The sequence below is a fragment of the Endozoicomonas sp. ALC020 genome (genome assembly GCF_049275935.1).
Taxonomy (GTDB): Bacteria; Pseudomonadota; Gammaproteobacteria; order Pseudomonadales; family Endozoicomonadaceae; genus Endozoicomonas_A.
This window is the reverse complement of record NZ_CP184830.1, coordinates 6,848,305-6,905,975: the sequence shown is the minus strand read 5'-3', so window position 1 is coordinate 6,905,975 and position 57,671 is coordinate 6,848,305. Positions and strand designations below refer to the sequence as shown.

Here is a 57,671-nt window from a genome sequence, read left to right as displayed (position 1 = left end):
ATCGGTAGTCTTCTGCTTTTCAGGATCCGGATTCTCTTGTGCAGAATTCACTCCAATCAGTTCAGAGGCCAGACCGATAATTTTCCTGTCGTAATCACGCAGGAATTGCGTGATCAGAGAGTACTTTTTCCTGGTTAAAGGCAGTTCCCCCAATGCCTCATCGACGGTATTGATTTCGTCAGGCGTATGAGAACTTGTGGAGACTTTAATGAGATAACCAGATGCTTTCAGTGATCCGAAGTCATCTTTTATCTGGATGTTCAGATCTTTTGCGGCAGCTTCCAGTGTATCAATGGCCTGATCTTGTAATTTGGCATCGATCATCTCAATTAAACGTGTTAGGTAGTCTAAACGTTCTTCGAGGTTTTTCTTATTATCTGTATACAGAACCAATTTGCTCTGAGTTCGTTTCGTTACCTGATTGAGAGCCCTGCCGTCCTCATTCGAGACAGGCTGGACATCATCGTGAATCTCAGACAACCATGGTTTGCGATGAGGAGTCAGAGTCGCCAGTTTACGATGATCATCTGTCAGTTCACTTTCAGCTTCATTTATTGCTCGCCTGACGGTGGCCAGTTCACGATCAAGAACGTATCGGGGTTTAGGTCCCAGGCCTGCCATTAGCCTGTCAAGCTCATCATCAATGGCGGCGATACGCTCATCGACATCAGGCTCAGCCGTTTTTTTAACTTCGACATCCAGCTGGTACAGTTTTTGCTCAATCAGACTGTTCTGTTCGTCGATGCCGGCATCGTCCTTATAGTCTTCAACGTTGAGTTGACGAGCCATTGCATTATTTCTGTCTCTTCTGACACTTTCATCTTCATAGACTTCGTTTACTTCATCCAATAATGCGTAAATTCTGGCTTTCAGAACATCCTTCTGGTCAGACAGGTTGGTATCTTTTTCTAATTCCACCTCCAGATCCCTGGCCAGTCTAAAAACCAATACCTCGTCTCTTTCTTTGGCAAAAGCGTTTTCATCCGGTTTGATGTTCAACTTTTCCTCTATTGCTTTAAGCCATTTTGTCTGTTGATCTCTGGCTCGCTCCTCCCAACTCTCGACTTTATAGTCAAGACGCACTCGAAGCCAATCGAGTTTCATAGCCTTCTCATCCAGTAGTGTTCTGACTTCTACTCCGAGGGCATTATGTATCTGATCCAGCAGGTCTTCTGAAACATCTTCGCCGTCAAGTTTTAAGCGCACGTTGCAAAGCCTTGCTGCTTTGTCATCATCTTCATTGACTTTGATGTTGAGTATTTCCTCCATTGTTTCCAGTATTTCCAGAGCCTCTTCCTCTGCCCGCTGGGCAGCTTCTTTGATGTATGTCTGCATGTCATCAGCAATAGCCTGACGACGGTGGTAGACATCGTCCTCTTCATTGAGGTCTTTCATCTTCAGAGCTTTTTCTACAGCACCCAGTTTCCGGAGGACTTCCGGTTTGGCTCTGGGGTGCCCCGGAGTTCTGATGTCTTTCAGTTTTTCTTGCAAATCTGCAAACTCGATAACCTTGCTATAGGCTGCATCTATCAGGGCGCTTCGATCCTCTAATGTGCGCTCTTCATTCATCTCTACACCGAGAATGTTCGCCAGAGCATTTTCCCTGACCTTGAGGGAAGCTTCTTTCATCCCGTCCTGAACATTGATTGCCTCAAGTTTCTTAAGCCTGTGTTTTTGATGAACATTGATGGTCTGTAGTTTCATAAGCAGACGATCCTGCTGCGCAAAAATTTCGGCATTGCCGTCAAAATCCTCAATGTTTAGTTGCGCAGCAATGGTTAAATAGCGGGCTTTGACTGCAGTCAGTTCTTCAGTATATGTTCCGGTGCTCTGAAGAAGTTCCTTATCGACCTGAGCCAGCTTCAGCTTCTGCTTCAATTGTTTTTGAATGGTCTGGCAACGGACTTCCGGCTCATTGTCGTTATTCGGGATCAGTCCGAGCTGATCTTCAATGGTAGCCAGTCTGTTGTCGATTGCCTTATCAGTGAGTTCTAACTTTTCTTGCAGGTGCTCTTGAATAAAATGGTAGCGGGCATCCAGATCGTTTTCACTGGCTGGATTAATCTCAAGCTCGTTTTCAATGGCTGCCAGTTTTGCTTTTACAGCGTCTCCCCGAGGCTGTTCTGTCGGGGCATCTGTTGTCGCAACAGGTCGGCTGATTTCATTAATTTTCTGTCTGATGAGTCTGGCTTGCTCTTCTGGTGGTTCAGTATTATCCCAGTTCTCAATACCAAGCTCTTTTGCCATTTGAGTGTTGTAATCTTCTCTTTCTGTCAGTATTGAGTCACGAAATTCTTTTTGCAGCGCTGGAATTCGACTGACTTCTTCCTGAAGATCCTTTAACCATAATCGGTTTTCCAGTTGTTGATGCTGAAAAACTTGATGACCTGCCTGAGCTACCCGTTGCTCAAGTTGCTGATTAATGGCCTGATGACGAGCTTCCAGATCATCCTGGTTATCCGGATCCAGACCCAGCAGATCCTCAATAGCCGCGAGTTTTGTTTTAACTGTCTTTTCCTTAGACTTTTCTGTTACGGCAGCTGTTGAGGCAACTGCTCTGATGATTTCATCAATCCTCTCTATGATGAGTCTCTCTTGCTCATTGTCGGGCTGGGTATCATCCCAGTCATCAATGCCAAGTTCTGCTGCCAGTTGAGAGTTGCGAAATTTTGTGGCTTTCGCTCTGGCGACACGAACTTGTTGTTCCAGCTCCGGGATTTGATCGGCTTCCTGGCGAAGTTTATCGACCCATTTTTTCACGTGTTTCCAATCTTGAAAAAGCCATTCCAGCTGCTCGTCAATTAGCCTCTTGAGTTCTTGTGCTCTCTGCTTTTTCGCTACGCTGATATTGGCTATTTCACTTAAATACTGTAAGAAGTTTTTAAGCTCGCCGAGTTTGCCTGCTTTTAAACTCAGCCCCTCCAGCTTGTCTTCCATCTCAAGCAGCTGTCTGGTCATGTCGCCAAAGACTCGGGTAGCAAACCTGGCGTCGTCTCCAAAAGTATCGGCAGACAATTCCGTTGCAACGGGTATAACTTTCTGAACTTGTTGAACAAATTGCTCGCTGGTCAGAAGATCTCTCAGTAACGGTTTGAAGTTGAAGTGCTTTTCGAGTTGCACCTGTATCCAGATTGGCGTCATGACCGAGGAAGCGACTTTGATATGTGCTGGTGTGAATTCAAATTCATCTGCATTATCGGGATTAGCACTGGTCAATGCCTGCTGAAGCGCTTCATAGCGTGCAAGCATCAACAGTTTATTTTCTTTAAATTCAACACCGAAATAGGCAGCCAGATCCGTAGCAAACTCCTCAAGCATTGCCATCTGCCTGCTTCGGATGATGTACTGATAGCTTTTGAGCCTGTCTTTTTTAACCTTTACCCTGACTGCTGGAGCGGGGGTATCAGCGATATCTTCCTCTCTCAGGTTTAAGAGGCCTTGTACAAAAGCAATATCGGTCGGATTCTGCTTCTGACCCCGGAAAACAATAATCTCCCCCGGAGTCTGTGTCACTTCCAGTCTTGGATGACCATCAGGCACATAATAAGCCTCTGTTTCATCCTCAGCGTGTACAACATATCCGACAGGTTTCTGGTATGCCAAAAGTTCATTCAGAGCTTCCTGTTGTAAAATCTCTCCCAGAACATAAACCTGGGTATAGGCTGAGGTGGCTGCGGCTAAAAGAACCTCATCATTGATATAGAGCGATTTATCCAGCCGCTGCAGTTCAGGAGGCTGATCGCCTGAAGCGACGAGACGCATGAAGGTGCGCCGGTTCACTTCAACGTCGTCTACTTTAATGGAGGCAAGAACAGTGTACTTATCCGCTGCGCCAAGGCTTCCTGCTCTTTCACTGGCGGCTTTCAATACTCCGGCCAGTTGTTCGGGGTCGGCAATTTTTGTCAGAGGTTCTAAACGTTCGGTGTCGGCCAATTGAGCGCGAACGGCCCTGATTGAATTCCGGGATGTCATCCTGTCTCTGACTTCAATGATCAGTTCCTTTTCTGCAAGGTTATGGGTAAACCTGAAGATCCCCTCATTACCAACCTTCAGAACTTTGGTGTATTTCTGAGCAACGTCATTGTCACCTGTTTCAAACTGATCAACACTGGAAACACCACCCTCGATGCCAGAAAGAACGTCCGTGAAACCTTCAGAAGGAACGTTATAGCCTGCTCTGGCCTGAGTCTGATCAGGGTAGGTAGTTGTGAAGGATTTGGGTATGGGTTGCTGGTCATCACCTAAAGTTGGCTGAATCCTGACCTCGCTGTGGGTAAACTCTACATGTTTATTGTCGGAAATATCGACAGATTTTGTCTGCAGCCTGCGATCGGCCAGTGCCTGGGTAGCAATAATGAAAGAGCTGATTGCAACGGCCACTGCAAGGCTCAGCGCATTGGGGCGAGCATTTGTCATTCTACCACCTCAGAGCTAAGTATTTTCAGTACTGTGAAAATCGATTGCCACAAATTGCCACAACCAATGAGGAAGCGGCTTTTAATCGCTTGTTTGATTGGCTTCAGACTTTGCTGGCTCAGAAGTCGGGCTCAGAAGGAAAGGTGACACTTGACGTTAGCGTCTTAGCGGTCATTGCAGGTCGTTGCCTGTTGCCTGATTAATTCAACAGGACTTTTCCGCTTATGCGACTTTTCCTGCTTGCCCCACTTGTCATCAGTTTCGAGCTCGCCTGAGGTGGTCGATATAAAGCTTTATTGAGATGCGTTTCTCTTACCATGAACAGGCGCCTTCTTGTCATCGCCCTGTTGCCAATTGTAGAAGGTGCCCAGAGTGTAGGAGTAAGGAATACTTTCTGCATGGGAAAACGACCATTTAGGCACATTTTCCCTGAAGTATTTCTCCCAGCCATTCTCAAACAGTTTCATGGTGCGATCACGGCGTTCACGAAACTGCAGATAATTTTCATGTCGAGTCCAGCCGAACATCGTGTTGTTTGCTTTAACACGGTTTGCGTATTCTTCATCGGTTTCAGTGAAGCGTTGAGGAGAGGCAACAGCCGTACGTTGCAAATATTCATCGTGCGTTTCACCCACGCCCCGCCAGCGATTAATCTTGTCGAGACCTCGGCCCAAGGGTCCACCCAGCCATTGAGTGAGCATCTTGTTGTCGTTCATAAAGAAGTCGAAAGTGAGACTCGACGCCAGTGCAATTCCTAACGCTTGAACGTAGGTAATTCCGAATATAAGACCATGAGCGTATGCTCCAACAGTGGAAACCGGGCCCAGAACCAGACCGGCTGTGGCGGAGGCCAGCGTTTTCACTGTTTGTGGTGTTACCCTGTGCAGCAGGGGTACCTGAACCCCCTGTCCGGAACCTATGGATTTCACTATTTCGGGCACCAGACGGGAAATACTGCGATACATATGCGGGTTGGCATGGCACTGTCTGGTGAACAACCTGGAGCCGATTGTCAACAGTATGACTGAAGAAGCAGTCCTGCCATACGGCATGTACAGCCCGCCGAGCACTTCAGAGACTTTTTCAACTCCGCCGTGGTAGGCATATTGGCCGGTTCGGTCAAGATCAATACCGTAGTGTTCCAACCAGTGCTGAAAAGGTATGATCATTCTGTGCGTGTAATCACCCCTGTTAGTGAGATCCAGAATGTAGAGATCCACCGTGCTTAACAAGGACGCTTTGGCAGCTTTCCAGGCCCCAGTCACTGCCAGTAGTGGTTTGTAGCTGGTGTAGTACCAGGTGACAGCTTGTACCAGAGAGGCTGAAGGTTTGACCCAGTAATCCATTAGCTGGTACTCAACCGCAGCGGCGTGAGCCTGCATCAATACGCTATGGATAATCTTTATCAGGTCTGACTCAAACAGGTCAGCAGCATTGACGTAAGGTGTCAGGGTATCCTGAATATTGGCCAGATAGGCTGCCGTCCTGCGGCCATTTTCAAAGGCAATATCATCAAGTATGTAGTTGGCGACGACAGCGGTGGCATACTCTTTCATGCCGGCAACAGACTCTTTCATCGCTACCGGACCAGTTGCGATCGTGGGCACAGGTGTAAAGGCACTTTTCATAAATTCCTCAACACCCTTGTCGGACAGCATCCGGACAACCATTTTAAACTGATGCACATGGACGCCTTGTCTACAGCCAATGAAGTGTTCAAATTCGTTCCCTGTCAGATAACCATCAATACTTCTGCTGATCTTCATATAGTTCTCAAGTTCAACCTTGCTGATCAGACCCTCCCGTAGCAGAGCTATGATCTTGTTACCACTGACCGAATGGCTGGCGAAGTATTCCGAGAAGCCTTTCAAATTCTCTGTTTCGTACCCGAAGTGTTGAATGCCTGTTGAGCCTATGCGTTTAATGACATCGTCGTAATGTTGAGCCCCTGTTTCCATCTCATTCCTGGCTCTGAAAACCAGATACTCGAGTTCTTCCAGCGCATCCACAGGCTGATTTTCCAGAGGCTTGTAAAGGCTTACCGGGAAGTCCCTCTGCAAAATCCTGAAGACTTCCACAATCTGACTGGCCTGCTCAAACGTCAGTCTGTCTCCGACCAATGCCTGTAAGCGAATGGGTGCAAATTCATCGTCAAAATGGAAAGTTGTAAGGAAAGGTGTTCCGTACTCTATTGCTGCTTCTGTCAGGCCAAATGCAGCCTCCAGGGCTTGTTTTTTGAGAGGGTGCTGCTGCATGAATTCGAGGATAGCGTCCAAAACTTTTACTTGTCTCGGCGTGTGTTGGAAGGGAGCGCGATAATTATCGACGGCTTCCTGAGCAGTCTTCAGGTTTTCCGTCATTTTCTTAATGTCTGCTTTCCAGGCTTCTCTCTCAAATGTCAGACGGGCCTTTTCCTGAATCAGTTGCTGAATCTTGCAGCCATGACCATCATTACCACCCAGTTCTACCCTTTTGATTCTAAGGGCATTAACCCTTTTTCTGATGTCACTGGTGCCTGGTTTGAGACCCACGGCTTCTTCAGTGGTTTTAATATCCGCTTCATGAGCCTCCAGAACTTCCAAAGCTTTTGCTGCAGCGTCACTTTTCTTCTTCAGGACTGCATTCAGCGGTTCAATTTCGTTCTCAGTCTCCTCTCTACTATGATCCGGATTCTTCAACGCAATACTCTTTTGAAATTCTGCTAATGCCGCGTCCATACTTTCTCGGTCATGCTTATCCAGGAATTCCCTGACCTGAGGTTTGTTTCTCAGGGCATTAACCCGTTTTCTGTTCTCAGTAAAGTCTGGTTCAGGACCCTGGGCATCTTCAGTGGCTTTAATCTCTGCCTCATGAGCCTCCGGGGTTTTCAATGTTTCTGGTTCAGTGTCACTTTTTTGTTCCGGGGCTGTCTTCGGCAGTGCCATTTTGTTTTCAAGTCCGGTTTTAGCCTTTTGATCTGCGTCTCCGAAACGGTTAATCCCCTCCTTTTTAAGATCCAGATTCTCTTGTGCACTAATTTTTTGCAACAATGCAAATGCTGCGTCCTTAGCTTTTCTGTCATGCTCATGGAGGAATTCTTTGGCCTGAGAATATTTTTTCCTGGTTAAAGGCAGTTCACCCAATGCTTCATCGGCTGCATTGATTTCGTCCCAATCATGAGCCTCTGCAGAGGCGGAAATGGCAATAATGTAGTCAGCTTTTAGCGGTGATCCCGGGCCGCCTTTTATCCGGATGTTCAGAGCTTTTGCGACAGCTCCCAGTTGCTCAACGATTTCATCTCGTCTATCTGCACCTTGCTCCCCCATGAAATGTCTGATGTCGTCTACTCGTTCTTCAGGGGTTTGCTCATCACCCACAGGCAGACCCAGTTCGGTCTGAATATGTTTCATTGCCTGATTGAAAGCTCTGTCGTCTTCATCCGAGATGGGTTCAACGTCATCACGACTCACAAAAACGACTTGTTTGTGACCAATAGCATTCAGTTTGCGATTAACATCTGCCAGTTCACTTTCAGCTTCTTCCAGTCCTCGTCTGGCTTTAGCCAGACAACGATCAAGCACGAATCGGGGCTTGGAACCCTGAGGAGCCATTCGCCTGTCAAGCTCATCTTCAATGGCGGCGATACGTTCATCAATATCAGGCTGGCCCGCTACAATGACGTCTTTGTCCAGCTGTTGGAGTTTTGCATCAATCAGACTGTTTTGGTCGGCTATAGTGGCATCATCCTGATAGTCTTCAATGTTAAGTCGATGAGCAATTCTGTTGTTATAGACTCTCTTGATAGATTCATCATTTTTATCTTTAACGGCTGTGTTTACTTTATTCCGTACTACCTTAATTCTGCGTCTCAGATCATACTGATGGTCAGACAGGCTGGCACCTGCAGCAAACTTTACCTCTAGAATACTGGCCAGTTTAGTTGTCAAAGTTCTGCCTCTTTCTTTAGCGGCAGGGTTTTCATAAGGATCGATATTTAGCTCATCCTCCACAGTGGCAAGATATTCTGCCTGTTTTTCTCTGGCTCGTTGCTGCGATTCTTCGACTTTAAAGGTAAGACGCTCACGAAACCTGCCGAGTCTGATATCCCTCTCTGCCGGATCCTCCTGAGCAGTGCTGTCAGCTTCCCAAAACAGGATCTTGTCCATCTCGTCCAGCTCATAGGGCGTGATATCACCACCATCATCAAGCCTTGTACGAAGCCTTTGAAGTCTTACTGCTTTGTCATCTCCTTCATTGATTTTGATGTTGAATAAACTTTCCAGGTTTTCCAGTACGATCAGGGCTTCTTCCTCTGAATGCTTTCTGGCTTCTCTGATGTATTTCTTGATGTCTTCAGAAATGACCATGCTATGGAAATACAAATCTTTTTCTTCACCGAGGCGCTTCTGCAAAGCCATTTTTAAAGCTCCCAGCTCTCTGATGACTTCAGGCCTGGCTTTGGAGGGGGGCGGTCTCCTGGTGTCGTCCAGTTGTTCTTTAGAATTTGTAGGACTGTAGGAACGGCCATGTATTCCTTCTATCAGCGTGTCGCGTTGTTCTATTGTGCTTTCTTCATCCATTGGAACGGGTAAATCTTTTGCCACAGCATCTTGCTTGACTTTGACGTCATCTTCTTGCGAACTGTATTTGGTATCGGGTTTTCGAATACTCCAAAGCAGCTTTTCCAGATATTCGTCGATTGCAGCATTCATTGACTGAAATCTGTTAAACAGTTGATCTTGTTCAACATTCATTTCATCAAGACGCTTTAATGCAGCATTCAGTGACTTAAATCTGTGAAACAGCCGCTTTTGTTGAGAGTCAATGTCTGCATTGCTATCAAAATCCTTAATGTTTAAATGTCTGGCAGTGGCTGCATTGAAGGCTTTGATTTCAGCTTCTTTTTTAGCATCTGTTCTGGCGCCCTGTTGCGGAAAAGAATGTTCCTGGTCGAGCGGAACTGTCGACTGCTTGAGGCACTGCTCAATGGCCTGATAAATGGCATATTGACGGCCTATCAGGTCATCATTGTTTTTCGGAGCCAGACCCAGCACTCTTTCAACGATACCCATTTTCTCAAGGAGCACCTCATGGTTCTGTTCTGCGTATTTATGAAATTGTCTTTGAATGAACTCAAAGTGGGCAGCCGGATCCTTTTCAGTGACCAGAAAAATACCAAGCCGTAATTCCAGGGCCGCCAGTATTTCTTTGGGAGAATCTCCCACAGGCGGATCCATTGAGTCCGTCAGCCTGAAGACTTCATCAATTTTTTTTCTGATCAGTCTGACTTGTTCTTTGAGTGGCTTGCTATCATCCCAGTCATCAATACCAAGATCGTCTGCCAGTTCAGCGTTGAATGCTTTTCTGGCATTTGCTCTGACAGCTGCGATATCTGCTCTGGTATCATGTACGCGTTGTTCCAGCTTTGGAATTCCTCTGACTTCCTGCTGAAGTTTCTGTGACTGGTTTTGCAGCCCTCTCATCAGGTTACGAACCTGTACAAACTCATCCTCAACTTGTTTCCTGCGTTGAAGTAGTCTGACTTTACTCTTTACATCATCAGAGACTCTGTTCCTTATGAGCATTAACTCTTTTTCAAGCTGAGTGAGTCTGACTTCTTTTACCTGCTGCTGCTCTTCCAGCTCGCTTTCTATCTTATTCAGCTGTCTGGCCATGTCGTCTGTGACTTTGAAAGCAAACTTTCTGTTGTCCTCAAAGACATCGGCCTGCGCTTCGTTGATACGGCTTATAATGGTTGTTACTTCCTGAATATTCTGAATAAAGAGCTGACTGGTCAGAAAATTTTTAATGGCGGGTTTGAAACTGAAGTGTTTTACGAGTTGACTGTGCATCCAGGTTGGCGTGGCCATTGACGAAGCCAATCTGATGTGTCCTGATGTGAATTCAAAGTTATCTGTTTTTTCCGGAGTAGCACTGCTTAATGCCTGCTGGAGAGATTCATAGTATGCAAGCGTAATCAGTTTTGCTCTGCCAGGCTCACTATTGAGCTGAACAGCTATCTCCTCCAGCAATGCCATTTGCCTGCTTCGAATGACGTACTGGTAACTTTTGACCTTATCTTTTTCTACCTGAGCTGTTGCCGGAGGAATGCTGTTGTCAGTGATGTCTTTTTGAAGGAGGTTATAGAGGCTTTCCACAAAAGCGATGTCAGTCGGATTCTGCTTCTGACTATGGAAAACAATAGCTTCCCCCGGAGCCTGTTTCACTTCCAGCTTTGGATAACCAGCGGGCACAGGATAAGCCTGTGAGTCATCCTCAATGTATACAACGTAGCCGATGGGTTTATGGTAGGACAACAGATCATTCAGGGCTTCCTGTTGTAAATCCTTCCCCAGAAGATGAACCTGGGTATAGGCAGATGTGGCGGCTGCGAAAAGAGCTTCATCATTGACAAAGAGCGATTGACCCAGGCGTTGCAGATCCGGGGGCTGATCGTCGGTTGCGATAAGACGCATGAAGGTACGCCCGTCAACTTTAACTTCGTCTACTTCAATAGTGGCAAGGGCAACGTAATTATCAACTTCGCCAAGGTTTCCTATACTTCCACTGACGCCTTTCAGTACTGCGGTTAGTAGTTCGGGGCTGGCAACTTTTGTTAAGGGTTCTAATGGTTGGGTGTCGCCTGATTGAGTTAAAATAGCTTCAATTAAATTCTGATCGGTCATTTCGTTTCTGACTTCAATGACCAGTTCCTTTTTGGCAAGGTTATGGGTAAACCTGAAGACCCCCTCATTACCTACCTTGAGGACTTTGGTGTATTTGCGGGCAACGTCATTCTCGTCTGTTTCAAACAGATCAACACTGGAAACACCTCCCTCGATGCCAGAAAGAACGTCCGTGAAGCCTTGAGAAGGAACCTCGTAGCCTGCTCTGGTTTGAGTCAGATAAGTGTAGGTGGTTGTGAAGGATTTGGGTATGGGTTGTCGGTCATCACCTAAGGTTGGCTGAACCATGACCTCGCTCTGGGTATACTCTACGTGTACACTGTCCAGAATATCGACAGACTTTATTAGCAGCCTGCGATCACCCAGTGCCTGGCTGGCAATGATGGAAGAGCTGATTGCAACGGCCACAGCCAGGCTTAATACATTGAGGCGAGCACTTGTCATTCTACTACCTCAGAGCTAAGTATTTTTAGCACTGTGAAAAGTGACTGGCACAACAGGTGGGGAAGCGGCTGCTAATCCCTTATGGCTGTCAATCGCTTATTTTCTGTTCATCGCCCTGTTGCAAATTGTAGAAGGCACCCAGAGTGTAGGAGTAAGGAATACTTTCTGCATGGGAAAACGACCATTTAGGCACATTTTTCTTGAAGTAATTCTCCCAGCCATTCTCAAACAGTTTCATGGTACGATCACGACGTTCACGGAACTGCAGGTAATTTTCGTGTCGAGTCCAGCCATGCATCATGTCATTTTCTTTAACACGGTTTGCGTACTCTTCATCGTTTTCACTGAAACCTTGAGGTGAGGCAATAGCCGTACGTTTCAAATATTCAGCGTCCGTTTCACCCACGCCCCGCCAGCGGTTAATCTTGTCGAGACCTCGGCCCAGAGGTCCACCCAGCCATTGAGTAAGCATCCTGTTGTCGTTCATGAAGAAGTCAAAAGTGAGACTCGACGCCAGAGCAAAGCCGAATGCCTGAGCATAGGTGAACCAGGAGACAAGACCATGAGCGTATGCTCCGACAGTGGCTACCGGACCCAGCACCAGACCGGCAGTAGCCGAGGCCAGAGTTTTCACTTTTTGTGGTGTCAGACTGTGCAGCAGCGGTACCTGAACCCCTTGTCCGGAACCCATGGATTTCATTATTTCCGGTACCAGACGGGAAATGCTGCGATACCTGTGCGGGCTGGCGTTGTATTGTCTGGCAAACAGCATGGAGCCGGTTTTCAGCAGAATGACTGAGGAAGCCGCCTTGCCCAATGGCATGGCCAGCCGCCCGGCCGCTTCAGAGAATTTTTCAATTCCGCTGTGGTAGGCATATTGCCCGGTTCGATCAGGATCAACACCGTAAAGTTCCAACCAGTGCTGAAAAGGTGTGAGCATTCTGTGGGCGTAATCACCCCTGTTGGTCAGATCCAGAAGATAGAGTAACAACATGTTTGAGAAGGACAGCTCGGCAGCCTGCCATACGTCATGGGTCACCAATAGTGGCTTGTGGCTGGAGTAGTACCAGGTCACAGCCTGTACCAGAAAGGCTGAAGGTTTGAGCCAGTAATCATTGAGCTGTTGCTCGACCGCTGTGGCATGAGCCTGTAACAATGTGCCATGAATGGCTTTGATCAGTTCTGATTCAGATATTCCGGCAGCATGGGCGTAAGGTGTCAGGGTATCCTGAACATTGGCCAGAAATGCTGCCGTCCTGCGGCTGTTTTCAAAGGCAATATCATCAAGCACGTAGTTGGTGATGACAGCAGCGGCATACTCTTTCATGCCGACAACCGACTCTTTCATAGCGGCCGGGCCAGTTGCAGTCACGGACGCTGGTGTAAAGGCACTCAGCATGAATTTCTCAGCACCCTGGTCGGACAGCATCCGGACAGCGGCTTTGAAGTGAGGCACATTGACGCCGTGTCTGTAGCCAAGGAAATGTTCAAATTCGTCCACTGTCTGATAACCATCGACATCTCTGACGACCTTTATGTAGTTCTCAAGTTCAGCCTTGCTGATCAGACCTTCATGTAGCAAAGTGATTATCTTGTTGCCACTGGCAGAATGGCTAGCGAAGTATTCCGGGAAGCTTTTCAGATCCTCCGGTTCAGGATCTTCGCTGTGAATACCTGCTAAGCCTATACCGTGAATTTCGTTGTCGTATTCTTGTGCCCCATTTCCTGTCTCATCCCATGCCCGGTGCGCCAGAGAGTTGACTTCTTTGATGGCATTCCGGGGTTGCTCGAGAGTGGGGGCTGGGAAGCTTGTCGTCTTCAGTCTCTTGAAAATTTCTACAATCCGGCTGGCCTGTTTAAACGTCAGTTTGTCTCCGACCCCTGCCTGCAAGCGAATCGGTGCAAACTCATCGTCAAAATCGAAAGTGACAAGGCCAGGTAATGCCTTACCGCTTTCTTTTGCTGCTTTTCTCAGGCCAATAGCGGCTTCCAGAGCCTGTTTTATGAGAGGGTGCTGCTGTGTGAGTTTGTGAATGTCCTTCAGAACTTTTGCCTGTTCCAGCGTGAACTGGAAGGGACCGCCGTCACTTTCGATGGCTTTCTCTGTCGCCATCAGGACTCCTTTCATTCTCTCAATATCTGCTTTCCTGGTTTCAATCTCGTCCTCCAGACGGGCCTGTTCCCGCTCTGGGAGGGTTTGCACTTTACCAGACAGATTCAACTCGCTCTGAAGTGCCTTAATGCTTCGTATACTGTCATTGTCGTCATTATTGTTACTAAGCCTGTTTAGTCTGCAATGAACATCTGCCAGCTCGCTTTCGGCTTTTGCTATCATTCGTCTGGCTCTGCCTGCATCACTGTCAAGAATGTATCGGGGTTTAGGTCCCAGACGAGCCACTTGCCTGTCAAGCTCTTCATCAATGGCTGCCAGACGCTCATTAACGTCAGGCTGACCGGCTTTGAAAACTTCTTCATCCAGCTGTTGGAGCTTTGCTCTAATTAAACGGTTCTGGTCGTCGATGCTGGCATCATCCTCATAATCTATAACCTTGAGTTGATGTGCAATGTTATTGTTCCAGGCTCTCCTGGCATCTTCATCTTCATGGACTTCAAGCAGTTCATCCCGTAATTCCTGAATTCTGCCTCCCAGAGCATACTGCCGGTCAGTCAGTTGTGCATCGTCTTCAAATCCTATATTCAGATCACTGGCCAGTTTGTCTGTTAAACTTTTGCCTCTCCCTCTGGCAGCAGGGTTTTCATAAGGGGCGATATTTAACTGGTCCTCCAGAACGATAAGATGACCTGCCTGTCGTATTCTGGCCCGCTGATCCGGTTCTTCAACAATATACCTGAGGCGATGACGAATGCTGTTGAGCTTGATTTTTATCTCTTCTGGATTCCCCTCCAGATCTCTCCAGCCTGGCCCGCCAGCTTCCCAGAGTATCCTGCGCATTTCATCCAGCTCAAAATTTGCAACATGACGGGCATCAAGTCTTGCAAGAAGCCTTTCCAGTCTTGCAGCTTTGTTCTCACCTGCATTGACTTTGATGTTGAGTAATATTTCCAGGCCGTGCAGTGCGTTCAGGGCCTCTTCCTCTGACCGCTTTCTGGCTTCTCTGATGCGTAGATCCATTTTTTTAGAAAGGGACTGACGAAGGTCATAGATATTCTCCTTTTCTCTGCAATGGAAATAACTCTTTCCCTCCAGACCTGTTAACGTGGCAAGAAGTCTCCCCAATACTTCAGGCATGACTTTGGGATGGCCTGGTGTTTTGATGTCTTCCAGTTCTGTTTCCAGCTCTGAAAGCTCGAAGAGCTTGTCATTTACCATTGATTCCAGGCTGGCACGGTCCTCCAGAAAGGGGTCTTCACCCGGACTGATCCCAAGGAGCCTGACCGAGAATAGCGCAACCAGACCAACAGAAGTTTTCCCAAATCTTAAAATGAGCAAAAAATATCCAATTATTAGTGGGATTTTGCTCATTTTTGCATATTTATGCCTTCTCACAGCCTCTATGCTGCCTTTTTAGCCTCTTTCAAATCTTCAAGACGGATTGACCTCGTGGAAGCCGCTTTTACAAATTTTTTGATATTATGCGCAGTGCATACCAGTGAAAATTCCGCTGAAACTTTTTCTTTGCCGCGGAGACTGAACCCTCGGAAACCAGATTCTTTTATCTGTCCAAATGGTGGCTCCGCAATAACTTTACGACGCTCATATATGGCTTTCGCACCGGCTGTCTCCATTTTCTTATTCATAGCCTGACGTGCTTTTTCAAACTTATCGGTACGGATAACCCTGCCAGCCTCTTTCTTTGAATCACTGCAATTCCGACGATAAGGGCATTCCCTGCATACCGTCTTGTTTGCCCGGTAGCTTTTTCTTTTGCTTTTGCTGGCCGGGTTCGTTACCAGCTTTTCCCCTGCCGGACAGATAAATACATCAGCTTCGGAATCATACGCAAAATCCGCTTTGACAAACTTCCTGTCAGAGCTTTCAAGGTCGTCAGCGGCAGGCTTCTCCGCCTTGTCGGTTGCGATATAGGCATCAATCTCATGTCGCTCGACTGTATGTAAGTTTGACCCTGAAAAGTAACCATTATCCATACTCCACTTATCTACAGCCGCGCCATCAGTGGCTCCTGATAATGCCCTCAGCGCCGGCTCCACTTCCTGTACATCGTTGGCGTGTTGGCTGACATGCTGGCCAACAATGATCTGGTTATCGGAATCAACTGTAATTTGAGCATTGTAGCTGTACTCACAATACCCCTTCTTGCTCATCACGCGGGCATCGTGATCTGCAAAACTGATCTGCTTTTTGTCGTCTATTGGTTTGTCTGGATTTAAAGCTTTTTCACGTTCTTCAAGTGCTTTCTTGGCCTCTTTGATTTTTTTCAGGCGCTCTTCTTTAAACTGGAGGTCTTCAGGAATGCTGTAACCATTGGTTGCTTTGTAGGCGTCATCTTCTTCCTGATCACACTGACTGGCTTTTTTGATCAGCTCATCCACTTCGGCACTGAGTTCTGCCTCTTTCGCTTTGAGCCTCCCGTAGCTCATGGCCTTGTGTTTTGAGCTGTTGGCTTTGAACTTGGAGCCGTCCAGGCTGATATGACCCAGTGATGCCATTTTGAGTTCAATGGCCAGTTTGACTGACTGTTTGAAGCAGTCATGGAAAAACGACAGATTATCCTTACGAAAGTCACCAAGAACCCTGAAATTCGGGCAGTTCATTTGTGAGATATACATGAACGCCAAGTCTTGTCGACACCGTCGCTCAATCTCACGGGAACTGAAAACACCATGGCTGTATGCGTAGATCAGAATAGCGACAATGAGCTTTGGAGGGTATGCGTGCTGACCAAGGTGGTGATATTTTTTTTCGACTTCAGACGTATTAATGTTCTGAAAAATGCTTTCATAAATAAAACAATCATGATCTTTGGGAAGCAAATCGAAAACGTTGGTTGGGAACAGCAGATGCTGATCAAACTCAACAGGACTGTCCTTAAACTTTGGTGGTGGTGACATTTGGCATAATCAGAGTTGGTTTAAGGCTTATCATAACAGATAAGCCTATTCTCGGTCAGGCTCCAAGGACCTCTGCCAGAGCGTCTTTTCTGGCCCTGGTGTAAAAAGCTTCCCTATCGAGCAGGTTTCTCATTGCGTTAAGTTGTTCGCGCAGACTTTCTTCCTGAGCACTCATTGCCTTAAGTTGCTGACGCAGAGTTTCTCCCTGAACATTCATTGTCTTAAGTTTTTGAATCAGGCGTTCTTGTTGAACTTCAACATCTGCATCGCTATCGAAATCCTGAATGTTTAAATACCTGGCAACGGTTGCACAGAGGGCTTTGATGTCAGCGTCATTTTCAGACTCTGTAATGCTGCTCACTTGCGTGTCCATTTTGTTTTCAGGGACCAGACCAAGCTGACCTTCAAAAAAGATAGCCAGTTTATGCTGGGCTGGCCCATGGATTAGTCCTTCATTTTGATGCAGGTATCGTTGGATACGCTGATAGCGTAAATCCAGATCGTTTTCATTGTCAGGAGTGATTTCGAGTGTGTTCTCAAGATCCGTCAGTATTTCTTTTATAGCTTTTTTCCGAGACTTTCCTGTTGCAGGAACCGGTCGCATTTTCTTTCTGATGAGCCTGGCTTTTTCTTCGGGGGGTTGGATATCGTTCCAGTCATCAATACCAGGCTCTGCTGCCATTGCGCGAAGCAATTTTTTGTTTGGCTTACGTATTTCGGGTTGTTTTGCCCTAAGCTCCTCCAGTTTGTTGTAAATTTCAAGCAGCTGTCTGTCCTTGTTGTTCATGACTTCGGAAGTAAACTCTTCGTATTCCTCGGGAATCCTTGTTCGATTGATATCGGCGAGAAAGGTTGTGATCTCCTGAATTTTCTCAACAAAGTGCGGATTATTCAGAAGATTTCTGAGTCTGGGTTTGAAGCGGAAGTGTTTTGCGAGTTGAATTTGCAGCCAGCTTGGCGTGGTGACCGAGGCAGCGACTCTGATATGTCCTAATGTCAATTCAAATTCATCTGCCTTGTCTGGAGTAGCAATGATCAATGCCTGCAGAAGAGATTCATAGTACGCAAGCATCTCCGGTTGATATGCATCAAATTTAATATCCTGATATGCAGCTAATTCCTCCAGCATTTGCATCTGCCTGCTTCGAATGGAGTACTGGTAGCTTCTGAGCTTGTCTTTTTTAACCAGTGTTGTTATCGCAGGATCGGGGTCATCGCCGAGATATTTCTCCCAGGTGTAAAAGAGAGTTTCCGCAAGAGCTATGTCGGCTGGATTCTGTTTCTGACCACGGAAAACAATCATCTTTTCCGAAATCTCAGCCACTTCCAGTGTTGGATAAAGTTCAGGTACATGATATGCCTGAGTGTCATCCTCAACGTATACAACATAGCCGACGGGTTTATGATCAAACAACAGATCCTGCAGGACCTGCTGTTGTATATCTCCCCCCAGAACATGAACCTGGGTATAGGCAGAGGTGGCTGCTGCAAAAAGCGCCTCATCATTGACAAAGAGCGATTGTCCCAGGCGTTTAAGTTCAGGAGGCTGATCGCCTGCAGCAATAAGACGCATGAAGGTGCGCCCGTTTACTGCAACCTTTTTTACTTCAACGGTGGCAAGGGCAACATAGTGATCAGCTTCGCCAAGACTTCCTGCTCTTTCGTTGGCACCTTTGAGCACTCCGGCCAGTTGTTCGGGATTGGCAATATTTGTAAAAGGGTCTAATGGTTGAATGTCACCTGATTGAGCACGAACAGCCGCAATTGAATTCTGATCGGTCATTCCTTTTCTGACTTCAATGACCAGTTTATCCTCTGCAAGGTTATGGGAGAACCTGAAGACACCCTCATCGCCGACCTTGAGAACTTTGGTGTACTTCTGAGCAACGTCATTCTCGCCGGTTGCAAACAGGTCAACGCTGGTAACGCCACCCTCGATGCCAGAAAGAATGTCTGTGAAGCCTTCAGAAGGTACGTCGAAGCCCGCTCTGACTTCTGTCTGATCAGGGTAGGTGGTGGTAAAGGATTTGGGAATGGGCTGCTGGTCATCACCTGGAGTTGGCTGAACCAGGACCTCACTCTGGATAAACTCCACATGTTCACTGCCCGAAATATCCACAGATCTTGTCTGCAGCCTGCGATCGGCCAGTGTCTGTGTACTAACGATGGAAGAGCTGATTGCAACGGCCACTGTAAGGCTTAATGCATTGGGGCGAGCATTTGTCATTCTAAAACCATAGAGCTGAGTATTTTTATTACCGTGAAGAGTGATTGTCACACCCGGCGGGTTTTAATTAAGTGAGTCTGCTGAGGCAGCAGGTAGAAAGCTTGATTGAGGGGCATTTGTCTTTTCACCAGCAGGTGCTTTCTTATTATTGCCCTGTTGCCAGTCGTAGAAGGTTCCGAGAGTGTAAATGTAAGGAATACTTTCTGCATGGGAGAATGACCATTTGGGCAAATTTTCCCTGAAGTATTTCTCCCAGCCATTCTCAAACAGTTTCATGGTGCGATCCCGGCGTTCACGGAACTGCAGGTAATTTTCATGTCGAGTCCAGCCATACAGGGTGTTATTTGCTTTAACGAGGTTTGCATAGGCTTCATCGGTTTCATCGGAGTGTTGGGGTCTGGCAATAGTCGTACGTTTCACATAGTCGTCTGTCGTTTCCCCAACGCCTGTCCAGCGATTAATCTTGTCAAGACTGCGGCCCAGAGGACCACCCAGCCATTGAGTGAGCATCTTGTTGTCGTTCATAAAGAAGTCGAAAGTGAGGCTCGACGCCAGAGCGAATCCGAAGCTCTGAGCGTAGGTAAACCCGGATATCAGACCCTGGGCGTATGCTCCGACAGTGGCTACCGGACCCAGCACCAGACTGGCTGTGACAGAGGCCAGAGTTTTCACTTTTTGTGGTGTCACCCTGTGCAGCAGCGGCACCTGAACTCCCTGTCCTGAACCCATGGATTTCACTATTTCCGGCACCAGACGGGAAATGCTGCGATACATTTGAGGATTAGCGCTGTGCTGCCGGGCAAATAACATAGAGCCGGTTCTCAGCAGAATGACTGAGGAAGCGGCCTTGCCCAATGGCATGGCCAGCCCGCCCACTTCAGAGATTTGTTCAATGCCACTGTGATAGGCATATTGGCCGGTTCGCTCAGGATCAATGCCGTAATGTTGCAACCAGCGCTGGAAAGGTATGAGCATTCTGTGCAGGTAATCACCCCGGTTGGTCAGATCCAGAAGGTAGAGGTACGACATACCTGAGAGAGACAGTTTGGCAGCATTCCGGCTGTCAGTGGTGGTCAGCAGCGGTTTGTAGCTGGAGTAGTACCAGGTGACAGCCTGTACCAGGGAGGCAGAAGGTTTGACCCAGAAATCCGACAGTTGCCGTTCAACTGCGGCGGCATGAGCCTGCTTCAACGTACCATGGACCACCTTGATCAGGTCTGATTCAGACAGGCCAGCAGCATTGGCATAAGGTGTCAGGGTGTCCTGAACATTGGTCAGGAATGCTGCCGTCCTGCGGCCGTTGTCAAAGGCAATATCATCAAGCACGTAATTGGCGATGACAGCAGCGGCGTATTCTTTCATGCCGGCAACAGATTCTTTCATACCCGCCGGACCAGTTGCTGTTATGCCCACAGGAGTAATGGCACTCTGCATGAATTTCTCAACCCCCTTGTCAGACAGCATCTGGACAACGGCTTTGAAGTGGGGCACATTGACGCCGTGTTTGTAGCCAAGGAAGTGTTCAAATTCAGCCACTGTCGGATAACCTTCGACAAATCTGACGGCTTTTATATAGTTCTCAAGTTCAACTTTACTGATCAGACCTTCCTGCAGCAGGGCTATGATCTTGTTGCCACTGGCAGAACGGGTATTGAGGTATTCCGAGAAGCCTTTCAGGTCCCCTGATTCATGTTGGACATAGTGACTATCTGCTGAGCCCATGTCACGAATTTCTTCGTCGTATTCCTGTGCTCCTGTTTCTATCTCTTGCCTGGACAATTGCACAAGCCTGTGGACTTCTTCCAGGACATTCAGGGTCCGATATCCTGCAGGCTCGTCAGGGCTTTGCGGAAAGCTGGTTTTCAGATTCCTGAAGACCTCCACAATCTGGCGGGTCTCATCAAAGGTCAGAGCGTCTCCGGCCATTGCCTGCAAACGAATGGGTGCAAATTCATCGTCAAAATCGAAAGCCGTAAGGAGTGGCATTGGTTTACCGCTCAGGGTTGTTGCCTCTGCCAGAACCATTGCAGCTTCCAGGGCTTGTTTTTTGAGAGGGTTTTGCGTGAATCTTTGGATAGCGTCCAGAACTTTTACCTGTTCCGGCGTGTATTGAAAGGGCCTGTCATCATTGTTGACGGCTTCTTCGGCAGCCTCCAGGACTTTTTTCAGTCTCTCTATGTCTGCTTTCCTAACTTTAATCTCAGCTTTCAGACGACCATGACGGACCAGTTCCTGAATCGGTTGTCGGATCCTGCGGTCGTTAACGCCCAGTTGTCTCTGTGTGTTTCTGAGGGCATTAATCCGTTGTTCATGGGTGTCAGAGGCGTCTGGTTTTAGACCCAGGGCTTCTTCAGTGGCGTCAAGAGTTGCTTTATGATGATCTGCCAGAGCTTTTTCTGCTTCTGATACAACTTCTCTTTTCTGATCCAGGGCTGAACTCAGCAGATCCCACTCGAGCTTATTTGAGCCTGTCGATTGCTCATTAATGTTTTCAGATTCGAACATCTCCGGTTCTTTAGGAACGGTATTTGCTCGCGCAAAAATCTCCTGCTCTTTACGAACCAGATTCTTTCGCGCAACAGCTTCTTCAGTGATTGCCTCGGCTAAATCCTTACTTTTCCTGTCGTGCTCACGCAGGAATTCTGTGACCTGGGCGAACTTTTTCCCGGTTAAAGGCAATCCATCCCGCGCTTCATCGATTTCATCGGTTGTGTCCCGGCCATGACTATCTGAATTGTATTCAATAGACATAATGCATTCACCTTCTCCCACTGATTCGGGGTTGGGATGCATCTGGATGTTCAGATGGGTTCTGACTCTCAGTTCCTTCAGGACTTCATCTCGTATTTCTGCACTCTGTTCCAGCAGGAAATTCATGATCATGAGTAATCGATCTGCATCGGTTTGCTCGTCACCTGCAGGCAGACCCAGCTCAATCTGAATCTTTTTTACCGGCTGATTGTCAGCCGGGTCATCTTCATCCGAGGGATGTTGGAGGTCTGCAGGGCTCTGTGCAGATAGCCAGTGTTTGCGACCCATAGCATCCAGTTTGCGATGAGCTGTCTCCAGCTCACTTTCGGCTGCTTTCAGTGCTCGCCTGGCTCCGGCTACTTCACGATCAAGAACGTATCGGGGCTTGGGCCCCAGGCGGGCCATTTGCCTGTCAAGCTCATCCTCAATGGCGGAGATACGCTCATTAACATCAGGTTGACCCGCTTTGAACACTTCTTCATCCAGCCATTGAAGTTTTGCATTAATCAGACCGTTCTGGTCGTCGATACTTTCATGCTCTTTATAGCCCCAGATGTTGAGTTGATGAGCTATTTGATTGTTCCTGATTCTCTTCACAGCTTCATCGTCACAGACTTCGTTGACTTCATCCCGAATTGCCTGAATTCTGGCTGTTAGAGCATCCTTCAGGTCAGACAGGCTGATGTCGTGTTCAAACTTTACCTGCAGAACACTGGCCAGTTCAGTAGTGAAAACCTTGCCCCTTTCTCTGGCAGCAATGTATACAGAAGGGTATATCTGCAGATTGTCCTCCAGGGCCGCAAGCAAACGATTTTGTTGTTCCCTGGCACGCTGATCCACTTCTTCGACTTTATAGGTCAGACGCCTGTCAAGTAGATCAAGCCATTCTTGCCTTCCTTCTTTCTCATCAGCAAGGGTAATACTTTGGTGAGGGCTCTCGACCACGGGTTTGAAGTTCTTCATCATCACCAATGTGTCGTCTTGACAGAGAATGTTAACGATCTCATCCAGCATCTGTTTTGAGACGTCATCGCCACCAAGTCTTGCACGAACCCTGACAAGTCTTGCTACTCTGCCATCATCTTCATTGACATTGATGTCGAAAACTTGTTCTACGGCTGCCAGTAGACTCAGAGCCTCTTCCTCTGCCCGCTGTCTGGCGTCTGCGATCTGTGACTTGATGTCGTCAGAAATGGCCCGGCGGCGTTGATACTGATCCTGCTCTTCACTGGGGGGATTCATCTCCAGGGCTTTTTCCACGGCAAGCAGCTTTCCAAGCACCACAGGCGTGGCTTTGGGGTGGCCTGGTGTTCTGATGTCATCCAGTTCTTTTTCCAGATCTCTAAGCCTGAAGAGTTTGGAGCGTATTGTTAACTCCAGGCCGGCGCGATCTTTCAGTGTCTTGTCTTCAGTCAGATCAACACCAGGAACCGCTGCTAGAGCATTTTTTCTGGCCATGGTATAGGAATTCTCTGAATCCTGTTCCAAGGCCATTATATAAAGTTGTTGACGCTGCCGTTGCAGTTGAGCCTCCATTGTATCAAGCCGTTGAATCAGGCGTTCGTGTTGAGCGTCTTTATCTGTATTGCTATCAAAATTCTCAATGTTTAAATGTGCGGCAATGATTGCATAGCGGGCTTTTATTTCAGCGTCTTTTCCAGTCTCTTTGCTGGTGCTCCCTGGCTGCGGGTGCTGTTGAAGGAACTGATGGCGGGCATCCGGATTGTTTTCATTGTTTGGGGTAATACCGTGTTCGCTTTCAATGGCTACCAGTTTTGCTTTTACGGCGTCTTCGTCGGGTGTTGCGGCTAAGAACGGGTTGACTTCAGCAATTCTTTCTCTGATCAGCCTGGCTTGTTCTTCGGGTGGCTGGGCATCATCCCAGTCATCAATACCAAGCTCTGCTGCCAGTTGCGCGTTGCGAGCTTTTATGGCATCTGCTCTGGCATCTTGAACGAGTTGTTCCAGTTCTGGAGTTTGTTTGGCTTCCTGTTGTTGATCCTGGAAGGGTTGTTGAACAATCTCGGTTGTCTGCTGCTTCAGGTGCTGCGCAATGGCTTGGTGACGGGCATTAAGGTCATCTTTATTTTCCGGAACCAGACCGAGATAATTCTCAAAGATAGTCAGCCTTTCCAATACTTCCTGCTCGGGTCGTATAATGTTTTGTTGCAGCCGTTGTTGAATGAACAGAAGGGTGCGCGGATTGATTTTATTGACCGGAGCAATGCCTCGCCAGCCACCAATAGCCGTTGGTTCTGCGGCTAGAGTTTCTTCATCAGGCTGCCCTGTTGCGGCCATCGATCTGTAAATTTCATTAATTATCTTTTGTATGAGTGTGAATTGTTCGTCCAGTGGCAGGGTATCATCCCAGTCATCAATACCCAGCTTGGCTGCTGTATAAGCGTAGTGAGTTTTTCTGGCAATTTTCCTGACGGTAAGAAGTATCCTTTCCAGGTCGGGAACCTGATCGGCTTGCTGCTGAAGTTTCTGTAACCGGTTTTTCAGTTCTGCGTGCTGCTCAAAGTTTTCCAGAAGCCTCTCGTGACGAGCTTTCAGGTCATCTTCTTTATCCGGGACAATGCCCAGCTGAGCTTCCAGGGCCGCCAGCTCATCTTCATTGACCAAAATAAAGCAATCCTTGTTTCCAATGCCTGCCGTTTTTGCTTTTACAGTTTCTTCATCAGACTGTTCGGTAACCGATGGTTTTATTTCCTGAATTTTATTTCTGATGAGTCTGGCCTGTTCTTCGAGTGGCAGGGCATCATCCCAGTCATCAATACCAAGCTCTGCTGCCAGTTGAGCGTTGCGGGCTTTTATGGCACCTGCTCTGGTATCCCGAACGAGTTGTTCCAGCTCTGGAGTTTGTCTGGCTTCCTGTTGTTGATCCTGGAAGGGTTGTTGAACGATTTCGGTCGCCTGCTGCCTCAGGTGCCGATGAATGGCTTGGTGTCGGGCATTAAGGTCATCTTTGTTTTCCGGAACCAGACCGAGATAATTCTCAAAGATAGTCAGCCTTTCCGATACTTCCTGCTCGGGTCGTATAATGTTTTGTTGCAGCCGTTTTTGAATGAACAGAAGGGTGCGCGGATTGATTTTATTGACCGGAGCAATGCCTCGCCAGCTAGCAATGGCCGTTGGTTCTGCTGTTAGAGTTTCTTCATCAGGCTGTTCTGTTGCGGCCATCGATCTGTATATTTCATTAATTTTCTTTTCTATGAGTGTGAATTGTTCGTTGAGTGGCAGGGTATCATCCCAGTTGTCAATACCAAGCTCTGCAGCCATTTGAGCGTTAATCGCTTTTGTGGGCTCTGTTCTGATAATATGAACTTTTGTTTCCAGATTCGGGACTTGTCGAACTTCCAGCAGACGTTTCAGCTTCAGATTTTCCAGATCTTCCAGTTCGACATGAAGCTTTGCAAGCTTATCCTCAATTTTCCGATACTGGCATTGTGCTTTCAGTTTTTCCTTTCGACTGACATGGACTTGCTCCAAAGTGTCCTTTAAGTTGTTTCGAATTCCGAGGAGTTTATTTTCTTCTTCCTGCAGCTTGTCCAGTTTCTTTAACAGCTGTTTGGCCATGTCTCCTATGACTTGGGCAGCAAACTTTTTGTCCTTCTCAAGAGGACCCGTCTGCGCATAGTTTATATCGTTGAAAAAGGGTATAAGATTCTGAAGATTCTGAACAAAATGCAGGTTAATCAGAAGATTTCTAAATGCGGGTCTGAAGCCGAAGTGCTCTAACAGTTGAGTTTGCATCCAGGGCGGCGTGATAACCCCCGAAGCAACTCTGATGTGTTCCATTGTGAATTCAAATTTACTGAGATCCGTCGAGCGAGCTGCACCAGCACTCGCTAATGCCTGCTGGAGATATTCGTAGTCAACAAGCGCACGCATTGCCAGTTTATCTTCGTTTGTGAGCGTCATCGGTTGATCTTCGTGAACTTCAGCCTCGTGCCGCGCAACAAACTCTTCCAGTATTGTCATTTGCCTGCTTCGAATGACGTACCGGTAGCTTTTGATATCATGTCTTACTACTTTTGCTGCCACTGCAGGGACGAGGGCGAGGTCATTAGCCTTAGCTTCTTTCCAGAGGTTATAGAGGCTTTCTACAAAAGCGATATCATCCGGTTTCGGCATCTGACCATGAAAAACGATGACCTCTCCCGGTGCTTCTGTAACTTCCAGCTTTGGATAACCCGCAGGCACGGGATAAACCTTTGCATCATCGTCGGCGTGTACAACATAGCCGACGGGTTTGCTGTGTGCCAAGAGTTCATTAAGCGCCTGTTGTTGTAAATCCTTTCCCGCGACATGAACCTGGTAATAGGCTGAGGTGGCTGCTGCCAGGAGGGCATCGTCGTTGATAAAGAGTGATTGATCCAGCCGCTGTAATTCAGGGGGGTGATCGCCCGAAGCGATAAGACGCATGAAGGTACGTCCGTTCACTGCAACTTTTTCTACCTCAATGGTTGCAAGGGCAACATAGTGATTGCTTGCGCCCAGGTTTCCTGTTCTCTCATAGACAGCTTCCAGTAATCCAACCAGTCCTAAGGGGGCGGCGCTTTTCGTCAAGGGTTCTAATGCTTCAGCATCATCTACCCAATGATATGCACTAACAGCATCAACTGAATCCTGATCGGTCATTCCGGCCCTGACTTCAATGACCAGTTCCGTTTCTTCAAGGTTATGGGTGAACCTGAAGACTCCCTCATTACCTACCTTCAGGATTTTGGTGTATTTCTGAGCAACGTTATTCTCGTCAGTTTCAAACAGATCAACAATGGAAGCGTCGCCATTTAGACCAGAAAGAATTTGTGTAAATGTTAACGAAGGACGGTCAGGGTTTATGCTTATTCTGTCTACAGCAGGGTAGGTGGTCGTAACGGACTTGGGTATTGGCTGCTTGTCATGACCTAAAGTCGGCCGAACCATGATTTCACTATTGGTAAACTCCTTATGCCCATTGACCAGAATATCGATAGATCTGGTCTGCAGCTTCCGATCGGCCAGTGCCTGTGTGCCAATGATGGAAGAGCTTATTACAGCGATTACAGCAAGGCTTAATGCATTGGGGCAAGCATTTGTCATTCGACTACCTCAGGGCTGGTAGATTGATTACCGTGAAAAGTGATTTTCACAGCAGGCAAAGAAGCAACTTAGAATAGACCATGGCTGGCAACCCATACCTTATCTCGCGTGTAAAATCAGTTTTTCACCTGGGGGTATGCATTCCCACGCAGAGCGTGGGAACGAGTTGTATGACTGTGGACTTTTTTATCATCGCCTCGTCGCCATTCGTAGAAAGTTCCGAGGGTATAGAAGTAAGGAACACTTTCTGCATGGGAAAACGACCATTTAGGTACATTTTCCCTGAAGTATTTTTCCCAGCCATTCTCAAACAGTTTCATGGTGCGATCACGGCGCTCACGGAATTGCAGATAATTTTCCTGTCGAGTCCAGCCATACATCGTGCTATTTGCTTTGATCTGATTTGCATAGGCTTCATCGGTCTCACTAAAACCCTGAGGCGAGGCAATAGCCGTACGTTTCAAATACTCATCGTCCGTTTCACCTTCGCCCCACCAGCGATTAATTTTGTCAAGACTACGTCCAAGAGGTCCGCCCAGCCATTGAGTAAGCATCTTGTTGTCGTTCATAAAAAAGTCGAAAGTGAGACTCGATGCCAGAGCAAACCCGAAGGTTTGTGCATAGGTGAATCCGGATATAAGACTATGAGCGTATGCTCCGATAGTGGCTACCGGTCCCAGCACAAGACCAGTGGTGGCAGAAGCCAGAGTTTTCACTTTCTGTGGCGTCGCCCTGTGCAGCAGCGGTACCTGAATCCCTTGTCCGGACCCCATGGACTTCACTATTTCGGGCGCCAGGCGGAGAATGCTGCGATACATCTGCGGGTTGGCGTTGTGCTGTCTGGTAAACAGCGCAGAGCCGGTTTTCAACAGAATGACTGAGGACGCGGTTTTACCCAATGGCATGGCCAGTCCGCCCACTTCAGAGATTTGTTCAATGCCACTGTGATAGGCATATTGGCTGGTTCGGTCAAGATCAACACCATAGCGTTCCAACCAGTGCTGAAAAGGTGTCAGCATCCGGTGCAGGTAATCCCCCCTGTTGGTCAGGTCCAGAAGATACAGGAACGACATGTTTGAGAGGGAGAGCGCTCTGGCCTGCCAGGCAGTATGGCTTACCAGTAGCGGTTTGTAGCTGGAGAAGTACCAGGTGACAGCCTGTACCAGAAAAGCTGAAGGTTTGACCCAGTCATCATTGAGCTGCTGCTCAACCGCTGCGGCGTGAGCCTGTATCAACGTGCCATGGATAGCCTTGATCAGTTCTGATTCAGAAAGTCCGGCCGCATTGGCATAAGGTGTCAGGGTATCCTGAACATTGGCCAGAAACGCTGCCGTCCTGCGGCCATTATCAAAGGCAATATCGTCAAGAACATAGTTGGCGATGACCGCAACTGCGTACTCTTTCATACCGGCAACCGACTCTTTCATTGCTGCCGGGCCAATCGCAGTCACGGACACTGGTGTAAAGGCACTGTGCATGAATTCCTCAGCACCTTTGTCGGACAGCATCCGGACAACAGCCTTGAAGTGAGGGACATTGACGCCCTGTTTGTAGCCAAGGAAATGTTCAAATTCGTCCACTGTCTGATAACCATCAATTCCTCTGACGGCCTTTATGTAGTTTCCAAGTTCAATCTTGCTGATCAGTCCTTCACGCAGCAGAGCCATGATCTTGTTGCCACTGGCAGAACGGGCGGCGAAGTATTCCGAGAAGCCTTTCAAATCCCCTGGTTCATGCCCGACAAAGTGAATGGCTCTTTCGCCCATGCCGCGTATTTCGTCGTCGTATTGTCGAGCCCCGGTTTTCATCTCATTCCTGGCCCTGGCTGCCAGAGTCTGGACTTGTTCAATGAGATTCTGAGGCTGACTTTCTAAAGGCTCAACAGGGGAGGGCGGGAAGCTCGCCTTCAGGTTTTTGAAAACTTCCACAATCCGGCTGGCCTGGTTAAACGTCAGATCGTCTCCGACCTCTGCCTGCAAGCGCATCGGTGCAAATTCATCGTCAAAATCGAAAGTTACAAGGTCTGGTATCAGCTTACCGCTGTTTACTGCTGATTCTGTCAGGCCGATTGCGGCATCCAGCGCTTGTTGCCGGAGAGACTGCTGCTGCGTGAAGGTGTTTATAGCGGCCAGAACATTGACCTGTCCCGGCGAGAACTGGAAGGGGCCACCATCATTTTCGACAGCTTCCTGTGCAGCCTTCAGGGTTTCCTTCATTCTCTCAAGGTCTGCTTGTCTGTTTTTAATCTCCCTTTCCAGACGAACCTGTTCCTTGGTCAGTTGCTCGATTTTTCCGCCGGTGCCATCATGTCCACCCAGTTGTATCTGTTTGTTTCTCAGGGCATTAATCCGTTGTTCATTGGTGTCAGCAGGATCTGGTGTAAGACCCACGGCTTTTTCAGCAGCGCCAAGAAGTGCTTCCTGATTCGCCAGAGCCTTTTTCGCAACGGATACATCTTCACTTTTCTGATCCAGAACTGAATCCAGCATAGCTATTTCGTTCTTATGGACGGTTTTAGCCTGCTTAGCGGTGTTTTCAGGGTTGCTAAACAGCTTTTTTTTTCGATCCAGATTCTCCTGTGCAACAGCTTCTTCAAGCAGTGCAAGAGCCACTTCTGCACTTTTCCTGTCGTGTTCATGGAGGAATTTTGTGACCCGATTGTAGTTTTTCCTGGTCAAAGGCAGTTCACCCTCAACTGCATGGTTTTCATCACGACCACAGGTTTTTTCAGAGGCTGTATTGGCACTAAAGTAATCAGCTTCTTCCGGTAAACCGAGCTCACCTTTTATTCGCAGGTTCATGGCTTTTGTGGTTTTCTCAATGACTTCATCGCGTTTTTCTGCACTGCATCCACTCAGGAAGTATTTGATGTCGTCTACTCGCTCTTTGAAGGTTTGCTCATTATCTGTAGCCAGTCCCAACTCAGTCTGAATATCCTTCATTGCCTGATTGAGGGATGTGTCGCCTTCATCCGGAACAGTTTGGAGGTCAGTATGGCTCTGGGCGAATACCCAATTTGTGCTACGAATAGCATCCAGTTTTTGACGAGCAGCTTCCTGCTCACTTTCAGCGTCTTGTACTGCTTGTCTGGCTACTGCAAGCTCACGATCAAGAACGTATCTTGGTTTAGGTCCCAGGCGAGCTATTTGCCTGTCAAGCTCATTTTCAATGGCTTCTGTACGATCATAAATATTAGGCCAACTCATCATGCAAATTTCTTCATCCAGCTCCCGAAGTCTGTCTTCAATGAGGCAAGCCTGTTCATCCTCAGAGGCATCATCTTTATAGTCCTCGATGCACAGAAGACGAGCAATTTCATTGTGTGTCTCTCTTGTGAGATCCTCATTGTCGAAGAGGTTGTTTAGTTCTTCCTTTAATGCCAGAATTTTGCCTCTCAGGGCATCCTTCTGGTCATTCAGGCTGGCTCCTTCTTCAAATTCCACTTTTAGATCCGAAGCCAGTTCAGCAATAAAATCCATGTCTCTTCTTCTGGCAGCAGGATTTTCACTTGTGTCAATGTTCAGCTCTTCCTCTATGGCTTCAAGCATCTTTCTCTCTTCTCTTATGGTGCGTTCATCCAGATCCGGGATTTCGATATAAAAGGAAAGACGCCCTTTAAGTTTCTCGAGTTTTCTTTCCCATTTTTCCCTCACAGGTGGGATGTCTTCTTGCCAGAGGGTATCTTCTATCTCATCCACCATGGATTCTGAGAAATCACCTGTGTCCAGTTTTGTAAAAATCCTCTCAAGCCTTGCTGCTGTGTGATCATCTTTGTTGACATCGATTTTGAATATTTCTTCTACTTTTTCCAGTATTGCCAGAGCCTCTTTCTCTGCCTTCTGCCTGAATTTTGCCATGTATAACTCCATTTCCATAGGAATGGCGTTACGACGTTTATACACATCGTCCTCGCCATTGAGGTCATCCATCTTCAGGGCTTTTTCCAGGGCAGCCAGTTTAGCAAGTACTTCAGGCTTGACTCCGGGGTGGCCCGGGGGCTGACCTATTTCTTCTTCCAGGTCAGCAAGCCTGAGCAGCCTGGAATGTACTGCCAATTCCAGGGCTTTGAGACCTTCTGGTGTGATGTCATCACTCAGCTCAACACCGGGCATCGCTGCCAGAACACCTTTTTTGGCCCGATTGTAAACATCCTCTGGGTCTGGTTGCTCACTCGTTGACGGAACTTTCTGAAGCAGGAGCTCATATTGAGCATACATTGTCTTAATTTGTTGACGCTGACGTTCATCCCGGGCTTTCATTGTCGTAAGTTTTTTAAGCAGTTGTTCCTGTTGAGCGTCAACATTTGTATCGCTGTCAAAATCCTGAATGTTTAAATGTGCGGCAATAGTTCTATAACGGGCTTTGATTTCAGCATCTGTTCTGGTGCCCTGCTGCTGACGAAGGTGTTGAGCGACCAATGCTTGCTGTTGCCCGAGCTGTTGCTTAATGATCTGTCGACGGACTTCGGGGTCCTTTTCGTTGTCTGAGGCCAGACCGAGCTTACTTTCCAAGTCAGTCAGTGATTTCTGAATGGCCACATTGTTCAGTTTTTCCTTTTGTTGCAGCTGTTGTTGAATGGACTGATAGTAGGTATCCAGATCATCTTCATTGTTCAAAGTAATGTCTAACCTGCTTTTAATGGGCGCCAGTCTTGCTTTTACAGCTTCTTCCCATGGCTGTCCTGTTGCGGCATTTCTTTCGTCAGGAGATGTTTTGATTTCAAGAATTTTCTCCCTGATGATTCTTTCTTGTTCCTCCAGTGGCCGGGTATCGTCCCAGTGATCAGTACCCAGCTCTGCTGCCAGTTGAGTGTTGATATCTACTCTTGCTTTTGCTGCGGCATCACGAAGGTTTTTGTCAATCGTTGGAAGTAGATTGACCAGGTGCTGAAGTTGCTGTAGATGACTTTTCTTTGCTTCCAGTTTTTGTTGATATTGACGCTGAAAATGTGGCTGTTGACCCACCTTGGCCAGTCTTAGCAGAAGGTGCATTCGAATGATCTTTTGACGGGCCGCCGGGTCATCTTTCTTAGTTGGAGCCAGACCGAGCTGACCTTCGATTATCGTCAGTTTATCCCCGAATAACTCACCAGTCTGGTCTGGATGTTGTTGCAGATGCTTCAGAATGAGATCAGTGCGACCACCCAGATCGTCTTCATTGTCTGAAACAATGCCGAGCTGGCCTTCAATCGCTGCCAGTGTTTTTTTTGCAGCTTGCTCCGGAGTCAATTCTGTGCCGATAAATGTTGCCGCCACCGACTGGTTTATTTCATCAATTTTCTTGCTGAGGAGTCTGGCTTGTTCTTCTGATGACCAGGTATCATCCCAGTCATCAACACCCAGTGCTGCAGCTATATGAGCGTGGCGAGCTTTTGTGACATCTGCTGAAGAATCAGTGACTTGTTCTGCGGTCAGTTCGGCCTCTTTTGCCCGCAGCTTTTCCAGCGTTCTTACCGTCTCAAGCATCTGTGTGGCAATGTCGCCCACAACTTTTTGGGAAAATTTTGTGCCTTTGCCAAGCGCAACCGCGTTTATCATTTCGGTGACATAGGGCATCAGGCTCTGAATATTCTGAATAAAATTATGGTGAGTCAGAAGATTTTTAAGGACGGGTTTGAAGCTGAAGTTTTTTATGAGTTGAAACTGCACCCAGGTGGGCGTGATGACTGATGAAGCCTCCCTGATGTGCCCTGTTGCGAATTCAAATTCATCGGTTTCATCTGGAGTAGCACTGGTTAATGCCTGCTGAAGAGATTCGTAATAGGTAAGCTTCGACAGTTTATCCAGGTCAAGTCCGGCATCTTGCTGTGTGGCCAACCCGGCAGCAAGCTCTTCCAGCAGCGCCATCTGCCTGCTTCTGATCACGTACTGGTAGTTTTTGATTCTGGCTTTTTTAACTTCTGCAGTGAGTTCTTGAACACTATATACATCCCATAATTCATAGTGGCTTTCGACAAAAGCGATATCGGTCGGATTCTGTTTCTGACCACGGAAAATAATGATCTCCTCCGAAGCCTGTTCCACTTCCAGCTTTGGATAATCAGCAGGCACAGGATAAGCCTTTGTGTCATCCTCGACGTGGACAACATAGCCGACAGGTTTATGGTATGACAATAGTTCATTCAGAGCTTCATACTGTAATTCTTCCCCCAGAACATGAACCTGGGTATAGGCAGTGGTGGCTGCTGCGAAAAGTGCCTCATCATTGACAAAGAGCGATTGACCCAGGTGCTGCAGTTCAGGAGATTGGTCGCCTGCAGCGACAAGACGCATAAAGGTGCGCCCGTCCACTTTCACTTGCTCGACTTCAATACTGGCAAGATGAACGAAGTCATTACTTGCGCCAAGGTTTCCCGCTCTTTCATTGGCGCCTTTCAGCACTCCGGCCAGGTGTTCGGGACGGGCGATTTTTGTCAAAGGTTCTAAATGCAGGTCGTTACCTGATTGAGCACGAACAGTTGCAACTGAGTCAGGATCGATCATCCCGATTCTGACTTCAATGAGCAGTAGGTTGCTTTCAAGGCAATGAGTGAACCTGAAGACTTCCTCATTAGCGACCTTCAGAACTTTGGTGTATTTCTGAGCAACGCTATTCTCGTCTGTTTCAAATTGATCAACACTGGAAACGCTGCCTTCGATGCCGGAAAGAACGTCTGTGAAGCCCCTGGAAGGAACGTCGTAGCCAGCCCTGGCCTGATCCTGATCGGGGTAAGTGGTTGTAAAGGACTTGGGTATTGGCTGCTGGTCATCACCTAAAGTTGGCCGAACCATAACCTCGCTCTGGATAAACTTCACATGTCCATTGTCCGGAAAATCGACAGATTTTGTCTGTAGCCTGCGATCGGCCAGTGCCTGTGTAGCAATGATCGAAGAACTGATTGCAATGGCCGCTGCAAGGCTCAATGCATCGGGGCGAGCAGTTGTCATTCTTCTACCTCAGAGCTGAGTATTTTTATCACCGTGAAAAGAGATTGCTGGCAGGCGAGGAAGTAATTTTTAAAATCGCTCATTCCTGTTCCGGCATGAAACGTTCACCAGACCTGTCATGTTGGTCTGCCAGGGTTGCAGGTGGAAGGCTTAATTGAGAGGCACTTCTCTAATTATGACCGTGAACTCTCTGATCATCGCCCTTTTGCAAACCGTAAAAAGCTCCAAGAGTGTAGAAGTAAGGAATACTTTCTGCATGGGAGAATGACCATCTGGGGACATTTTCCATGAAGTATTGCTCCCAGCCATTGTCAAACAGTTTCATGGTGCGATCACGGCGTTCGCGGAACTGCAGATAATTTTCCTGTCGAGTCCAGCCAGGTATCGTGTTGTTGGTCTTTACACGGTTTGCATAGGCTTCATCGGTTTCACTGAAGCCTTGAGGTGAAGCAATAGCCGTACGTTGCAAATATCTATCTTGCGTCTCCCCCAGGCCTGTCCAGCGATTAATCTTGTCAAGACTCCGGCCCAGAGGCCCGCCCAGCCATTGAGTGAGCATTTTGTTGTCGTTCATAAAAAAGTCGAAAGTGAGACTAGACGCCAGGGCGAATCCGAAGGTTTGTGCATAGGTGAACCCAGATATAAGTCCGTGGACGTATGCTCCGACAGTGGCGACCGGACCCAGTACCAGGCCGGTGGTGGCTGAAGCCAGGGTTTTCACTTTTTGTGGAGTCATCCTGTGCAGCAGCGGTATCTGAACTCCCTGTCCTGAACCCATGGATTTCACTATTTCCGGCACCAGCCGGGAAATGCTGCGATAACTATGAGGATTGGCATTGTGCTGTCGGGCAAATAACATAGAGCCGGTTTTCAATAGAATGACTGAGGACGCGGCTTTACCCAATGGCATGGCCAGCCCGCCCACTTCAGCGATTTGTTCAATGCCATTGTGGCAGGCATATTGCCCGGTTCGGTCAGGATCAACACTGAAGTGTTCTAGCCACTGCCGGAAAGGTGTCAGCATCCGGTGCAGGTAATCACCCCTGTTGGTCAGATCCAGAAGATAGAGGAACGACATGTTTGAAAGAGACTGCTCGGCAGCCTGCAAGGTTGTATGGGTCGCCAGTAGCGGTTTGTAGCTGGAGTAATACCAGGTCACAGCCTGTACCAGGAAGGCGGACGGTTTGACCCAGTAATCCGACAGTTGTCGTTCAACTACTGTGGTGTGAGCCTGTATTAATGTGTTGTGGATAGCTTTGATCAGGTCTGACTCAGACAGGCCAGCGGCATTGGCGTAAGGTGTCAGGGTTTCCTGAATATTGCCCAGAAATGCTGCCGTTCTGCGGCCATTGTCAAAAGCAATATCATCAAGAACATAGTTGGCGATGACTGCAGCTGCATACTCTTTCATGTCGGCAACAGATTCTTTCATACCCGCCGGGCCAGTGGCAGTGAGGGGCACAGGGTTAAAGGCCATCTGCATGAATTCCTCAGCACCTCTGTCGGACAGCATCTGGATAATGCTATTGAAGTGAGGCAAATTGACGCGGTGTTTGTAGCCCAGGAAATGTTCAAATTCATCCACTGTCTGATAACCATCGACACCTCTGACGGCCTTCATGTAGTTCTCGAGTTCAACCTTGCTGATCAGACCTTCACGCAGCAGAGCGATGATCCTGTTAGCACTGGCATAGCGGGCAGCCAGGTAGTCCGGGAAGCTGTTCAGGTCTCCCAGTTCATAGTTGACGTAGTGAATGGCTGTTTTGGCCATGCCGTGAATTTCGTCGTCGTATTGTTTAGCTCCGCTTTGCAGCTCATGCCTGGCGCTGTTTACCAGCTGCTGGATTATTTTCAGGACATTCGAAGGCTGATTTTCCAAAGGCTCGAAAAGGGGGACTGGGAAGGTCTTCTTCAGACTCTTGAAAATTTTCACAATCCGATTGGCCTGATCAAACGTCAGAGCGTCTCCGACCAATGCCCGCAGGTGAACCGGCGCAAATTCTTCGCTAAAATCGAAAGTCGTCAAGTCGGGTATGGCCTCACCGCTTTCCAGGGCTAATTCTGCCAGACCCATGGCGGCTTCCAGGGCTTGTTTCTTGAGTGAGTGCTGCTGTGTGAAGGTGTGGATGGCGTCCAGAACTTCTGCCTGCTCCGGCGTGTACTGGAAAGGGCCGTCATCATTTTCGACGGCTTTCCCGGCTGCCTCAAGGGCATCTTTCATTCTCTCAATGTCTGCTTTCCTGACTTCAATCTCAGCTTCCAGACGGGCCTGTTCCCGGGTCTTGCTGCCAGTACTGTCATCACCGTCCGGTTGTAACATAGCCTCCAGTTTTTGATGAGCAGTTTCCAGCTCACTTTCAGCTTCTTCTATTACCCGACTGGCTCTGGCTAGCTCACGATCAAGAACGAATCGGGGTTTAGGTCCCAGGTGAGCCATGTGCTTGTCAAGCTCATCTTCTATGGCTGCGATACGCTCATTAACGGTAGGCTGACCGGCAAGGTAAACTTCATCATTCAGCTCTCGGAGTTTTAGTCCAATCAGACTTTGCTGGTAGATGAGATCGGCATCTTCTTCATAACCCTCAATGTTGAGTGGACGAGCAATTTCATTGTTTGTATCTTTTCTGGAACCTCTATTGTCATAGAAGCCTTCTACTATGTCCCTTAATGCCCGAATTTTTTCTCTCAGGGCATTCTTCTGGTCATCCAGGCTGGTATCTTTTTTTAATTCCAGTTTCAGGTCATCGGCCAGTTTAGCAACGAAATGCTTGCCTCTTTCTATAGCAGCAGTGTTTTCCCTGATGTCGATGTTCAGCTTGTTCTCTACAGCTCTAAGTATCTCTTTCTGTTCTTCTATGGCTCGCTCATCCACTTCTTCGACAAAAAAGGCAAGAGTCCCATCAATTCCCTCGACTTTTACTCCTCTTATTTGGTACATAGCATCTTCCCAGATGGAATTACCTTTCAGCATTTTTTCAGTGATTTCATCGTCCTTAAGCCTTGCACGAATCCTGTCAACTCTTTCTGTGTTGTCATCACCTTCACTGGTTTTTATGTTGACTGCTTCTTCTAATTCTTCCAGTATTTCCAGGGCCTCTTTCTCTGCCGCCTGACTGGCCTTTGTCATAGATGTCTGAATTGCCTCGGAAATGGCGTCACGACGGTAATAGACATCGCCCTTACTATTGAGGTCATCCATCTCCAGGGCTTTTTCCACGGCAGCCAGTTTCTCAAGGACTAACGGCATGGCTCTGGGGTGGCCTGGTGTTCTGATGTCTTCCAGTTCCTGTTTCAAATCTGCAAGACTCTGATGCATTGCTTCTATCTGTGGAATGTGTTTTGCCAATGAGTCGTCTTTACTCATTACGATACGCAAAATCGCTGCGATACCGTCTTGCATGAATTTGACGTCAGGTTTTTTCATATCGCCATCATCATTCAGTGTCTGGATTTTCTGAAGCAAACTTTCTGGAATGGGGTTGAGTGGAGCATTCGTTGACTGCAGTTTGTTAAGCAGGTGTTTTTGTTCGTCATTCAGTCTATAAGCATGCTGTATTTCAGCAGTCAGTGACTCAATTCTCTGAAGCAGATGGTCTTCCTGAACGTCAATGTCTGCGTTGTTATCAAAATCCTTAATGTTTAAATGAATAGCGAGGGTTGCATAACGGGCTTTTATTTCAGCTTCGCTGTCAGCCTCTTTTCTGGTGCTCTGTTGCTGAAGGTGTTGGGTCTGGTGGCGGGCTTGCAGATCAGCTTTGTTGATTGGGGCGAGCTGACTTTTAATGGAAGCCGGATCGCAGATATCATCAATTTTCTTCAAGAGGCTTTCGACTTGTTCAACTTCTGGTTGGGTGTCATCCCAGTCATCCATGCCAAGTTTTGTTGCTATTTTAGAATGGCGAGCATTTATGGCTTTTAAATTGGCATTAGAAACTTGTTGTTCCAGCAGAGGGAATTGCCTGACCTCCTGCATAAGTGTCTTTACCAGAGTTTTCTGATCTCGCAGCTTGGCAAGAGTCCATGCATGTTTAGCCTTAACTTTCTGATAAATTTGTTGCCATTCCAGTTTTTTCTCATCACTGGCATCGGCTCTATCCGATTCAATCTCTAATTTATATTTGAGCACGAGGAGCTCGGCTTCTGCACTATATAGTTCATCCAGCTTGCTGAACATCTCAGCCATCTGTCTGGCCCTTTCACCCAGAACTTTGGAAACAAACTGTTCGTCGTCGTATAAACCGTCAGTCTTTAATTTGACGACAACGGGTATATGATCGACAATCTTCTGAACAAAATGCTGATTAGTCAGAAGATCTCTGAGTACGGGTTTGAAGCCGAAATGTTTTTCAAGTTGATTGTGCATCCAGATGGGTGTAATGAACGACGAAGCGACTCTGAGGTCTTCCAGTGTGACTTCAAACTCCCTTATTCTATGTTTTTTATCTGGAGTGGCACTGACCAATGCCTGATCGAGAGATTCATAGAATGCAAGCGCACGCATCGCCCGTTTATCATTGTTTGAAAGTGTCGTCGGTTGATCCTGATTGAATACAGCATTCTGCCGCGCAGCAAACTCCTCCAGCACTGTCATCTGCCTGCTTCGAATGACGTACTGGTAGGCTCTGACCTGATGGGTTTTAACTTTTGTTAATACTGCAGGGGAGGGTAGGGGACCCTCAGCTTCCTGCCATAGGTCATAGAGCTTTTCTACAAAAACGACATCATCCGGATTCAGCCTCTGACCATGGAAAACAATCACCTCCCCCGGAGCTTCTGCTACTTCCAGCTTCGGATAACCCACAGGCACAGGATAAGCCCGTGAGCCATCCTTGACGTGTACAACGTAGCCAACGGGTTTGTTGTGTGCCAGCAGTTCATTAAGAGCTTGCTGTTGTAACGCTTCTCCCAGGACATGAACCTGGATATAGGCAGAAGTCGCTGCTGCCAGGAGAGCATCATCATTGACAAAGAGTGAATGGCCCAGACGCTTCAGTTCAGGTGGCCGATCACCCCCTGAGACAAGACGCATGAAGGTACGCCCACCCACTAAAACCTTGTCTACTTCAATGCTGGCCAGGGTAACATAGTGATCACTTTTGCCCAGGTTTCCCGCTCTCTTCTCAGCACCTTCCAGCAGCCAGAGCAGTTGCGCGGATCTGGCGATTTTCGTTAACGGTTCCAATGATTCCATGCCAGTCAATTGAAAACGGACAGCCGCAACTGAATCCGGATCGGTCATTCCGCTTCTGACTTCAATGACCAGTTCTTTTTCTTCAAGATTATGGGTAAACCTGAAGATTTCCTCATCACCCAGCTTCAGGACTTTGGTGTATTTCTGAGCAACGTCATTTTCGCCTGTTTCAAACAGATCAACACTGGAAACACCCCCACAGAAATGAGAAGCAAAACCTATAAAACTTTTAGCCGGCATGGCATAGCCTGCACTGATATCAGTGTAATAAGAGTAGGTGGTCGTAAAAGATCCGGGTATTGGCTGCTGGTCATCACCTAACGTTGGCCGAACAATGATCTCACTCTGGGTAAACTCCACATGTTCATTGTCTTTAATATCGACAGCTTTTGTCTGCAGCCTGCGATCGGCCAGTGTCTGGGTACTAATGATGAAAGAACTGATCGCAACAGCCACTGCAAGGCTTAATGCATTGGGACAAAACTTACTCATTCTACTACCTCAGAGCTGAGAATTTTTATAACGGTGAGCTGTGATTGCCATTGCAGGCGAAGAAGCGACTTTTAATCGCTCGTGGCCGTCAGAGGGCCACGATTGCAGGTAGAAATATTTCTCTTAATGATCATGAACTTTCTGAATATCGCCTTTTTGCCACTCATAGAAGGCACCCAGAGTGTAGGAGTAAGTGACGCTTTCTGCATGGGAGAACGACCATTTAGGTACATTTTCCCTGAAGTATTTTTCCCAACCATTGTCAAACAGTTTCATGGTGCGATCACGGCGTTCACGAAACTGCAGATAATTTTCGTGTCGAGTCCAGCCATACATACTGTTGTTTGCTTTAACACGACTAGCGTATTCTTCATCCGTTTCACTAAAGCCTTGTGGCAAAGCAATAGCGGTACGTTGCAAATACTCATCGTCCGTTTCACCCACGCCCCGCCAGCGATTAATTTTGTCAAGACTACGTCCAAGAGGTCCACCCAGCCATTGAGTGAGCATCTTGTTGTCGTTCATAAAAAAGTCGAAAGCGAGACTCGACGCCAGTGCGAATCCGAAGGTTTGAGCGTAGGTGAATCCAGATATAAGACTATGAGCGTATGCTCCAACAGTAGCTACCGGACCCAGCACGAGTCCGGCGGTGGCAGAAGCCAGAGTTTTCACTTTTTGTGGCGTCGCCCTGTGCAGCAGCGCTACCTGAATCCCTTGTCCGGACCCCATGGACTTCACTATTTCGGGCACCAGACGGACAATGCTGCGATACCTGTGTGGGTTGGCGTTGACCTGTCTGGCAAACAGCATAGAGCCGGTTTTCAGCAGAATGACTGAGGACGCGGCTTTGCCCAATGGCATGGCCAGTCCGCCCACTTCAGAGATTTGTTCAATACCCCTGTGGTAGGCATATTGCCCGGTTCGGTCAAGATCAACACTATAGCGTTCCAGCCAGTGCTGGAAAGGTGTCAGCATTCTGTGCAGATAATCCCCCCTGTTGGTAAGGTCCAGCAGATAGAGGTACGACATGTTCGAGAGGGACAGCGCGTTAGCCTGCGAGACAGTGTGAGTCGCCAGTAGCGGTTTGTAGCTGGAAAAGTACCAGGTGACAGCCTGTACCAGGAAGGCTGAAGGTTTGACCCAGTATTCCTTTAGCTGCCACTCAACTGTTGCGGCATGAGCCTGCATCAGGGTGTCATGGATAGCCTTGATCAGGTCTGATTCAGACAGGCCGGCAGCACTGGCATAAGGTGTGAGGGTGTCCTGAATATTAGTCAGGAAGGCTGCCGTCCTGCGGCCATTTTCAAAGGCAATATCGTCAAGCACGTAGTTGGCGACGACTGCGGCTGCGTACTCCTTCATGCCGACAATCGACTCTTTCATACCCGCCGGGCCTGTTGCCGTTACGGTCACAGGAGCAAAGACACTTTGCATGAATGCCTCGGCACTCTCATCGGACAGCATCTGGACAACCTTCCTGAATTCAGGCACCTTGACGCCGTGTTTATTACCAAGGAAGTGCTCAAATTCAGCCACTGTCTGATAACCGCCGACACCTCTGACGGTCTTCATATAGTTTTCAAGTTCAACCTTGCTGATCAGGCCTTCACGAAGCAAAACCATGATTTTGTTACCACTGGCAGAACGGGTAGCGAAGTATTCAGAGAAGCTTTTGAGGTCCTCCGGTTCATGCTCAATGAAGTGAATGGCTCTTTTTCCCATACCACGAATTTCGTCGTCGTATTGTTGAGCGCCTTTGCCGATCTCATTTCTGGCCTTGTACACCAGTCTCTGGATTTCTATCAGGGCACCCTGATGCCAATCGACTTTCGTCCTCAGGCTCTTGAAGATTGCCACAATCCGACTGGCCTGATTAAACATCAGATTGTCTCCGGCCATTGCCTGCAAGCGAATCGGTGCAAATTCATCGCCAAAATCGAAAGTTGTAATGTCGCGTATTACCTTACCGCTTTTTGCCGCTGACTCTGCCAGAGCTATTCCGGCTTCCAGAGCTTGTTGCATGAAAGGGTGCTGCTGTATGAAGGCTTCCATAGCGGCCCGAACTTCTGCCTGTTCCGGCGTGTACTGGAAGGAACCGCCGTCATTTTCGACGGCTTTCTCTGCAGCCCTGAGGACTTCCCTCATTCTCTCAATGTTTGCTTTTCTGGTTTCAATCTCACCTTTCAGACGGGTTGATTCCTGATTTGCTGGTGCAGCAGCCCCTCCAGGCATTGCATCGGTTTCATCCATACCTTCCCTGTCGTGCTCACGCAGGAATTCTGTGATCTGAACGTATTTTTTTCTGGCTAACGGCAGTTCACCCGATGCGTTATCGACTTCATTGTGACCATGAGCAGCCAGCCTGCGATAAACTGTCTCTAGCTCAGCTATAGCGTCTTCTATCTCCCGTTTGGCAGTGGCTACCTCTCGATCAAGAACGTATCTGGGTTTAGGACCCATTTGAGCCATTTGCCAGTCAAGCTCATTCTCAATGGCTGCAATGCGCTCGTTAACGTCAGGCAGACCTGCATTCATAACTGCTTCATCCAGCTGTCCGAGTTTTTTTTCAATCAGACTGTTCTGGTCGTCGATAATGGCATCTTCTTCATAATCCTCAATGTTGAGTTGATAAGCCATGTCATTGTTTCTGGTTCTTCTGACACCTTCGTCGTCGCCGGTCTGGTATAGCTCTTCTATTAATGCCTCAATTTTTTCTCTTAGTGCCTCACTCTGTTCAGCAAGGCTGTCATCCTCTGCAAATGCTACATTCAGATCTCGGGCCAGTTTAGCAGTGAAAGCCTTGCCTCTTTCCCAGGCAGCAAGATTTTCACGAGGATGGATGTACAGCTTTTTCTCTACAGCTTGAAGCAGACCTGTCTGTCGTTTTTTGACTTGCTTATCAAGGTACGAATCTTCGACTTTATAGTTAAGAATTGCACAAAGCTTCCTGATTCTGAGATCCTTCTTGTTCAGGGCTGTGCTTTCTTCTTGCCACAGGGCCTGATCTATCTGATCCAGCAAGTGTTCAGGAAGATCTTCGCTGTCAAGTATTGCATGAACCCGGGCAAGTCTTGCTATCTGGCCGTCCTCTTCATAGCTTTTTAGGTTGAGTGCTTTTTCTGCGGCTTCCAGCAGGTCGGCCCGTTGTTTTCTGGCAGGCTTATTCGGGTCGGGGTTTTCGGCTTTATAGTGAAGGTTCGCATGAAGCTTGATGAGTTTGAGATCCTTCATGTCCAGCATTCTGCGTTCACGGTACAAGATAATGGTTTCTATCCCAAACAAAATTCTGTCCAGTATCCTGTTTGAGAGATCACCCTTGTTAAGTACTTTAACAATCCTGGTGAGTCTTGTTTTACTGTAATCCTCTTCATTGGCTTTGATGTTGAGTTCTTTTTCAACCACATCCAGCATGTCCCGGGCCTCTTCCTCTGCCCTCTGTCTGGCGTCTTTGATATATTTCTGGATGTCTTCAGAAATGTACTGACGATGAAGATAGACATCGTCGTTTTGATCAAAATCAGGCATTTTCAGAGCTTTGTGCACGGCACTCAGTGTCTCAATGACTTCAGACCTGATCCTGGGATAGTCTGGTGTTCTGATGTCATCCAGTTCTTTTTTCAGAGCAACTTTTCTGGCACTGATTTGAGAATCTACTAAATTGATCTGAGCCTTCGCTGCCTGAAGACTGCGAATCAGTTGTCCTTCTTGCTCATTCAATGCCTTGTATTTCAGAAGCAGAAGCTCTTGCGGAACGTCAATATCCTCATTGCTATCAAAATTCTCAATGTTTGCAAATCGGGCTTTGCCTGCAACTTCTTTTTCAGCCACTTCGTCAAACTGTTCTGTTACGGCCTCCGCCTGGTGGGTGTCATGAATTTTTAATTTTTCGTTTAGCTCGGCGAGTTGTGCCTCTTTTGCCTGTTTTTCTGCCAGTGCGCAGTCAAATTCAACCCGCTGCCTGAGTGACATGTCGTTGATGACTTTTGAGGCAAACTGTTCGTCTTCACCGGGATTAGCGACCTGCGCCCGGTAGTTATCGCTGATATCGGGGATCTCTTTCTGAATATTCTTAACTAAGTGCGGGTTACTCAGAATATTTCTGAGTATGGGGTTGAAGCCGAAGTTTTTCAGGAGATGATCATAGATCCAGAATGGCGTGATGAGCGACGAAGCGACTCTGATGTGTCCTAACGTTAATTCAAATTCATCGCCATTATCCGGACTGGCACTGATCAATGCCTGCTGGAGAGATTCATAGTATGCAAGCATACACAGTTGAAGCTCCAGCACTATTTCGTTAAATTCAGCACCGGGATTTGCAGCCATGGCCTCGAGCAATTCCATCTGCCTGTTTCGAGTGACGTACAGGTAGCTTTTGACCTTGTCTTTTTTTACCTGTGTTGATACATCAGGGGGAGGGTCGGCATAAAAAACAGGTTCATACCAGTGCTCATAGAGTCCTCTTACAACGGCGATCTCGGTCGGATTCTCCTTCTGACCACGGAAAACAATCTTCTCCCCCGAAGCTTCAGTCACTTCCAGTTTTGGATAACCGATTGGCACCGGGTAAACCTGCCTGTCATCCTCAACGTGTACGATATAGCCGACGGGTTTATGGTACGACAACAGTTTGTTGAGAGCTTTATGTTGTAAATCTTCCCCCAGAATATGAACCTGAGCATAAGCAGAAGTGGCTGCTGCCAAAAGCGCCTCATCATTGACAAACAGCGATTGCCCCAGACGCTGGAGTTCAGGGGGGTGATCGCCCGAAGCAATAAGACGCATGAAGGTGCGCCCGTTCACTGCAACTTTTTTTACTTCAATGGTGGCAAGGGAAACATAGTTATCGCTTGCGCCAAGGTTTCCAGCTCTGCCATGGGCAGCTCTCAGCACTGCGGCCAATTGCTCGGGACTGGCGACTTTCGTTAAGGGTTCTAATGGCTGGATATTGCCTGATTGAGAACGAACTGCCGCAATTGAATCCTGGTCAGTCATACCGCCTCTGACTTCAATGACCAGTTCATATTCTTCAAGGTTATGGGTGAACCTGAAGATCCCTTCATCACCCACCTTCAGGATTTTGGTGTATTTCTGAGCAACGTCATTTTCGTCGGTTTCAAACAGATCAACACTGGAAACACCACCCTCAATGCCGGAAAGAACATCCGTAAAGCCTTCAGAAGGAACCTCATAGCCCGCTCTGGCCTGAGTCTGATCGGGGTAAGTGGTTGTAAAGGATTTAGGTATTGGCTGCTGGTCATGACCCAAAGTTGGCCGAACCATAACCTCACTATGAGTAAACTCCTCATGACTGATGCTCGAAACATCGACAGATTTTGTCTGCAGCCTGCGATCGGCCAGCGCCTGTGTAGCAAGGATGGAAGAGCTGATTGCTACGGCCACTGCCAGGCTAAATGCATTGAGGGGAGCAGTTGTCATTCTACTACCTCAGAGCTGAGTGTTTTTATTGCCGTGAAAAGAGGTTGCTTCACCGTGCGGGGAAGCAACTTTTAAAATCGCTCATGGCTATTCCGGCAAGCTGAAAGGTTCACCAGCCGCAGTGGTCTGCTGAGGTTGCAGTGGAAAGCTTGATTGAGAGGCATTTCTCGTATCATGACCGTGAACGTTTTGATCATCGCTCTTTTGCGATTCGTAAAGGGCTCCAAGAGTGTAGAAGTAAGGAATACTTTCTGCGTGGGAGAATGACCATTTGGGCAGTTTTTCCCTGAAGTATTTCTCCCAGCCATTCTCAAACAGCTTTATGGTGCGATCACGGCGTTCACGGAACTGCAGATAATTTTCGTGTCGAGTCCAGCCATACAGGGTGTTGTTTGCTTTAACACGACTAGCGTATTCTTCATCGGTTTCACTGAAGCCCTGAGGCGAAGCAATGGCGGTACGTTGCAAATACTCATCGTCCGTTTCCCCCACGCCTGTCCAGCGATTAATCTTGTCAAGACTCCGGCCCAGAGGTCCACCCAGCCACTGAGTGAGCATCTTGTTGTCGTTCATAAAAAAGTCGAAAGTGAGACTTGACGCCAGTGCGAATCCGAAGGTTTGAGCATAGGTGAACCCGGATATAAGGCCGTGGGCGTATGCTCCAACAGTAGCTACCGGCCCCAGCACAAGCCCGGCGGTGGCAGAAGCCAGAGTTTTCACTTTTTGTGGCGTCGCTCTGTGCAGCAGTGGTACTTGAATCCCTTGTCCGGACCCCATGGACTTCACCAATTCGGGCACCAGACGAACAATGCTGCGATACTTATGTGGGTTGGCATTGTGCTGTCTGGCAAACAGCGCAGAGCCGGTTTTCAACAGAATGACAGAGGACGCAGCTTTACCCAATGGCATGGCCAGTCCGCCCACTTCAGAGATTTGTTCAATGCCACTGTGGTAGGCATATTGCCCGGTTCGCTCAAGATCAACACGGTAGCGTTCCAGCCAGTGCTGAAAAGGTGTGAGCATTCTGTGCAGATAATCCCCCCTGTTGGTCAGGTCCAGCAGATAGAGGTACGACATATTCGAGAGGGACTGAGCGGTGGCCTGCGAGACGGTGTGAGTCGCCAGTAGCGGTTTGTAGCTGGAGAAGTACCAGGTGACCGCCTGTACCAGGAAGGCTGAAGGTTTGACCCAGTATTCCTTCAGCTGCCACTCAACTGCTGCAGCATGAGCCTGCATCAGGGTGTCATGGACAGCCTTGATCAGTTCTGATTCAGACAGACCGACAGCACTGGCATAGGGTGTCAGGGTGTCCTGAATATTAGTCAGGAAGGCTGCCGTCCTGCGGCCGTTTTCAAAGGCAATATCGTCAAGCACATAGTTGGCGATGACTGCGGCTGCGTACTCCTTCATGCCGACGACCGACTCTTTCATACCCGCCGGGCCTGTTGCCGTTACTGTCACAGGAGCAAAGACACTGTACATGAATGCCTCGGCACTCTCATCGGACAGCATCTGGACAACCTCCCTGAACTCAGGCACCCTGACCCCGTGTTTATAACCAAGGAAGTGCTCAAATTCAGCCACTGTCTCATAACCGTCGACACCTCTGACAGCCTTCATGTAGTTTTCAAGTTCAACTTTGCTGATCAGGCCATCACGGAGCAAAGCCATGATTTTGTTAGCACTGGCAGAATGGCTGGCGAAGTATTCCGGTAAGCTTTTCAGGTGCCACGGCTGATGCTCGGAAATGCCTGCCGTCCCGGTCACTGAAGCAAAGATATTCTTGATGAACGCCTCAGCATCCTCATTGGTCAGCATCCGGACAACATGCCTGAATTCAAACAGCCCTACGCCCAGTTTATAACCAAGGAAGTACTCAAATTTATCCGATATCTGATAACCTTTGACACCTCTGACGGCCTTTATGTAGTTTTCAAGTTCAACATTTTTGATCAGGCCTTCACGCAGCATAGCTCTGATCTTTTTAGCACCGGCAAAACCGGTAGCGCAGAATTTCGAGAAGCTTTTCTGGTTCTCGGATACATGCTCGACAAAGAGAACGCCCGCTGAGCTTATGCCATGAATTTCGTCGTCGTATTGCTGAGATGCGGTTTTTATCTCATTCCTGGCCCTTTGCACCAGAATCTGAACTTTTTCAATGGCTTTCCGAAATTGATACTCCGCAAGCTTGAAGGGACGTTTCCGGAAGATCGTCTCCAGGCTCTTGAAAACTTCCACAATATGACTGGCCTGCTTAAACGTCAGTTGGTCTCCGGCCAATGCCTGCAAGCGAATCGGTGCAAATTCATCGTTAAAATCGAAAGTCTTGAGGCAGGGTATTGTGTTACCGCTTTCTACTGCTGATTCTGCCAGACCCATCGCTGCTTCCAGGGCTTGTTTTTTAAGGAAGTGCTGATCAGTGAATGTGTGTATAGCTTTCAGAACTTTTGCCTGTTTCGGTGTGTACTGGAAGGGTTCGCCAGAATTTTTGACGGCTTCTTCGGCAGCCTTCAGGACTTTTTCCATTCTCTCAACCTCTGCTCTGGAGGCTGCAATTTTTGCTATCCAGTCTGCATTTTCAGCTGCCTCTCGGGCTTCTTGCTGAAGCAGTTGCCCGATTTTTCCGCCAGTGCCATCATTACCGCCCAGTTGTAACTGTTTGTCTCTCAGGGCATTAATCCGTTGCTCTCTGCTGTCAGAAGTGCCTGGTTTAAGACCGAGGGATATTTCAGTGGGTTCAAGAAGCGCGTCATGATCCTCCAGGTCTTGTTTTGCATTTGATACCGTTTCACTTTTATCATTCAGGTCTGAATTCAGCGGATCCATGTCGATCTTGTTTGAGGTTGCAGACTTCTCATTGACATCTCCTGATTCGAACAGCTCCTGTTCTTTACGAGCCAGAGTCTCTCGTGCAATAACCTCTGCAGTCATCGCATTGGCTAAATCCGTAGCTTTCTTGTCGTGCTCAAGCAGGAATTCCGTGACCTGACTGTACTTTTCACGGGTAAAAGGCAGCCCACCCCACGCTCTATCGTCTTCAACCGTTGCGTCCCGACCAGGCACTGGATAGGTTTGAATAGAAAAAGTTGCTTCCACCGAATCGGGGTAGCATTGTATCCAGACATTCAGATTTGTTTTGGCTTCCAGTTCCTTAATGATTTCAGCTCGTGCTTCTACACTGTATTCCAGCAGGTTATTTACGATGTCCCTTTTTCGCTCCTGATCGGTTTGCTTGTCACCTGCAGACAGACCCAGGCCGATCTGAAATTGTTTCAATGCCAGATTGAGGGGCGTTTCTTCATCCGGGATATACCGGAGATCAGAAAGGCTACCCACTTTTTTTTGAAAAATAGCTTCGTGCTCAGTTTCAGCTTCTTCTAATGCTCGCCTGGCTGTGGCTACCTCACGATCAAGAACGTATCGGGGTTTAGGTTCCAGGCGAGCCATTTGCCTGTCAAGCTCATTCTCAATGGCTGCAATACGCTCATTAAGGTCAGGCAGACCTGCTCTGAAAAGTTCATCATCCAGCTGTTCAAGTTTTGCCTTAATCAGACTGTTCTGTTCGTCTGTGCCGACATGATCCTCATAGTCCTTCATATTGAGTTGACCTGCAATCTGATGGTTTAAGGTTCTTTTGACGGCTTCATCGCTATATTTTGCGACTACTTTTATCCGTAATTCCTGAATTTTGTTTCTCAGAACCTTCTTCTGGTGAGACAGGTCGGCATCGTCTTCAAACCCTACCTGCAGATCACTGGCCAGTTTAGTTATGAAAGTTTTGCCTCTTTCTTTAGCAGCAGGGTTTTTATAAAGGTCGATATTTAGCTTCTGCTCCAGAGCAATAAGATACTCTTCCTGTCGTATTCTGGCGCGCTGATCCGATTGTTCGATTTTAAAGGTAATACCGTGACGAATACCTGAGAGCACCTGATCCGTCTCCAGCAGACCTCTCTCCAGATCTTCTTTCAGATCTCGCACCACGTCTGGTCTTTCACCTTCCCATAACAGGATCTTGTCCATCTGATCCAGCACGTGATTCGAGATATCACCGCCATCAAACCTGGCACGAACCCTATTCAGTCTTGCTGCTTTGTTATCACCTTGATTGATTTCGATGTTGAGTAATCGTTCCAGGGATTGCAGTATGGCCAGGGCTTCTTCCTCTGACTGCTCTCCGATTGCTCCGATGTGTGCCCGCATTTTTTCAGAAATGGCCTGACGATGGAAATACACATCTTCCTCTTCGGGGAGGGGGTCTTCCTCCAGAGCGCTTTCCACGGCAAGAAGTGTCTCGAATACTTCAGGCAAGACTTTGGGGTGGCCTGGTGTTCTGATGTCTTTCAGTTCATTTTCCAGCTTTGAAAGATCGAAGAGTTTGTTATGCAGCATTGATTCCAGGTTGGTTGGGTCTTCCAGATCTATACCAAGAGTCTCAGCCAGAACGGCTTTTGTCGCCTTGATGAAAGCCTGCTGTATATCGAGTTGATCACCCATTGTCTTAATTTGTTGACGTTGAACTGCCTGTTGAGCGTGCATTGCCATAAGTTTTTCAAGCAGGCATTTTTCCTGATCGTCGACAGCTGCATTGATATCAAACTCCGGAATGTTCAAATGTAAGGCCATGTTTGCATAACGGGCTTTGATGTGTGCTGTTTTTTTGGCCTCTGAGCTGGTGCTTTGTTGCGATTCTTCCAGAGCTTGTTTTTGAAACTCTGTTGTTGCGGCGACCAATCCGTAAATTTCATTAATTCTTTTGCTGATGAGTCTGGCTTGCTCTTCCAGAGGCTGGGTATCATCCCAGTTATCAATACCAAGCTCTGTTGCCGTTTGCGTGTTGCGAGCTTTTGTGGCATCTGTTCTGGCATCATGAACTTGTTTTTTTAGCAATGGAATTTGATCGACATCCCGTTGCAGCGTCTCTATCTGGGTTACCAGAGCATTTATCTTGCCATGAACCTCCGCAAGCTGATCCTCAACATACTGATTTAGTTCCTCCATTCTCAATTCACTTTGTTTTACCAGCACGGCCTCTATTGTCCTGAGCTTCTCCAGCTCGCTTTCCATTTCCAGCAGCTGCCCGATAAAGTCGCCAATGACTTTGGGTTCAAAGCCTTCGTCATGGCCAGAAGAGTCACTAAAAGGTTCAAAATAAGGAGCCTTATACCGACTTACAGGAAAGAGTGAAGTTTCATGAATATCCTGAACAAAGTGCTGGTTAGTCAGAAGATTTCTGAGTACAGGTCTGAAGCCGAAGTGTCTTAACAGTTGAATATGCACCCAGGTTGGCGAGATGTACGTCGAAGTGAATTCAACGTGTTTTAATGCGAATTCAACTTCCTCTGCTCCATCTGAAGTAGCACTGGCCAGTGCATGCAGAAGATTTTCTGTGTATGCAAGGTCGAACACCATATCATCGTAATTTTCACCGAAGTTGAGTCCGGCATCGTGCCTTGCAGCTAAATCCTCCAGCATTATCATCTGAAAGTTTCGAATGATGTGCTGGTAGCTTTTGACCTTGTCTTTTTTAACAGTTGTCTTGTCATCTTGACCGGCTCTCCTCCACCAGTCCATATAGAGGCCTTCCACAAGAGCCATATCGCTGGGGTTCTGTTTCTGACCATGGAAAACAACAACATCCCCCGGAGTCTCAGTCACTTCCAGTTTTGGATAACCAGCAGGGACAGGATAAACCTGTGTCTCATCCTCGACGTGTACAACATAGCCGATGGGTTTATGGTCTGACAGCAGATCTTCCAGGGCATACTGTTGTATCTCTTTCCCCAGAACATGCACCTGGGTATAGGCAGAGGTGGCTGCTGCCAAAAGCACCTCATCATTGACAAAAAGTGACTGACCCAGACGCTGCAGCTCAGGAGGCCGGTCGCCCGCAGCGACAAGGCGCATGAAGGTGCGCCCGTCCACCTCAACCTTGTCTACTTCAAGGGTGGCAAGGACAACATAGTTATCGGCTTCACCAGGGTTTCCTGCTCTTTCATGCGCACCTCTCAGCACTCCCACCAGATGACCGGGGCTGGCCATTCCGGTAAAGGGTTCCAATGCCCAGGCGACCCCTGATTGACTGCGAACAGCCCGAATTGAATCCTGATGGGTCATACTGTCGCTGACTTCGATGAGCAGTTTCTCTTCTGCAAGGTTATGGGTAAACCTGAAGACCCCCTTATTACCCACCTTGAGGATTTTGGTGTACTTCCGGGCAACGTCATTCTCGCCGGTCTCAAACTGATCAACAATGGCAACGCCACCCTCGATGCCGGAAAGAACGTCTGTGAAGCCTTCAGAAGGAATGTCATAGCCCGCTCTGACTTCAGTCTGATCAGGGTAGGTGGTGGTAAAGGATTTGGCTATTGGCTGCGAGTCATCATCCAACGTTGGCTTAACGATGACCTCGCTCTGGATAAACTCCACCTGTTCACTGCCCGAAATATCAACAGATCTTGTCTGCAGCCTGCGATTGGCCAGTGCCTCTGTAGCAATGATGGAAGAGCTGATGGCAACGGCCACGGCTAGGCTTAATGCATTGGGGCGGATATTTCTCATTCTATTACCTCGAAGCTGAGTATTTTTATTACTGTAAAAAGTGATTGCTACGGCAAACGAAATGACAACTCCCAATCGCTTATGGCTGTCAATCACTTATTCGAGTGGCTTCAAGGCTCTTTTACGTTAACGGAGAAATGTCTGTGGGCTCAGAAGGTAAGCTTACACATGTCTCCATAACCGGTGTTTTGTCACTGCTGTGACAATGCTGGTGGTTGTTTGTTGTCTGATTTATTCACCGGCGCTTTCTTATTATTGCCCTGTTGCTACTCGTAGAAGGCTCCAAGAGTGTAGAAGTAAGGAATGCTTTCTGCATGGGAGAATGACCATTTGGGCAAATTTTCCCTGAAGTATTTCTCCCAGCCATCCTCATACAGTTTCATGGTGCGATCCCGGCGTTCGCGGAACTGCAGGTAATTTTCGTGTCGAGTCCAGCCATACAGAGTGTTGTTTGCTTTAACACCGTTTGCATAGTCTGTATCGGTTTCATCGAAGCTTTGAGGCCTGGCAATAGTCGTACGTTTCACATATTCATCTGTCGTTTCCCCCACGCCTGTCCAGCGATTAATCCTGTCAAGACTGCGGCCCAGTGGCCCACCCAGCCATTGAGTGAGCATCTTGTTGTCGTTCATAAAGAAGTCGAAAGTGAGGCTCGACGCCAGCGCGAATCCGAAGGTTTGGGCATAGGTGAATCCTGATAAAAGGCCATGGGCGTATGTTCCGACCGTGGCTACCGGACCCAATACGAGACCGGCTGTGGCAGAGGCCAGGGTTCTCACTTTTTGTGGTGTCAGTCTGTGCAGCAGCGGTATCTGAACGCCCTGACCGGAGCCCATGGATTTGATTATTTCCGGCACCAGACGGGAAATACTGCGATACATCTGCGGGTTGGCGTTGTACTGTCTGGCAAACAGCATAGAGCCGGTTTTCAGCAGGATGACGGAGGAGGCGGCTTTACCCAATGGCATGGCCAGCCCGCCCACTTCAGAGATTTGTTCAATGCCGCTGTGACAGGCATATTGGTCCGTTCGGTCAGGATCAACACCGTAGCCTTCCAGCCAGTGCTGGAAAGGTGTCAGCATCCGGTGCAGGTAATCACCTCTGTTGGTCAGATCCAGAAGATAGAGGAATGCTATGTTTGAGAGAGATAGCCCGGCGGCCTGCCGGGAGGTGTGGGTCGCCAGCAGGGGTTTGTAGCTGGAGTAGTACCAGGTCACAGCCTGCAACAGGAAGGCTGAGGGTTTGATCCAGTAATCCAGTAGCTGTCGTGCAACCGTTGCGGCACGGGCCTGCATTAATGTGCCATGGATAATCTTGATGAAGTCTGATTCAGATAGTCCGGCAACATTGGCATAAGGTGTCAGGGTATCCTGAATATTGGTCAGGAATGTTGCCGTCCTGTGGCCATTGTCAAAAGCAATATCATCAAGAACGTAGTTGGCGATCACTGCAGCTGCGAACTCTTTCATGCCGGTAACAGACTCTTTCATACCTGCCGGGCGCGGGGCAGTATCACCCCCGCCCGGCTCTGCCTGCCTGTTTCTCGGGGCATTAATCCGTTGTTTATTGGTTTCAGAAGCGTCTGATTTTAGTCCCACAGACTCTTCAGTCGCTGCTTTTTCAGCGTCTGTAACGGTTGTCTGAAGGTGTCGCTTGACCAGAGCTTCCTGCTGTTCGAGGTGTTTCAGAATGGCCTGTTGACGAGCCTCCGGGGCATCTTCTTCGTCAGAGATCAGGCCGAGCTCAGTTTCCATGTTGTCCAGTCTCTGCGGAGTCTCCTCGTCGTCCAGTTCTGTCTTATACCTTATATGCTGTTGAACAGACTGAAGGCGGGCAACAAGATTATTTTCATTGTCTGGAGCAATACCGAACAGGTCCTCAAGGCCTTCCAGTTTTGTAGTGATAATTTCATAGTCAGGCTGTTCTGTTGCAGCAAGGGTTGTGGCCAACGTCCGCTTGATTTCCTGAATTTTCTTGCTGATGGTTCTGACTTGTTCTCTGGGCAGAAGGTTAGCCCAGTTCTCAATACCAAGCTCTTCTGCCGTTACGCGAAGTAATTTTCTGTTCAGATTCTTGAATTTGGTCTTTTTTGCCCGTTGCTGCTCCAGGTTGTTGTGTAACTCAAGCAGCTGTCTGGCCATGTCAATCATGACTTTGGAAGTAAACTCCTGGTCTTTTCCGGAATCGATCTGCGCTTCATTGATATCGCCGATGATGGGTATCGCCTTGCGAATAATCTGAAAAAAGTGCGGGTTCTTAAGAAGATTTCTAAGTACGGGTTTGAAGTCAAACTGTTTTGCGAGTTGATTACACATCTGGGTTGGCGTGATGACTAATGAAGCGATTCTGATGTGCTCCAGTGTGAACTCAAATTCTTCTGTTCCATATGTTTTATCTGGAGTAGCCAGTGCCAATGCCTGCTGGAGAGATTCATAGAATGCAAGTGAACGCGCCGCCAGTTTATCTTCGCGGGAAAGGATCGTCGGTTGAACTTTGTTAACGCCAGCATTGCGCCGCGCAACAAACTTCTCCAGCAGTGCCATCTGCCTGTTTCGAATGACGAACTCGTAACTTCTGATCTTATATCTTCTAAGCATTGTGATTACTGCAGGGGCGGGGTTATTACCTCCGGACTGTACCCAGAGTTTATAGAGGTTTTCTACAAAAGCGACATCATGGGGATTCAACATCTGACCATGAAAAACAATACCCTCCCCCAGAGCTTCTGTTATCTCCAACTTTGGATAGCCCGCAGGCACAGGATAAACCTGTGTGTTATCCCCGAAGTGCTCAACATAGCCGACGGGTTTGTTGTTTGCCAATAGTTCGTTCAGAGCCTGCTGTTGTATATCCTCTCCCAGGATATGAACCTGGATGTAGGCAGAGGCGGCAGCTGCCAGAAGAGCCTCATCATTGACAAAGAGTGATTGACCCAGACGATGCAGCTCAGGGGGCTGGTCGCCCGAAGCGATAAGGCGCATGAAGGTGCGTCCATCCACTGCAACTTTTTCGACTTCGATGGTAGCAAGGGCAAGATAGTGATCACTTGAGCCGAGGATTCCTGTCCTGGTACTGGCAGCTTCCAACAGATCAGCCAGTTGCATGGGGGTGGCGATTTTCGTTAAGGGTTCAAATGGTGGCCTGATATCTAAATGTTCACGAACAAACGCAACTGAATCCTGCTCGGTCATTCCGCCTCTGACTTCAATGACCAGTTCCTCTTCTGCAAGGTTATGGGTGAACTTGAAGATTCCCTCACCATCTACCTTAAGGACTTTGGTATATTTCTGAGCAACGTCATTCTCGCCTGTTTCAAACTGATCAACACTGGCAACGCCCTCATTACCGATACCATAAAGAGCTTCTGTAAAACTTATACCTATAGCGGGACGAGAATAGTCGTCATTTTCTGAAGGCGCATAGGGATAGGTGGTGGTAAAAGATTTGAGTACTGGTTGCTGGTCATCACCTAAAGTTGGCTGAACCATGACCTCACTGCGGGTATCCTCAGAACCGCCATTGTCCAGAAGCCAGGCATATTTTGTCTGCAGTTTGCGAGCGGCCAGTACCTCTGTATTGATGATGCAAGAGCTGATTGCAACGGCCACTGCAAGGCTTAATACATTGTGACGGGTATTGCTCATCGATTTTCCTACTTGTCCCACTTCTCATCAGTTTCAAGCTGATCGCCTGAGGTGGCAGTTCGAAAGCTCGATTGATGGGCATTTCACTTCTCAGGAACAGGCACTTTTTTATTATTGTCCTGTTGCCACTTGTAGAAGGCTCCAAAAGTGTAGAAGTAAGGAATGCTTTGTGCATGGGAGAAGGACCATTTAGGCACATTTTCCCTAAAGTATTTCTCCCAGCCATTCTCAAACAGTTTCATGGTGCGATCGCGGCGTTCGCGAAAATGCAGGTAATTTTCGTGCCGCGTCCAGCCATACAGGGTGTTATTTGTTGTAACAAGGTTTGCGTAGGCTTCATCGTTTTCATCGAAGCGTTGGGGCCTGGCAATAGTTGTACGTTTCACATATTCATCTGTCGTTTCCCCCACGCCTGTCCAGCGATTAATCCTGTCAAGACTGCGGCCCAGTGGCCCACCCAGCCATTGAGTGAGCATCTTGTTGTCGTTCATAAAGAAGTCGAAAGTCAGGCTCGACGCCAGCGCGAATCCGAAGGTTTGGGCATAGGTGAATCCTGATAAAAGACCATGGGCGTATGTTCCGGCAGTGGCTACCGGACCCAATACGAGACCGGCTGTGGCAGAGGCCAGGGTTTTCACTTTTTGTGGTGTCAGCTTGTGCAGCAGTGGTATCTGAACTCCCTGTCCGGAACTCATGGATTGCACTATTTCCGGCACCAGACGGGAAATACTGCGATACATCTGCGGGTTGGCGTTGTACTGTCTGGCAAACAGCATAGAGCCGGTTCTCAGCAGAATGACTGAAGACGCGGCCTTGCCCAATGGCATGGCGAGCCCACCCAGTTCAGAGATTTGTTCAATGCCGCTGTGATAGGCATATTGGCCAGTTCGATCAGGATCAACACCGTAGCCTTCCAGCCAGTGCTGGAAAGGTGTCAGCATCCGGTGCAGGTAATCACCCCTGTTGGTCAGATCGAGAAGATAGAGGAACGACATGTTCGAGAGGGACAGCGCGGTGGCCTGCCCGGCGGTATGGGCCGCCAGCAGGGGTTTGTAGCTGCAGAAGTACCAGGTGACAGCCTGTACCAGAAAGGCTGAAGGCTTGATCCAGTAATCCAGTAGCTGTCGTTCAACCGCTGCGGCATGGGCCTGAATTAATGTGCCATGTACAGTTTCGATCAGGACTGACTCAGATATTCCGGCAGCATGGGCATAAGGTGTCAGGGTATCCTGAACATTGGCCAGGAGGGCTGCCATCCTGCGGCCATTGTCAAAGGCAATATCGTCAAGAACGTAGTTGGCGATGACTGCAGCTGCATACTCTTTCATGCCGGAAACAGACTCTTTCATACCTGCCGGGCCTGAGGCGGTAGAGGGCACAGGAGTAAAGGCACTTTGCATGAATTCATCAGCACCCCGATCGGACAGCATCTGGACAACCTTCCTGAACTCAGGCACCCTGACGCCGTGTTGGTAGCCAAGGAAGTGTTCAAACTCAGCCACTGTCTGATAACCGTCGACATTTCTGACGGCTTTTATATAGTTCTCAAGTTCAACCTTGCTGATCAGACCTTCACGCAGCAGACTTATGATCTTGTTACCGCTGGCAGAATGGGTAGCGAAGTATTCCGGGAAGCTTTTCAGGTACCCTGATTGATGCTTAATGAAGTGAACGGCTGCTTTGCCCATGCTGCGAATTTCGTCGTCGTATTCCAGAGCCCCTTTTTTCATTTCGTGCCTGGCCCGGCGAACAAGCCTGTAGACTTCTTTCAGGTCATTCCCGGGCAGATCTCCAGCAGACTGGAAAGAGGATTCCGGGAAGGCCTTCTTCAGGCTCTTGAAAACTTCCACAATCCCACCGGCCTGTTTAAACGTCAGTTTGTCTCCGACCAGTGCCTGCAAGTGAATCGGTGCAAATTCATCGTCAAAATCGAAAGTCGAAAGGTGTGGTATTTTCTTATCGCTTTCCAGTGCTAACTGTGCCAGACCCATTGTCGTTTCCAGAGCTTGCTTTTTGAGAGAGTGCTGCTCTGCGAAAGCGTTTATAGCGGTCCGAACTTTTACCTGTCCCGGCGAATACTGGAAGGGACCTCCGTCATTTTCGATGGCCTGTTCTGCAGTCTCAAGGACCTCCTTCAATCGCTCAATGTCTGCGTTTCTGATTTCAATTTCATCTTCCAGATAGGCCTGTTCCTGAACCGGATGCCGGACCTTGCCGACAGTACCCTCATTCCTGCCCGTGACTTGAGAGGACTTTTCCCCGGTTAAAATGAGTTCATCCTCGACTTCATGGGATTCGCTCCGACCATGGGCATTTGCGCAGTCTTGATTGCTACGAAGCCTATTCAGTCTGCGATGAAAAACATCCAGCTCACTTTCAGCTTCTGCTAATAACCACCTGGCTCTGGCCGCATCACGGTCAAGCAGGTATCGTGGTTTGGGTCCCAGGCGAGCGAGTTGCCTGTCAAGCTCATTATCAATGGCTGCGATACGCGCATTAACGTCAGGCTGACCCGCTTTGAAAACTTCTTCATCCAGCTGTTGGAGTTTTGCTGTGAAACTTTTGCCTCTCTCTTTAGCAGCAGGGTTTTCACGGGGGTGGATATTTAGCTTGTTCTCCAGAACGATAAGGTGACTTTCCTGTTGTTTTCTGGCTCGCTGATCCGATGCTTCGACGATATGATTAAGACGATCACGAATCGTCGTGCGTTTGATATCCACCTCCAAAGGGTTTCCCTCCAGATCTTCCCAGTCTGGCCTGTTATCCCACCAGAGCACCTTGCGCATCTCGTCCAGCTCG

12 protein-coding genes (2 of these 12 only partly in view) are annotated in these 57,671 nt (G+C 48.1%); all 12 read right to left on the bottom strand.

Going from position 1 to position 57,671, the window contains the following annotated elements; genetic code table 11:
* Positions 1-4,416, bottom strand: partial view of a hypothetical protein gene (locus tag ACOJUO_RS25245; protein ID WP_422138559.1) — the 5' portion only. Its footprint begins 2,427 nt before the window's first position; 4,416 of the gene's 6,843 nt are visible here — the first part of the coding sequence; the start codon lies at positions 4,414-4,416; its stop codon lies beyond the left edge, outside the window.
* A 293-nt stretch (positions 4,417-4,709) separates the two neighbouring features.
* Positions 4,710-11,525 (bottom strand): hypothetical protein, encoded by a 6,816-nt coding sequence (locus ACOJUO_RS25240; protein ID WP_422138558.1) that lies wholly within the window; start codon positions 11,523-11,525, stop codon positions 4,710-4,712.
* A gap of 88 nt (positions 11,526-11,613) precedes the next feature.
* Positions 11,614-14,976, bottom strand: coding sequence for a hypothetical protein (locus tag ACOJUO_RS25235; RefSeq protein WP_422138557.1), 3,363 nt, complete (start codon positions 14,974-14,976; stop codon positions 11,614-11,616).
* 62 nt (positions 14,977-15,038) lie between these two features.
* On the bottom strand, positions 15,039-16,556 hold the full coding sequence (locus ACOJUO_RS25230) for an IS1182 family transposase (protein ID WP_422132798.1): 1,518 nt from the start codon (positions 16,554-16,556) through the stop codon (positions 15,039-15,041).
* Between the two features lie 55 nt (positions 16,557-16,611).
* On the bottom strand, positions 16,612-18,783 hold the full coding sequence (locus ACOJUO_RS25225) for a hypothetical protein (RefSeq protein ID WP_422138556.1): 2,172 nt from the start codon (positions 18,781-18,783) through the stop codon (positions 16,612-16,614).
* A gap of 63 nt (positions 18,784-18,846) precedes the next feature.
* Positions 18,847-26,622: a hypothetical protein gene (locus ACOJUO_RS25220; protein WP_422138555.1), complete on the bottom strand. Its 7,776-nt coding sequence runs from the start codon at positions 26,620-26,622 to the stop codon at positions 18,847-18,849.
* Between the two features lie 116 nt (positions 26,623-26,738).
* The gene (locus tag ACOJUO_RS25215) at positions 26,739-33,548 is read right to left on the bottom strand and encodes a hypothetical protein (RefSeq protein WP_422138554.1); all 6,810 of its coding nucleotides are present in this window, start codon (positions 33,546-33,548) and stop codon (positions 26,739-26,741) included.
* 169 nt (positions 33,549-33,717) lie between these two features.
* A complete protein-coding gene (locus ACOJUO_RS25210; protein ID WP_422138553.1) occupies positions 33,718-39,231 on the bottom strand; it encodes a hypothetical protein in 5,514 nt (1,837 codons plus the stop codon).
* A 123-nt stretch (positions 39,232-39,354) separates the two neighbouring features.
* Positions 39,355-44,670 (bottom strand): hypothetical protein, encoded by a 5,316-nt coding sequence (locus tag ACOJUO_RS25205; RefSeq protein ID WP_422138552.1) that lies wholly within the window; start codon positions 44,668-44,670, stop codon positions 39,355-39,357.
* Between the two features lie 87 nt (positions 44,671-44,757).
* Positions 44,758-51,228, bottom strand: a complete 6,471-nt coding sequence (locus ACOJUO_RS25200) for a hypothetical protein (protein WP_422138551.1) — start codon at positions 51,226-51,228, stop codon at positions 44,758-44,760.
* Positions 51,229-51,494: 266 nt separating this feature from the next.
* The gene (locus tag ACOJUO_RS25195; protein WP_422138550.1) at positions 51,495-54,872 is read right to left on the bottom strand and encodes a hypothetical protein; all 3,378 of its coding nucleotides are present in this window, start codon (positions 54,870-54,872) and stop codon (positions 51,495-51,497) included.
* A gap of 83 nt (positions 54,873-54,955) precedes the next feature.
* Positions 54,956-57,671, bottom strand: partial view of a hypothetical protein gene (locus ACOJUO_RS25190; protein WP_422138549.1) — the 3' end only. 3,401 nt of this gene lie beyond the right edge of the window; 2,716 of the gene's 6,117 nt are visible here — the last part of the coding sequence; its start codon lies off the right edge, out of view; the stop codon is at positions 54,956-54,958.

Coding starts and splice junctions, on each gene's coding strand:
- ACOJUO_RS25230 (WP_422132798.1), bottom strand. CDS start 16,556: ATGTCACCACCACCAAAGTTTAAGGACAGTCCTGTTGAGTTTGATCAG.
- ACOJUO_RS25195 (WP_422138550.1), bottom strand. CDS start 54,872: ATGAGCAATACCCGTCACAATGTATTAAGCCTTGCAGTGGCCGTTGCA.
- ACOJUO_RS25220 (WP_422138555.1), bottom strand. CDS start 26,622: ATGACAAATGCTTGCCCCAATGCATTAAGCCTTGCTGTAATCGCTGTA.
- ACOJUO_RS25225 (WP_422138556.1), bottom strand. CDS start 18,783: ATGACAAATGCTCGCCCCAATGCATTAAGCCTTACAGTGGCCGTTGCA.
- ACOJUO_RS25205 (WP_422138552.1), bottom strand. CDS start 44,670: ATGACAACTGCTCCCCTCAATGCATTTAGCCTGGCAGTGGCCGTAGCA.
- ACOJUO_RS25240 (WP_422138558.1), bottom strand. CDS start 11,525: ATGACAAGTGCTCGCCTCAATGTATTAAGCCTGGCTGTGGCCGTTGCA.
- ACOJUO_RS25200 (WP_422138551.1), bottom strand. CDS start 51,228: ATGAGAAATATCCGCCCCAATGCATTAAGCCTAGCCGTGGCCGTTGCC.
- ACOJUO_RS25210 (WP_422138553.1), bottom strand. CDS start 39,231: ATGAGTAAGTTTTGTCCCAATGCATTAAGCCTTGCAGTGGCTGTTGCG.
- ACOJUO_RS25215 (WP_422138554.1), bottom strand. CDS start 33,548: ATGACAACTGCTCGCCCCGATGCATTGAGCCTTGCAGCGGCCATTGCA.